The following is a 57,671-nucleotide window of genomic DNA, read 5'->3' as shown; positions in this document are numbered from 1 at the left end:
GGGTTGTAACAGTGGAATACGGCACAAGTCAGCCAACACTGCTCCTGCATCTACTGCTGCTAGCTGGTTTGCATCGCCCAATAGTATCAGTCTGGCACCTGGTTTTACTGCACTTACGAGATAATTGGCCAACTCGACCCCGAGCATCGACGCCTCATCAACGATGATAATATCTTCGCCAAGTGGATTGTTAGTATCGTAGCGCGGTCTGCCCGTCCGACCAATACCTAACAAGCGATGGATGGTTTTAGCTTCTTGTAACTGTAGATCAATATCTGCTGTATCGAGAGCAGCTTGTAAAGATTCTTGCATGCGCTGGGCAGCCTTACCAGTCGGTGCTGCCAATGCCAGACTGGCACTGTCCGTACTGAATCTAATATTTTCAGCCCCGTACCCCCCACTCTCCGTCGCTTGCTGGAGCGCAATGACTAACTGAGCAACGGTATAGGTTTTACCTGTGCCTGGGCCACCAGTGATGATGCTAAATGCATTATTATTAGCCACATTAATAGCTGCTACCTGCTGATCGTTTAAATTTTTTGGTATTGATATATTTAGAGGGGTTATCTGTTGATGTAAAATAGTATTAATGTGCTGTGCTAAGTTAAATTCTGCTTGCCAAGAACGATGTAGCCAAAAAGTTAGTGATACTGTTGAACCTTCTGTGTTTTGACTGTTAACCTGTTTGTAAATAATAGGTTGATTTTTTTTGCTTAGGCTATTTACTTTATCGTTATTATTAATGCTACTATTAACTTCAGCAAACAAATCATGTTCGTTAACTAGGCGTATAAAAAAACTTAAGTCTGTATTTTTCAACAATTGGTATAGCATAGCAATCATGTCAAAACGCTTGGTTAGCACCTCTTTTTCGTGGTTGCTAAGCGCCAATTGCATCCACAGCTGCTCTTTCTTATCAAATAGCGTGTCTAGCAATACGAATAGCGACCTTTCAGTTATAGAGTTATCTTCTGATTGCGTATTTAGTTTGCTATCTATTAGCGCAAAGATTGGCATTGCTAGCATCTCTAATAGCTGTTGCTGCCAAGCATATAGCGTAACTACCTCATTATTGATTTGACCTTGCAATGCTTCTTCATGCTCAGCGTCCTCAATGGTTAATACGGTATGCCCCTCTTCCAAATGAGTCGCTAACATAACGAATAAAGCGGTGAATAAATTACTTTCTTCTGTTTTAGCGACTTGCTTGCTATCAGTATTAGCTTTTGCCTCTGTTGCGTTATAGGCTAAATACGTTTGCTCGCGGCGTAGCAATATATAATCACTGATGTTACTAGCCCAGCTTTGTTGTAGCCCAATTACTGCCTTACTCTCTTTTTTATTATTACTCATAGTATGCTTATCTCTATATTAAAATAGTTAATCAATATCATGTTTTTTAGCATTTAATCATTACTTATAGCCTACTAATCGGGCATGCCAAACAACGCATCCAAACCTTTAATAAAATCGATTGGAATATCCCACGTGACTAATCCATAGCGGTCGTTGTGCATTGAGTGGCTATTATCAGCCTCTTTAACATCTTGTGATAGATCATCAGCTATTTGAGAATTGGGATCGTACACACCTCGTAAAAAAACATACTCCACAGCGCCTAAGTACTTATCTTCATTGCCTGCATAATCAGGTATTCTTATTGAAAGGAATCGATGTAACGCTACTTGATAAATCGCTGCTTGTAACCAGTACCCTGCCTTGGACATTGCTTGCTTAAGTGTATTTTCATTGTAATCGCTTAGGCTATTTCCTAGAAAGTTACTTTTATAATCGACAACATAATACTTGCCAGCATGTTCGTACACTAAGTCAATTTCGCCGCGCAGATAACGATACAAATGTGCTTTATTTTGCGGAACAAGAGTGACGTGTTTGTCCATCTCATTAGGGAGATACTGTTGGAAGAGTTTACTGATATCCTGTGCTTTAAAGTTCTCTGACAACCCCATATTGAACTCTAACTCAGAAAATCGCTGACCTTTATTAAGAGAAAATAAAGGTTGATTGGAGGCCAATAGCGGCGCATGTAGTACCTCCTCAATCCAAGCAATTAATGCCTCATGCTTGGTAGCATCTATTGAAGCAAGATCAAGTGAGCTAGTATTGAATGAACCGTCGTCGCCTTGCTCTTGCTTCTTCGCTTGTGATCGACGGCCTTGCTGCTCAGCGCTACTATAAACTAGAGGCAGTTGATAGCTGCTGATAGCTCTATCGATAACCTGAGACCACTGCGCTTTATTGCTGAAATCAATTTTTTCAAATATCTCATGCAAAAACGTACCCGCATTAGCACCTTTCACAAAGGTAAAGCGGATATCATCTTCTAACTTCAGGCTTAATTCACCAAGTGCTTCTAGAGATTTTTTACTGCTGGGTGATGCTGAGTTTGACGTTAAAAGTTCTGCCATATCAATGTCTATCGCATCATCAATACGCTCATCCACTATCGCCATTGTTTGTGTAGATTCATCGAGCTGACGAGCCAAAGCGGTAAAGCTGGTCTTAGCCCAACCATAAAAATAATTGGTTTTCATAACCTCTGCAAAAGACGCGTATTCAATAGTCTCTGTGGCAGGCTTATGAACATCTAACTTGGTTGCGGCTAGCTGAACATTGTCATTTACGCCTGCTGATTTAGCATCGTTGCTTGCGTAATTATTGTCATAAAACTCATTAACCTTATGCCCTCTGAGCATGCCTATGGTGCCTTTGAGCCTATCAGGTAGTTCAAACTTTGCTTCTGGCGATTCAAACCAATAAAACACTGGTTTTCGCTTCATATCTCTTGTGTCATTAGGGTCTCTCAGAACAACATAAAGCTGCTCACTGGCACGGGTAAAGGCCACGTAACCTAGTCGTCGCATCTCATCGAAATCTTCCCGCGTTTCGATATCGGTGTAGTAGTCGTCTGTGGTAGCAGAACCTTGTATCGGTGAGAAGCGGCGTTGATTTCCTGTTGATTGACTATCTAGTGACTGCTGTACTAATGCTGAAGGTGCTTGATCTGCGTTATATAAATACAGGCCATACTTCTCATTGGTGCCTGACCTCCTACTGGCATCACCCATTCCCAGTACATAGACAATGGGAAACTCAAGCCCTTTGGATTTATGAATGGTCATTAGCTGCACACCAGACTCTGTCGGTAGCGGATATTGCTTAGCCCAATCGCTATTGGGCGCGGCATCTATATTTTGTCTAAACCAAGCCAATAGTTCATGCTCACCCATACCTAGGCCATACTGCGCCAAGATATCCATCACATGACGCAAATCCATGATATGACGATCGCCTTCTGGATGAGCCGCTAGCGCTTGCCAAACGCCTTGCGGCTGTATGGGGTTTTTATCTAACAAGTAATGCAATGCTGACAAAATACCAAAGTGCTGCCAACGCTGTGCGCCTTCTTTTAGATAAGTAATAAAATCTTGATAACTTTTTTTATTATCAGTAGCCTCATTAACTGAGGTATCCTTCGAATTAGAGTTGTGTGAATGGGCGCTTGTGGTACTGCTGCTATCAGTAACTCCTGACTCATGATCCGTCATCATGGCTTTGATGTTTTTAATACTCAGTCCATACAGATGACTTGTCAACACCCGATTAATCATGTCATGACGATACGGATATAGCATGGCACTCAGCAGCGCCGCCACATCTTCTGCCATGATGGTTTCAAAGATACTGACATCACTAGTAGTCAAGGTCGGTACATTAAGCTTAATCAACTCATCCTCAACCCGCTTTAAGTCTTTTTTGGTACGTGCCAGCACGCCGATATCACTGGGCTGAATAAGCTTGCCTTTTAAGGTCTGACCACTATTGAGCAAAGTCGCAATATGACGTGCTGTGATTTCATGCTCATCGTACTCAAGCTCTTTGTCTTTATCATATGGTAAGTGTAATACGCTCACTGGCTGGGCAGAGAGCACCTCATTCACTAAAGTAGTGCTGTGAGCGTCTGGTTCATTAAACCAAGACAGCTGATTTTCTGGTTTTGCCGCTTTGATATGCTGGTAATAAATACCTGCGCCTAATTGAGCTAACTTGTTCTCGCCAGTGGTTACATCAGCCATGCCGAACCAACAGTTTAGGGCATTAATCACACCAGCATTTGAGCGTCGGTTAATATCGAGCGTCCAAAGCGTGCTTTTATCAAATTGAGCTTTCATGTAGTTATAGTTGGCCACATCGCCACCACGAAACCCATAAATAGCCTGCTTGGGGTCACCAACCAATAGCAAAAACTCATGGCTGGCTTTTTTAGTAGCTGACTGTTTATCATTATCAGCAACCTTGCCCTTTTTCTTTGGTAAATAGATACTTTCAATCATAATGGCTTGCGCGCCATTGATATCTTGCGACTCATCAATCAACGCCACAGGATAGTGATGACGAATATAACGCGCCAGCTTTTCGCCTTGCCGACCCGTTAATGCTTGGTTTAAACGCACCATTTGCAGGCTAAAGGTCGTCTCACCACGCTCTTCCAAAATAATTGGTAGCCTGTCACGTACAGCCAGCACAATGTGGCGGTTAAGATTTGCTAATACCAATAACATATGCTGATTTAACCCTTCGACCATATCTAAGAGCACCATTAACTTACTAATGGTTTCTAACTCAAAAAGTGTCTGATGCTCTTTTTCTCTATCTTTGTTGAAGTTCTTAATTTTGCCATCTTCATTTGGATATCTCGCATCCTGCAAAGATGTCAGAATCTTATTTTCACGCTCGTTCAAATGGCTGTTAAATACTAGCTGATATTGCGCTACCTTTTGATGGACATCTACAAGAGCATCAAAATGATTGGTTAAATTAGAATTTCCACGAAATCCTTGAGACTTTCTATAATCAGGGTTTAAATAAGGCTGAATGTCTGCTAAATCTAATTGGGCAAACTCATAAATTAATTTCTCATACGCAGTAAAGTCAAAACCTTGCTCTAGCTTTATCTCATCAATCGGTGCTGAAATAAAGTTAAGCGAGCGAGTCACATATTTTTTATGATCACTTACGGCAGTCAACTTGCCTTGCTGATCCATAAGCGCATACAGTTTAGGCTGCTCATGATGCAAGCGGCTTTGAAACTGACGCAGCTCATCATGAATAATACTATCGGTCACCTGCTCTATACTGCTTTCTTCGATAATAGCCATACCTTGCTGATGACCTGTCTCGCTACTGTACTCCTTCAGCCATTTTTGCGCCAAGCTATCGAGCGTACCCACAAACAGTTTATCCAACGTCGTTAAAACCAGTGCGGTACGCCTGATAGCTTCCGTCATTGGATAGCTGTACACATGATCTAGCAAATAACCAACGAGATGCAGGTTAATGGGATCTTGCATGATGCCATCCAAGCGCACATATTTAGCCTGTGCTACCAACCAATCTTCACGGTCTTTTTTTGCTTGCGCACGCTTTGTGGCAGCAGCTTGCTTATCAGTAGCAAGGTCTTGGTTTAACTCATCAGCGCCTATCTCAGTATTTAAATCCGTACTTGATTTTTTGCCCTCTTGTTTATCCTTATCGCTTTCAGGCATCACCTGCAATATATTGGGATACAAAGCCTCCTTATTACTGATGTCAGCACTTAAACTGTTGACCCACTGCAATAATTGATAAAAATCCACCAAACGATCATGAATACGCTGACGCATCTCAGCGGCAGCGGCTCGCGTAAAGGTAGTAGCAATAATTTGCTCTGGCGCACGTCGTGCTTCAATTAATAGGCGCAATACAATGCCTGTCAACGTCCAAGTTTTACCAGTACCAGCAGATGCTTCAATCAGGTGCTTGCCCGTTAGGTCAACATCAACTGCTGGTATGACATCAGCCTTACGCTCATTCATAGGATCTGAGTGAGGCGCATCTGAGTACTCATCGAATAAATATGGCTGTGTAGAAAGTTCAATGATATTGGTTGGATCAGTCAAGTCTGTCATATGGGCGCATACTTTTAATTATTATTTATTGGATCAAGAGAGCAGAAATCGATTATCCTAAATGACTAGCTAGCCATCTAAGTCAATTAACGCAGTAAACATCGGCTCATATAATGATTGAGCCAATGTAGTCAATGCCCCTGATAAAGCCTTAAATGCATCTTGGTCACGCAGTACATATTGCCAAATGGCATGCTGCGAGCAAGTATCATATACTGTGTCTGTATGATAGCCAGACCGTAACCAATCTGAAAAGTCTGCTCGTTTTGGCCAATAACTGCCGCCTTCACCATTTTCAGACTTTGAACACTGATCAAGGTAATTGAGTGCATATTCTGGGAGTAATGTAATAGGCACTTGCCCAGATAGCTTGGAAAAAATCGCCCATTTTATCAGCTCAATCACAGCATCTTCATACACAATTGGGCTTAGCTTAAATGCGATTACCTTGTCATATTTCTTAACTTGTGAGCTAGGCTTATTAAAGCGCCAAATACTCACCCCATCATTTAATGCCGCTTGCTCGGCAGTGGTACGTCTGGCCACTTGCCAATACAAATGTGATAACCAAAATTTGAGTAAATGCCTAGGACTGGCAGAATTGGGCAATATATTTAACCATTGCTTGGGTGATTGCTGAGCATAGGGCACGCTCGCCTGAAGGTGAGAATGGCTGCTATATGAATCTGTCGGTACTAATACAGGTACTGAGCCTTTGATCTTAATGATTTTCGGCAACAACTTGAGCAGCGTTTCTACCTCTTCGATATCTGCTTGGCTTTTTGACTCGTTATTAATACTATTTAGCAAGTTTGCCAGCTCTATCTGAACAGGATGCTCGGCGGTTGGCGTTAGTAGCTGCAAACCTGTCGTACCCTCTGCTCCATCTTCATTAGGTACAATATTTTCGCCAAAACTATTAGCTATTAACTGCTCTTTAAATTCCAAACATTGCTGTTGCAGTTTTTGTTGTTGATTGGGTAGCGTGGTTTGGCGAGCCACACCTGCTGGCATGATTTTTTGATACATCAGGATTGGAGTAGTGGTTTGGGCCGCTGCATTACTATTATTCTTACTCTCATCAGTAACCAACTGTTTAATCAAATAGTCTTTTATTTGATAGGTAGTCAAACTGTCTAAAAACAGCGGCTCTTGCTGCGACAGTGCTTCTTCACCTTGCACCACATGCACCTTTTGAGTACGCAAAAACGCTTTGGCAGGATGGCGCACTTGGTACGCCAATACTCCTTCAACGTCTATCTCTCCAATATTAAATACGCTATCAGATACAGCTTGGGTGAGCACCTGAGTCATATCACTGATATTGCTAGTATCAACAACACCCTCTAATGCCAATAGTTCAACCAATGCAGACAAGGTTTGGTTGTCTACTCGACCTAACTGACCCAAGCCTTGACCAAGCATCTTAGCGATTGCTTCGTACTGTGTCTTTGTGGGCAAGCCAACCAACTGTACCTGCTCACTAGACACTCTGCCCTTTAGTGTATCAAATACAGCTTGCCAAAGCGGCGCAGGCGGAAATTGCTTTTTTTGCGCCAATTTGGTTTTGCGCATGGCTTTACTTAAGAGAATGTCCAGCTCATCAATCATCTCAACAGGGCTGGAATCCTGAGCATTGATATTAACGTTGGCATTGTCATCAATATCAGAAGACGCTTGCTCAGAAACATTCGTACCTTCAATTTCTGTTTCAAACAGACTCTCATGAAAAGGCAGAGCAGGATGCTCAGTCACTAGCCACTGCTTAATCAATTTAGGCAAATAACGCTTGAGACTCTCGGTAGTGGGATCAATATTCTCAGGTAATGTCGCCAGCGAGTTCACCTGCCACTGCACCTCACCTTGCAAGAACTGTAGCAATTCGCTTACTGGGTTGGCTGGCAGGTGCTCGTGGGTGTCCGTCAGGCTTTGACCGTTGTAAAACATCCAGCATGCACTGCGTGCGCACAGCAGGGCATCTAAAAATGCGCCATTGTCATCATCTTCACTGACTCTATCACCGCGACGTGAGTTAGTCGCTTTCATCAAATCATAGCGGTTATCACGGTCACGCCCAGGGAACTCTGAGAGATCCATGTTGAGCATGACCACCAACTCAAAAGGCACGTTCCTTAAAGCACCAAACTTACCAAAGGTAATCACCCCAGTTGGCTCCGCACTGACTTGCTGACTTTCAAGCTCGTTTTCGATACTGTCTAACATAAAGCTCAACTTTAGTGGCAACTGCTCCACACCTGCCAGCTTTTGCTCTACTTCTCTGTTGTCGCTATCACCATTAGAGTACTGTCTATAGTGACGATTGGCTCGCAGACTTGATTTAAATCCATTCATCGCATTGTAGATGGCTCGCATGGTACGTGTTTGATCCACATCACCAAAGTAACGATGAATCACTTGTCTCTCAATCTGATCGAGCCAATCTTCCGCTTTCATTTTTTGTATATGGTCATCCCGTCGTGCGACCAAACCGGTATAAATGCGGCAAAGCGCTTCAACAATCAACGCATCATTTAAGCTGACTTGTGGTAGCGGTAAAGTCATTTCTGGTAAGGCAGTGCTTGGCCATTCATCCTCATCTAAAGGATACAAGCAGTCGCTCAACTCAGCCTCTGGCATGACCAGACCTAGGGTCAATCTGTCTAACGCTTGCGCAAAACTAAAGCGATAGTCATAGTCATTACTATCCAAAGTTTGCTTAAGATGCAGCTCGTCGAAACCGCGAATAAAGCCTGCCTCTACCAACAAATCACAGCCACGGCTCATCTGCTCATGAGTCAGCCCAAAGCTTTCAAATAAAGGAGGCAACATAAGCCAATCTAAGACTTCAGCCGCTTCAAAACGGGCGCTATGGCTACCCAATAGCTTATAAAAACCAATAATAGCTTCCCATAACTGGCGAATGTCCGCATCAACAACACCTGTCACTTTAGCGGGCAAGGTCAAACCATCCTGACCTCTGCCACTGACAAAGATAGAGCCAATCAGTGCATGATGACGCTCAACATCGGGTAGCAACACAACAATATCGGATATGTGGCGTTTTTTCTCACCAGATTTGATAGGCTCATTTAGCCAACGACCAATCATGATACGCAGCACTTCAAGTTGACGCTGCAAACTATGACATGAGTGAATGCTTAGGCTATTATCTTGCGAGGAGATGGCCCAAAGACGGTCTTTCTCAAAGCGCTTATTCTCCAACGCCTCATCTTCATACCAAGCCGTTGCTTGTTTATCATCATCAACACTTGACTCTATTTGCTTGCTCACTGCTTGCGAAACTGTAGCAGCCGTTGCTTGCTGAGTCGATTGCTCATCAAGCATCAACACATCGTTCTGCAAACGTCGTAATAAACTTAGGCTATGTTGGGCATCTTGAGCACTAAAATCATCATAAATGCTTTCATCTGCACCACTATCAAAATTATCTTGCCACTCTACTATTTCTTCTTGGTATTGCTCATTACCCGATAAATTGGCAAGCATGGCAAAGGTATCACGAGATTGCTTACCCAAACGCGACAGTAAACTGTGACCATAATCACGTAAAAAGACACTTTCAGGGTTAATAATCTGCTGACGTTGTAACCAAGATTTATCAACAATATCCGCCCAAAACAGCTTTGACGGATTATAATGTAATAGCGTGATATTCATGTACTTCGATAAACGCTGTAAAAAATCTAGCTCGGTCTGTGGCAACTGCTGAATGGTAAATATACGCAGTACTTTGGGCAACTGAGCACGCTCATTCGCCTTATTATCTTTCAAAGCCGACCAGAAGACATCTTCAAGTGCCACGCGGTATAAATGAACGTCAGCAAACAAATGCGACCATAAAAATCGTTGCGCAGCCTCTAACTCAATATAATGCTCAACCAGCCATTCAGGCGTGCCGCGCGCATACTTATCAAAACGCAGTGACAATGCATCTTTCTCCGCTATCAACTCATTCACATTTAGCGGCTTGTTTTGCGACCATAATGTCAACCAATCCTCACGGTGAGTCAAATAGCGGTTAAACACCCTAGCCAAATCGCTTGCCAGCTGCCAAATACGGGCATCTTGTTGTGCCTTGTCCTTTATAATGTCCTGTCGCACATTGTCTTGATAAATATCTGCCTGTTTCTCATCAATCAAAGAAGCTAGTAATGGATGAACCAGATGTTTTTCATCTGCAACAATCGCCTCTTGATAGTAGGTCAAATACCCAAACAATCGCCACTGCATGACCGTTGGTGACAACACCGCCACTTCAGGCACATTAAGAGTTTCCGCTTCAGGGTTTTGCGCTAGCAAAGAAGCGTTATGGCGGGTTAATACATCTTGCATGAGCGTCCATTGATGCTGACCCCAGAACTTAGTACGCACCAAGGTACTAATCCCAGCACGACTGGCAATGGTTTTATCCAACCAATCGCCCAATACCATTGAGGGCACAATAACAATAAAAGGCTCAAAAACAGGCTGATCCTTAGACTGATATTGCACAAGCAGTTGATCAACAAGGTTTTCGGTGCGGTGCGATTGAATAATGGTAAACATAGAGGATAGTCTGATTGAAGTAATAGTATGAGTGATAATGTGATGTAGACGGTCGTGAATGCCTGAAATGGAATAGCATTTGCGTTAACTTTCTAATGCATATTGATGGCTGCTAAGGAATACCACGAAGGATACTCACCAATCTATGTTTCGCGGTCGTTACTACAATGTATTTCTGCTAGCATGGCTGTCATAAACACGATGCAAATGACAACAACGATTAACTATCATTGCATCATCAGTGATTATTTATAACAATCATAAAATAGGCTGCTGATTAGTGTGCCATCGATAGCTATCGTTTACTAGTATATGTGCCACTATTATAATATCTTACGACAGATAGTGTCGCATTGATAAGTCTCATATTTATGAATAGAGAAGTCAGTGCTGCTGTCAGATCAATTGCTGTAATTTTTATGTCCATAACCCTTTTTTAACGGAATAACTTAATACTATGCCCTTGCGTCCCATTGATGCCATTTTCGTTCATCCTAAACGACGTCTATATGTTGTATACTATCGCGGTGAATTGTGGCAATTGCCACGTATGAAAATTGACGACAGATCGTGGCAAAACAGACAGCCCTATACTGATGACAGTCGCTCGCTTTATTTGAGCATCCATCAAGCCATTAACGACCCCATACTTGCACAAAAACTGCGAACATTGAACCTGCCTGTCGCGGTGCGTGGGAGCACGCTGCCACGCTTTGAAGCATGGTGGGAAGCCCATGGTTTTGAATGGCTTAAAGACAAGCTTACGATGGGCGAATCGCCATTGGCTGCACACCAAATAAAAGCCATTGACAACGATGTTACCTCCCCTTCAAACGATCAACCTGTGCTATCCAATCAAAATAGTACAATTAGTCATAAGAATAATAGCGAGAAAAAACTTTTACCTGATTCAGAAACCGATGTTTTTGCAGATATGCTTGCCGACTTAGCAGATGAAGTGTTGCACCAACAGCTTTAAAAAATAATACGTCACACACCGCATTTTATGTAAACTTGACACAAACCCATTAAGAGAAGAGCAGTAACATATGAGAGACTACAAGCTGCTACTGGCTGGGCTAATTTTACTGCTGCTGATAATCTTTATTGCAATCTTTACGTGGTTATGGAGCAGTAACCGTAAAAATATAGACCCTCTACCGATCATGGCAAATGCAAATGAGCCGTCAGCCACCACTCAAGACGAGGTAAATACCCTCACCGACAGTACGCTGTATATAAAGGCTGAAGAGGATTTACAAGCACCCTTGGACGATATCATCGTTAACTTCGAATCTCGTTATCCTCATGTGCAGGTTGTGCCAAGTTATGTACCTGCCAGCGACCTCTTAACATTATCAAACGCCAATCCTAGCCATGATAAACGCTCAGAATTAGGCGCTGATATAGACATGATCATCGCTAACGACAGCCTATCTGCAGACCGTCTGACACCGTTACAAGCAGAGCTAAAAGCGGCTCAAGATAAAATAAACCAAGACAAAGAAAATATCAGCAATACTGATGATAAAAAAGTAGATACTGCTGAGACTGGTGCCATTGAGACTGACAATGCAGAGGCACGTACCCTAAATTCTTTCAGCTATGCATTGAGAGACAAGCAAGCGCTTGAAGGGGTTATTTTGACAGAGAATACTGCTGCTATTAACTTTCGTAATTTTTTACTTTCGAGTACCGGACAAGATATATTAGAAAAGTACGATTATTATAATATCGAAGGTTATAAAAACAGTGTAAATGACTTGTTTAATCCAACATCACGTGCACAAAAAGCAGCAAATACCAACACTGTGAATGTCGCTGACGCCTTGAGTAATGGCAAGTAATGATAAAATCTTTATATTTTGTTGATTGCTTTTATTAGCGATTTTTCCTACAATGTTCCTCCATAATGCGCCTATAGCTCAACAGGATAGAGCAGTTGCCTCCTAAGCGATCGATCGGGGTTCGAGTCCCTGTAGGCGCACCAACAAATATTGTCAAAAGTAATCAAAAAACCTCACAGCCTACCAGTTGTGGGGTTTTTTAATGTCTTATCGCATCATAACATTGCATAACTGACGATGTATTTTCATAAAGCATACCGTCAAAACACAAAATACTCGGCATCGCTTATTAACCCAATCAGCTCATGCTTTTAGGATGTCCAAACTTATTAAAGGCATGAGAATAACTTTCCATCTTCAAAACACAAAAAAGCCTTTCAAGCTATTAAGTATAAAGCTTGAAAGGCTTTTTCGATCACATATTTTTATCTAGGTAATGGTCTTAATATTGTGGTTTGCCCAAATCCGCTCTTACTCTAGGTTCAACATTGATTTTGCCACGGCTTCGGCCACTTTGATGCCATCAATCCCTGCTGATAATATGCCACCTGCGTAGCCAGCGCCTTCGCCTGCAGGGAATAAGCCTTCGGTGTTAATGCTTTGGAATTCTTTATTACGTTTAATACTGATTGGTGACGATGTTCTGGTTTCTACACCAGTTAATAAACCATCATCAGATGAAAACCCTTTGATTTTTTTATTAAACGCTGGAATGGCTTCACGTATGGCATCCACGGCAAAGTCAGGCAGTGCTTTGCTTAAGTCGGTTAAGGTAATACCAGGAGTGTAAGACGGTTTTACATCGCCTAACTCTGAGTCTGGTTTGCCTTTTAAGAAATCACCAATGGTTTGCGCTGGTGCACTGTAGTCTTTGCCGCCTAATTCAAACGCTAAAGTTTCTAGTTGTCTTTGTAATTCGATACCAGCAAGAGGATGGTTTGGGTAATCTCGCTCTGGGTCGATGCCTACCACAATAGCACTGTTGGCGTTACGCTCATTTCTTGAATATTGGCTCATGCCGTTAGTGACCACACGGCCTTCTTCTGATGCTGCGGCAACCACGGTTCCACCTGGACACATACAAAAGCTATAAACAGAACGACCATTTTTACAATGATGAACCAGTTTGTAATCCGCAGCGCCAAGTATCTCGTTTCCAGCATTGTCACCAAAGCGTGCTTGGTCTATGGTTGACTGTTTATGTTCAATCCTAAAGCCAATCGAGAAAGGTTTTGCTTCAATATACACGCCTTTATCATGGATCATTTGAAAGGTATCGCGGGCGCTATGACCAACAGCAAGAACAACATGGTTAGTTTTTAATATTTCGCCAGTATTAAGTGTCACGCCAGTTACTTTTGAGTCAGTGATGTGCAAGTCGTCTACGCGAGTAGCAAAACGGACTTCCCCACCGAGTGCTATGATCTCGGCACGCATTTTTTCTACCATAGTGACTAACTTATAAGTACCTATGTGCGGCTTACTGACAAATAAAATTTCCTCTGGTGCACCAGCTTTTACAAATTCAGTCATGACTTTACGGCCATAATGATTTGGATCTTTCACTTGGCTATACAGTTTGCCGTCAGAGAAGGTACCTGCTCCGCCTTCACCGAATTGTACGTTAGATTCTGTGTTTAATTTACGCTGACGCCAAAAGCCAAAGGTATCTTTGGTGCGTTGTCTGACTTCATTACCACGTTCAATGATAATAGGTTTAAAACCCATTTGAGCAAGGGTAAGTGCTGCTAATAAACCACAAGGTCCAAAACCAATAACAACAGGACGCTCAGTTAAATACTCTGGCGCTGCACCTACATATTTGTAGCTGGTATCTGGTGTGGCTTTAACATGATTGTCTGACTCAAATTGAACCAGTAAATCATTGGTTAAATCCGAGTCGGTCAGTGTGATGTCTAGCGTATAGATTAATTGGATATTTCTTTTATTACGAGCATCATAACCACGTTTAAACATCACAAATGACTCCATTTGCTCAGCAGAGATTTTAATTTTTGTCGTTATCGCAGTCGTTATATCTTCAGGCGCATGATTTAATGGCAATTTAATTTCAGTTAAACGTATCATTGGTTACTCATAAACTCGTGTAGAAAACAGTCTCGCATTTTACTGGTACTGGTACAAATAAGCGAATAAATATTTTACTTACGCAGGGTAAATTTACGGTTTCTTCAACATAGCTCAGCACCCTCTTATAAAAACTAAATGTCAGACTTCACCCCAAGATAGCTACCAAGTGTAATGGCTAACGTGCTTTAGCCAAAAACAAAACCTACCTTTAGTTGAGTTAACATCATTTAGTACGTTTGCTTCTTAACTTCCTTCTGTTCACACTTCCTGACCTCAAAAAAACATCGCTTCTGATGTCGTCATTTTTTATACCGCTTTAGCATTTCTTAACCAGACATAAATGGTGCATAGAGCATCATAAAAACCAATTATGGTGCACAAAAGTGCCCTAGCTCCTGATAAAGACCAATATTGGTGCATTTGTCTAGTATTTTATATTGGCATAGATATTGAAGTATTAATCGTAGTTAGGAATGGCTCGTTCACTCGGCCTACCAGGCTGCTACTTTATCTTTCTGGAGAAATATATGTCTTTATTGCCAACGCTTATCACTGCTACTCCTATAAGTACAAATTATCGTATCGACTCAAAATTGACATCACGTTTGTCTCTGCTAGCAGTAGCCGTTGTAGGTAGCTTAAGTCTTATAGGTTGTCAAAAACCTGCAGAAACTAGCGCTGAGACCAATTCTACAGCCACAAAAACGGAAACCTCTGCGACGACTGCTACCCCAACGGCAGATGGTGACACCATCAAAGTAGGTATCTTGCATTCTTTATCTGGAACGATGGCCATCTCTGAAACATCATTAAAAGATACTGCACTCATGACCATTGATGAAATTAATGCCAATGGCGGTGTGTTGGGTAAGCAGCTAGAGCCAATCGTCGTAGATCCCGCTTCTGATTGGCCGTTATTCGCTGAAAAAGCACGTCAGCTGTTAACCCAAGATAAAGTGGATGTGATATTTGGGGGTTGGACATCGGTATCACGTAAGTCCGTGCTGCCTGTCGTTGAAGAGTTAAATGGTTTGATGTTCTACCCTGTTCAGTACGAGGGTCAAGAGCAGTCAGAAAACATTTTCTACACTGGTGCTGCACCAAACCAACAAGCCATTCCTGCCGTTGAATATTTAATGAGTCCAGAGGGCGGTAGTGCAGAACGCTTTGTCTTACTTGGGACAGACTATGTCTATCCTCGGACTACTAACCAGATACTGCGTGCTTTCTTAAAATCTAAAGGCGTCGCTGAAAAAGATATCATGGAAGAGTACACCCCTTTCGGTTTTAGCAACTATCAGACCATCGTGGGCAACATTAAAAGCTTCTCGACCGGTAAAAAGACGGCGGTTATCTCTACCATTAATGGGGACTCAAACGTACCCTTTTATCGTGAGCTTGCCAACCAAGGTATTAAAGCCTCTGATATTCCAGTCATGGCATTCTCAGTAGGAGAAGAAGAGCTTCGCGGTATCGATACCAGCTTATTGCAAGGGCATTTAGCATCATGGAACTACTTTATGTCGGTTAAAAATCCTGTCAACAGCGACTTCACTAAAAAATATAAGAAATATGCGCTGGATCATAAGCTACCCAATGCTAACAAGGTCGTGACCAATGATCCTATGGAAGCCACCTACGTGGGTATCAATATGTGGAAACAAGCAGTCGAAAAAGCTGGTACGACTAATGTCGATAAAGTGCGTATTAGTATGGGAGGTCAGACTTTTGACGCGCCATCAGGGTATACATTGAAAATGGATGAGGAAAACCACCACTTATGGAAGCCTGTCATGATCGGTCAAATCCGTGCCGATGGTCAGTTCGATGTGATCAGCAAAACGCCAAAAGTCATTCGTGCTGAGCCATGGAGTCAGTACATCCCTAAATAAGGTTGTGGTCACTTAAACCGTAATCCTTAGCCCCTTAATGGTATCAATACCAGCAACCCTTTAGCTCCTCTACTGATAAAACAGTTTTTAGTAGAGGTTAAAGGAGTGTTGACTGCAAAAAAGGAACCATCATGTCACATTACCCTTCCTATTATAAAAGTGACGCGCAAGCCAATTATTCTAATAAGACTTTTGTCATCGCCTTACTATCTTTACTCCTCCTCATTGCTATCACATCAGCTGCTCATGCTCACGAGACGCCAGTAGTACACAGCCATGGCGAGAAACTATCGACTAATACTGTGGCAGCGACATCCAATGCTGTAAGTGAAGAGATCTTCCTTGCTCAAGACGACACCTTACTTGCTCAAAACAAGCAGTCTCTTGCTACGCCTGCTAATCTTGCGATAAGTAAAGGGGATGCTATCGAGCAGTTCGTTGCTGCTGACTTCACCAAGCGCCAAACCATGCTCAACCAGTGGCCGGGATCAGTTGAGAGTTTGGATACTTTAGTTGATCTGATAAAAAACGATGAGCTATACCAAGGTAATGGTGGGCAAACTTATCTACTTAACAGCGAAGATGAGCTATTTACTTATCCTGCTAAGCAGCTGACCACCGAGTGGCCGAGTGACTTGGCGCAAGTGACTTTGACCAATACGCTACGCTCAGCCTTAGTATTTGGACAAGCCAAGGTTAAGCTTGAGTCAAACGATCCTACGCAACGTTTACAGGCAGTCGCCATCTTAGCGGACAATATCGAACAGCTAGATCCAGCACTCATAAGTACTGCTGCCACTAATGAGGAAGACGACGACGTCAAAACGGCGTTGAGTACTTTACAAGCGAGGATTGATTTTAGAGATGGCGACGTTACTACCCAAATTGCCGCACTTACCGTGCTTGCTGATAGCGATAGCCCACAAGTCTTAGTGGATGTTAAAAAAGCATTGGCGGCAGATGATATCGATCCTGTGCTCAAATCTGCACTGTTAGATGCTGAGGATAGTATTGAGCAGCGCATTACCATCAGTACTTGGATAGGTCATCTGTTCACGGGGCTTAGTACGGCAAGTATCTTACTACTCGCGGCATTAGGGCTCGCCATTACTTTTGGGCTACTGGGTGTCATCAATATGGCCCACGGTGAGCTCATTATGATTGGTGCTTACGCCACTTATATGGTGCAAAATCTCTTTCAAGCATATTTTCCTAGTATGACTGGATGGTATCTGGTTGCTGCTATACCCGTCGCTTTCTTAGTCAGTGCCATTATCGGCATGATTATCGAACGAATCATTATTCGCCCGCTTTACGGTCGTGAGCTTGAAACCTTACTAGCAACCTTCGGTGTCAGTCTGATTCTCATGCAGTTGGTTCGGATGATATTTGGCGCGCAAAATGTCGAAGTCAGCAATGTCGACTGGTTGAGCGGTGCCTATCAAGTGTCCTCGAGCCTTGTGCTTCCCTTCAACCGTATCGCTATTATCGGCTTTACCATCATCATTCTTATGCTACTAGTGTACTTACTTAACAAGACTCGCTTCGGGTTGTTTGTGCGCGCCGTGACTCAAAACCGGCAAATGGCACGTGCAGTTGGTATCTCCTCTGCTCGCATCGACATGTTGGCTTTTGGGCTTGGCTCGGGTCTCGCAGGTCTCGCTGGCTGTGCTTTAGCGCAAGTAGGCAATGTCGGACCTGACTTAGGTCAGACTTATATTATTGATGCGTTCTTAGTCGTCGTGGTTGGCGGTGTTGGACAAGTATGGGGCGCGGTATTGGCATCTTTAGGTCTTGGTATCAGTGGTACGGTGCTTGAAATTGGCATTGGTGCTGTGATGGCTAAGATTGTGTTACTGGTTCTTGTGATTTTGTTTATTCAAAAACGTCCACAAGGTTTGTTCGCCCTCAAAGGCCGTTTTGTGGATTAAGGAGAACCTCATGCGTTTCGCTCAATTATTATCTGATTCCCCACGTAATGCCATTCTGATTGGTTTGTGTTTTTTAGTGCTACTGATATTGCCTTGGCTCCATTTATTACCTGAAACCTCTAGTTTTCACCTGTCTGCTTATTGGATAACTTTGATTGGTAAAATAATGGCGCTCGCCATGGTAGCACTGGCTTTAGACTTGGTATGGGGCTATGCCGGCATCCTAAGCTTAGGTCATGGTCTTTATTTTGCGCTAGGAGGTTATGCTTTTGGTATGTACTTGACGCGTGAAACTGCTGGCACGGGCTTGCCAGATTTTATGCGTTTTTTGAGTTGGACCGAATTGCCGTGGTACTGGGCAGGCACTCAACATTTCTGGTGGGCGATGGCTTTAGTGGTGCTAGTTCCCGGTCTAGTCGCTTTTATCTTTGGCTATTTTGCTTTTCGCTCAAAGATTAAAGGGGTTTATTTTTCGATTATTACTCAGGCCATGACCTACGCGTCAGCTTTACTGTTTTTCCGTAACGAAACAGGCTTTGGTGGTAATAATGGCTTCACAGGTTTTACCACGCTACTAGGTTATGACATCACTGCCTCTTCAACGAGGGCTGTACTGTGTTTTACGACTGCTTTGGCGCTGCTACTGTCCTATCTTGGACTACGCTATCTGATGAGCCAGCCTTATGGGCGCGTGCTTGGTGCCATTCGTGATAGTGAAAATCGTTTGCAGTATTTAGGCTATCGCACGCTTTGGTACAAGCTTTCAGCTTGGGTGTTGTCTGCAGTCATTGCTGGTATCGCTGGTGCTCTATATGTACCGCAAGTTGGTATCATTAACCCAGGCGAGATGAACCCCGTCAACTCTATCGAGATGGCAGTCTGGGTGGCTGCTGGAGGCAGAGGTTCATTAATCGGTGCCATTGTAGGCGCTGGTACAGTCAATGTGATTAAAACCTATTTTACCGTCGCCTACCCAGAGTTCTGGTTGCTTATTCTAGGCGGATTATTTGTAGTGGTTACTATATTTCTCCCTAACGGCATCATTGGCGTACTTGATCGTCTTAAGAAGGAAAAAGAATAATGTCAATAATATGTAATAATGCTGCTTCCCAAAAAACGGCTAACGATGGACTTATTAAAAATAAAAATGATTCTAGTATACATAAGCCAATGGGAAGTTTTGACAATACAAATAACATAACGATTGCAGAAAACACGCCTACCCGACCAGTCACTACTCTGACTGAAGATTACGGAGATAGTGGTGGCTTGGCGCATCCTGTTCCCAAATCAGGGCCGGATATGAGACATGGTATTGCGCTGTATTTAGAAGGCGTTAGCGTGTGGTTTGACTCGTTCCGCGCACTCAATGATTTATCTCTATACATTGAGGCAGGCGAGCTGCGCTGCATCATTGGTCCTAATGGTGCAGGTAAAACCACGTTAATGGATGTCATCACTGGTAAAACGCGCCCGACCACAGGTAGCGCATTTTTTGGTCAAGTACATAATTTAGCCAAACTATCTACCGAAGAAATAGCCGAAGCAGGCATTGGCCGTAAGTTTCAAAAACCCACCGTATTTGAGAAATTTACCGTACTTGATAACTTAATGCTGGCTGCACCAAAGGACAAACGGGTATCAAAAAGCTGGTTTACTAAAATTGACGCAGAAATCCAAGATACTCTTGACTCAACGCTTGATCAAATACGCCTAAAAGAGCTGATTAGCAAGCCAGCAGGATTATTGTCTCATGGTCAAAAGCAGTGGCTAGAGATTGGAATGTTACTGATGCAAAGACCAAAACTTATCTTACTTGATGAACCAGTAGCAGGCATGACAGATGCCGAAACGGAACATACCGCTGAGTTATGTCTGCGTCTTAAAAAGAATCACACCTTAATCGTGGTGGAGCATGACATGACTTTTATTGATGCCATCAGTGAGAAAGTGACGGTTTTGGCAAATGGCGCTATTTTGGCTGAAGGCACGTTGAGTGAAGTACAGAATAATGAGGCCGTTATTGAGACCTATCTAGGTCGATAATTGATAGTAGTACTTAGACATGGACCTAAAAAACAGAGGTGCTTATATGTTAGAAATCAATGCCATAAATCAATATTACGGTGGCAGTCACATTTTACGTGATGTCACCCTCGCCGCACCTGTAGGAGAATGTAGCGTGGTACTGGGTCGTAATGGCGTCGGTAAAACCACCTTGCTTAAATGTTTGATGGGCATCCTACCAATCAAATCAGGTGAGATTTTATTAGACGGTAAGGACATTAGTCAGATGACGCCTGAGCAGCGTGTGCGCGCAGGACTCGCTTATGTGCCGCAAGGACGCGATATATTTTCTACTTTGACCGTTGAAGAAAACATTCTGATTGGCATGGCGAAATTCTCTCAACGTAAAGCAAGTAAAGTACCCAAACACTTATATGATATATTTCCAGTGCTGGACGAAATGAAGCATCGCCGCGGTGGCGATTTATCTGGCGGTCAGCAGCAGCAACTTGCTATTGCTCGTGCGCTTGCATCAGAGCCTCGAGTACTAGTACTTGATGAGCCGACTGAAGGCATTCAGCCCTCTATCATCAAGGACATCGGGCGGGTCATTAGGGATTTAGGTTATCAAGGTGAAGTGGCTATTGTACTGGTCGAGCAGTTTTATGAGTTTGCAGAAGAGCTTGCCGATAACTATACCGTGCTTTCTAGAGGACAAGTGATAGCTCAAGGGGCTGGATGTGACATGGCAAAAAATAACATTCAAGAATTGGTGGCAATCTAGAAGGACACTTTCTAAAAAGACACTTTCTAAAAGGAAATACAGTTTTGACTTGGCAATCCTCACTACAGCTTCATTTCGACTGCGCCTCTAATGCTGCAAAAACTCGGCTGTGTCATCGTGCTCATACTGGCGCACTCATGGTGCAGCGCGCTCTGTATCCTGAGCCTGATAGTACTGATAACAGCCAAGCAGGGATTTGCCATATTTATGTATTATATCCTCCTGCTGGTATCGCCGATGATGACCACTTAACGTTGGAATTCAACCTAAAATCTAATAGCCATGCGGTGATTACTACTCCTGGAGCCGGAAAATGGTACGGGCAACGCAAATCATTACGATCCTCTAGACCCAGCGACTTATCAAAAGTTAACAACGGTACTCAATCGGCAAACAGCAACACCTCTAACGACTGTTTTAATGATGTTGTCAGCGCAGAACAGCATATCGACGCCCGCCTCGATGACCACGCTGTCCTTGAATGGCTACCCCAAGAAAGCATCTACTACGATTATTCCAACTCTAATGCCAATAACCGATTTTATTTAGCTAAGACAGCAAGTTTGTTGACTTGGGATATTGCGGTATTTGGACGTCAAGCGTATCAAGAGACTTTTGCTAATGGTCATTATGTTAACCGCTTAGAGATATGGCGTGAGAGTAATTTATTGGTCAGTGAGTGCACCTCCCAGCAAGCAAATACGCGCTGGTTTATCTCACCATTAGGACTGAACAATCAACATGTGCATGGCTCTTTTTGGGCAATACCTAGCACAGAGGTCATTGCGCCAGAACTACAGAATAATCCGCTCAAGCTCGGTCAATATTTAGATGCCACTATTACCGAGCTACGCCATCTCATTGATACGCAGTCACTACCCATTCACTGTACTCACAATTTTCAAGGTATTAATTGCCGTTATTTAGGAGCAGATGTGCGCGCTTGCTTCGAGGCTTTTTACCAAGTCCGCGAGCTTATTAGGTCTAAATGGTACACGCTTGAGCCTCATCGACCAAGGATTTGGGATACCTAATACCATGTGCTCCTGCATACTATCATCCTTAAACAGTGCTGAATCAAACCAGAATAACTCTACTTAGTACATTTAACTTAGTCTATTTACTTTATAAAGATTAAAGACGAATCATAGCCTTCAAAAGACAATAATTATTAAGGAAGTTTTATGCAGTTAAATCCTACCGAAAAAGATAAACTCTTACTATTTACCGCAGGCATGGTGGCGGAACGTCGTAAAAACCGCGGCGTCAAGCTCAATTATCCTGAGTCTATCGCTTACATTAGCATGCTACTGATGGAAGGCGCACGTGATGGCAAAACCGTGGCGCAACTGATGAGTGAAGGAGCCACTTACCTCTCTGCCGATGACGTCATGGAAGGTATTGCAGAGATGATACACGATGTCCAAGTTGAAGCCACTTTTCCTGATGGCACTAAGCTGGTGACAGTGCATAACCCCATCGTATAGCTTGTTTGCTATGAAGCTGTATAAAACGATATTGAACGAGAGCCATTGCCATAAGACGATTAAGGATAATAAAAATGACGATAAAAGCAGGCGAATATAATATTAAAGCAGGCGATATGGCTTTGAATGCTGGTCGATATGTTCAAACCATAACGGTAATCAATACTGGCGACCGCCCTATTCAAATCGGTTCTCACTATCACTTCTATGAAGTCAATGCAGCACTGAGCTTTGATCGAGAGTCGACGCTTGGCTATCGACTTAATATCCTATCTGGTACTGCGGTACGCTTTGAGCCAGGACAAGCACGAGAAGTTGAGCTAGTCGCTATCGCCGGTAAGCAACACATTTATGGTTTTTCAGGCGAGGTTATGGGCGTTGTAAACCCTAAAATCTCTCAAAATACCTCGAAAAAACGCATTGACCGACGTATCTATGCCGAGCATTTTGGCCCTACCACAGGGGATAAAGTACGCTTAGCCGATACAAATTTATGGCTTGAGGTTGAGTATGATTTGACCAGTCATATTGATCACCAGCCTGATATTGATAGCGTCAGCATTGGTGAAGAGGTCAAATTTGGTGGCGGCAAGGTAATCCGCGATGGGATGGGTCAATCACAGCTGCTGGGTGAGCAAGTTGCCGATACTATTATTACCAATGCTTTGATTGTGGACTACAGCGGTATCTACAAGGCAGATGTCGCTATTAAGGGCGGTCGCATTAGCGGTATCGGTAAAGCCGGTAACCCTGATATTCAGCCTAACGTGACGTTACCTATTGGCGCGGCTACTGAAATTATCGCAGGAGAAGGTAAAATATTAACTGCTGGCGGGATCGATAGTCATATTCACTTCATTGCACCGCAGCAGTGTGAGACGGCATTGATGTCTGGTGTAACCACAATGTTAGGCGGTGGTACGGGACCTGCTGAAGGTACTCTTGCCACTACTTGTACGCCTGGTGCCTATCATATTCACAGCATGCTAAAAGCCACCGACTCTATTCCGATGAATATCGGATTCTTGGGTAAAGGCAACGTCAGTTTACCTGCTCCCATTGTTGAGCAGATTGAAGCGGGTGCTATCGGGCTTAAGCTTCATGAAGACTGGGGCTCCACGCCCAAAGCCATTGATAACTGCCTTAGCGTGGCTGAAGAATATGATGTGCAAGTGGCGATTCATACTGATACGTTAAATGAAAGCGGCTATTTAGATAGTACTCTAGGCGCGTTTAAAGACCGCTGTATTCACACCTTCCATACCGAAGGCGCTGGCGGCGGTCATGCCCCAGATATCTTAAAAGCTATTGGCGAAACCAATGTTTTACCCTCATCAACCAACCCGACGCGCCCTTTCACCATTAATACCATTGACGAGCATCTCGACATGCTCATGGTTTGTCATCACTTAAGCCCAGCCATTGCTGAAGATGTCGCTTTTGCCGAAAGCCGTATTCGTAAAGAAACCATTGCTGCCGAAGATATTTTACAAGATATGGGTGCCATCTCCATGATGAGTAGTGATTCGCAAGCGATGGGACGCGTGGGAGAAGTTATTATTCGTACGTGGCAAACGGCTGATAAAATGAAAGCCCAACGCGGTCACCTTGCTCCTGATCAATCGGCTAAAACTGAGCAAGCATTAGAAAATATCATACTAAGTCCCACTGACTCTGATAGCAGCAATGATAATTTTCGTATCAAACGCTACCTCGCAAAATACACCATCAATCCTGCCATCACTCATGGCATTAGTGACGAAGTGGGATCCATTGAAGTAGATAAATGGGCGGATTTAATTTTATGGTCGCCTGCATTTTTTGGCGTAAAGCCCGACCTTATCATTAAAGGCGGCTTGATTGCGGCAGCGTCCATGGGCGACCTCAATGCTTCCATTTCAACCCCGCAGCCTGTGCACTATCGCAGCATGTTTGGTAGCTTCCCCAAAACAGTGGCGCAGACTTGCATCACCTTTATGTCAAGTGCGGCTATTGATAAGGGTGTTGATAAGCAATTAGGACTAGAAAAGGTCATTAAAGCGGTACACAACATTCGTAAGGTACGTAAACAAGACATGAAGTTTAATAGCTACTGTCCTAAGATGGAGGTTAACCCAGAAACCTATGAAGTGTACGCCGATGGTGAGCTGTTGACCTGTGAGCCTGCCGACTATCTACCGATGGCACAGCGCTATTTTTTATTCTAGCTGCTTTTTATTGTCGTGCTGATAATCTACCATCAGCTGTCAACCATCTACTTTAACGGACTATAAACATAATTATGAACATTTATACGCAACGTCTTGATCTATCAACCCTTAGCGCTGAACAACAAGCAATTATTGATAGGCAAAAACAGGCAGAAAACTTTTTATATTTAGATTTCGACACCCGTCAGCGTAGCCGTTTTAAAGCAGAAACACAGCACCAAGAAACCATTGGTGTCGATTTGCCACGTACGGAAACCATTAAGAATGACAGTGTGCTAGCAGACCATCAAGGCAATTTAATACAGATTATGGCTGCCAAGCAGGGATTAATCGAAGTGACTGCCGATAATGATTTTGACCTTATGAAGGGCGCTTACCATTTAGGCAACCGCCATGTGCCTTTAATGCTGACACCTAATGCACTCTACTTTGAGCCTGACCATGTTTTAGAAGCGATGTTACATCAACTTGGCCTACATACCCAAGCCGTACAAGCGCCATTTGAGCCAGAGACTGGTGCTTATAAAGGCAATCAAGGCGGACATTCTCACTCTCATGGTCATAATCATAGTCATCACGATCACGACCATTCACATACCCACGGCAACTCTCATGACTAATCATGCCACGCACTCACAGCAGACTACCCGTACCGCACAAGGTATAAATCATCTGAATAATACAGAGGTAACTGGACGTTTGCTCATGCTGGCGTCAAGCAACCTACCTATTGGCAGTTATACCTACTCGCAAGGCATAGAACCTGCTATTGAGTCAGGGCTCATTCATGATGAAAGCAGTTGCTTAGCATTTATGAGTGATTATCTGGAGCTGGCACTATGTCGTTATGAGCTACCGCTACTGGCGCTGATAATAGAGGCACTTATGATTAATGATGTGGCGCTGACTGATGCTTTAGGTGCCGATTATCACGCTAGCCGCGAAACCAAAGAGTTCGTCTATGAGTCAAGTCAATTGGCACTGTCTTTATCCGCATGGCTTGATAATGTCCTTGAGCTCAATGTGCCTGATAGCTTACTCGTTCATGGTTTTTTGCCACTGTTTGCCCATATCAGCTCGCACTGGCAACTTAAGCCTGTACAAGCCATGACCACCTATGCCTTTGGTCAAATTGAAAACATGGTGCTGGCTGCGGTCAAAACCGTACCGCTTGGACAAATGGCAGGACAGCGCATAATTTGGCAGCTGCAACAGCTATTAAGTCAGCAAATACAGCCACTGGCTGCCAACGTCCAGCAAAAATTTTCGCACGTTCAACATATGGCGTTAATGACTGATTGCTCTGATATAACAACATTTAAGCTAAATCTTCTCTATCAACAGCTACATATGTCCGCCAACCTACCAAATTTAGCCATACTGTCTTGTCAGCATGAAAGGCAATATAGCCGCCTATTTCGCTCTTAATCGCTAATATACACAACTCTCATCAAGGAACTTTATCTATGGCACTAACACCCAAAGCCGAAAACAAAAATTTAGAAACGACGCTCTCTCCGCTACGTTTAGGCATTGGCGGCCCTGTAGGCTCAGGAAAAACGGCATTGACGCTGAGACTATGTCAACGCCTGCGCGATGATATCAATATGGCCGTGGTGACTAATGATATTTATACCAAAGAAGACTCTGAATTTTTAACCCGTCATGAGGCGATGCCAGCTGAGCGCATTCGCGGTGTTGAAACCGGTGGCTGCCCGCATACTGCCATCCGTGAAGATGCCTCAATTAACTTATCTGCCATCGCCGAATTACAGCAGCAATTTGCAGGTCTTGAGCTCATTATCATCGAGTCTGGTGGTGACAATTTGGCAGCAACTTTTAGCCCTGAATTGTCCGACTTGACACTATATGTCATTGACGTGTCTGCAGGCGATAAAATTCCTCGTAAAGGCGGCCCTGGTATCATGAAATCGGACTTGCTCATTATCAATAAAACCGACCTTGCCCCTTTCGTAGGCGCCTCACTTGAGGTTATGGCGCATGATGCCAAAAAAATGCGCGGTGATAAGCCTGTGGTATTTAGTAACATGAAAACAGGCGAAGGTCTTGATGACATTGTTGCTTTTATCTTAGATAAAGGCATGTTAAATGTGGCGTAGAATGCCTTAGGTAATGGCATTAATAAGTGCTCTACAAACCGCTGATGGATCAGTGGATTATGAGTCAGTTTTTATATCGATTTGTTTATTTATTAAGGATTTATCATGACAACAGACACAGCCAAAACGATGACACGCAAAAACCTCTTCCAAAAAACCACCATAATCAGTGGCTTAGCGCTGTTATCGTTACTACCAACACTCGCGTTTGCTCACCCTGGGCATGGCTTGATGGCAGCAGATGGCTCATTTGGCCTTTCAATATTGTCTGGTATGTTGCACCCTTTAACTGGGTTCGACCATCTGATGTTAGCGTTGGGCATGGGGATGCTATTTACTCAAATGCACAGCTTTAAAAAAGGCTTTGTAGCACTGTTAATTGGTCTAGTAACAGGATTTTTACTGAGTTTAAGTGTGAGCTTGAATAGCCTGTTTATTGAATACGGTATTCTACTCTCTATCGTACTCCTGACCATGGCACTTATGAGCCGCTACTTTAATGTGGCATTGAATCAAAACCACGAGATGTCCGTCAAAACCGTGTATAAATTCTTAATCATTGGCTTTGGTGCGCTTGCTATGTTCCACGGTGCTGCTCATGCAATCGAAGTGCCTGCAAACAGTAATACCGCTGGCTTCTTTACGGGTATGATTGTGGCCATGCTAGGTCTATATACTATCGGCAAAGGATTTGCCACTTATCTAAACACTCACCTGCAAGACAGCTTGATTATTCAACGTGTTATAGCTGTTGTCGGTTTATGCGGTGTGCTGTTAGGTTAACTTTGTTAATTTATACACAGAGTTATTTAACACGGTAGTAAGTTGAAGTGTAATGCACGCAGGTGACATTATCTAAATTGCCTTGTGACATTGCCTTATGCCCCTGAGCTTATGACAGCTCTTAAAGAAACTCTTAAAGAAATAAGGCCGCTCAAGCGACCGCTTAGCTCACAGCAGGATTAGCATTCAAAAAGGTTTGGGCTATAAGAAGCTTTAGATAATAAGTATGAAATGGTCATCAGAAAAAAAGGACAAATTAATGTCCTTTTTCTGGCTTTTGGTTTACTCAATGCTTACCAGCTAAAGCCCATACCCATGCCACCAGAGTTCTCATCTTTCGTGAAAGCACCACCGAGACTAAAGCTGGTATTGGGATTAATGACACGCTGATACCCCAATGAGACCGCTTGCTCGGAGCCCTGAAACCCTGCGCCCACGCCTATACGGTTCTTACCTTGTAGACCTGACGTGCTGGTTGCCATGTTTAACATCGCAGCACTCATCGCACCTTGACGATCAAAACGATCATCAATTTCCTTAAAGCGCTGTCCATTGTCTTGCAGATAATTGTGAATAGAGTCATTTAGAGCATTAAATTTAGTATCAGTATAAGTGTTCGAGGTTTCGATAGCGCTTGTTTTTGCGTCTTGTAACTGACTGACATTGACTGCGTCATTATCAGCGGTACCATTAGCAACATTGATAATCTGACGTTGGTTAAGATCCGAACCAACCGACACTGTGTTTTCACGGTTAGAGCTAGAGTCATTGCCGAGTACCACGGCGTTTTTTGCAGTAGTATTGACATTATTACCGAGCACAAAAGTATTGTCGCCAGACACGGTATTATTATTGCCCATACTATAGCTGTTATTGCCACTGACCGTACTTGGATCGCCAATCGCACCTGAATGATTTCCAGTCACTTTATTACCAGTGCCAATGCTGATAGCTTGCTCGCCGATTGCTTGAGCACCATCTCCCATTGCAATAGATTGCTTGCCCTGCGCCGCCGCATTAGCGCCTAAAGCCATTGCGTTGTCTCCACTAGCAATCGCTTCTGCAGACGTACCACCATTGATGCTTAGGTATTTATGCTGTGCAGCAATGTCCTGTTTAACGCTCAATACCTGATCATTCGTATAAATTTGTGACGATGCTAGAGTCTCGGTGGCTTTGCCATCGGTGTAGCCTTTCGATGCGGTTAAAGTTTCAGTTGCTTTGTCGTCGGTGTAACCTTTTGATGCGGTTAAAGTTTCAGTTGCTTTGTCGTCGGTGTAGCCTTTTGATGCAGTCAAAGTCTCGGTTGCTTTGCCGTCGGTATAACCTTTTGAGGCAGTTAAAGTTTCAGTTGCTTTGTCGTCGGTGTAGCCTTTTGATGCAGTTAAAGTTTCAGTTGCTTTGTCGTCGGTGTAGCCTTTTGATGCAGTCAAAGTCTCGGTTGCTTTGCCGTCGGTATAACCTTTTGAGGCAGTTAAGGTTTCGGTTGCTTTGTCGTCGGTGTAACCTTTTGATGCGGTTAAAGTTTCAGTTGCTTTGTCGTCGGTGTAGCCTTTTGATGCAGTCAAAGTCTCGGTTGCTTTGCCGTCGGTATAACCTTTTGAGGCAGTTAAGGTTTCAGTCGCTTTGTCGTCGGTATATCGTTTATTTACCGCATCTGTATCATTTGTTGCATCTGCCACGTTAGTGATACGTTTTTCGAAACCCTTGCTACCAACTGAAATCGTATCTCTTTCATCTGCAATGGAGAAACTACCTATGGCGGTTGCGCCTGTCGCAGTGGCTTGGCTATTACTGCCAAACACGCTACTGTCTGTACCTGATGCGGTATTCTGATAACCAACTGCAACACTGTAGTCACCCTCTGATGTATTTTCAAAACCGACGGCACTACTGTCTTCACCTGATGCTGTATTTTCAAAACCGACGGCACTGCTATTTACATTCGAGGCGGTATTTTTATAGCCAATTGCACTGCTATTTATGTTCGATGCCGTGTTGTTATAACCAAATGCACTACTATAACCTTCTGAGGCGATATTATTAGCTCCTATCGCACTGCTATTGATACGCGATGCGGTATTGTTATAACCAACGGCACTACTGTACTTAACTGATGCTGCATTATTAGCGCCTAACGCACTACTATAATCACCTGATGCTGCATTAGTATAACCAACCGCACTGCTATAAATACCCGAAGACTCATTAGAAATACCTGTTGCGCTGCTATAACTGCCCTTTGCTTTATTTGCATAGCCTAGCGCAGTAGCTTCACTCAATGCTTCATTATCAATACCTAAAGCACTGCTATTGAGACCGTCTGCTGTATTATTTATTCCACAGGCTACTGCAATTACACCTGTTGCCGTACTTCCTCCAGAGACAGGATCCGTTACGCATACCACGCCTGCCCACACTGTCGAGCTACTGATCGCTGCGATACTGAAGGCAAGCCCTTTTAGAGTCAACATCTTATAGTCATTTGAGCGAGCTATCAGGGCGATAGTGCCAGTCGCGCCGCTAGTCTTACCAGCGCTCTTAGTATTTTCAGACACCACCACTATACAACCTAGTGATTGACTCCAAATCTTTTTAAATACTTTATTCATAGCTCGCTCCATAAGTCCAAAAACTACTCGTTGATAAAATCAAGGCTATCTATTTCACTTACTATGCCACTTACATTAACCATGCTCATAAATGACAACTGTCATTTATTAAAACATAAAGCTAACATACCTGTATATTTATATTAAAGGATATTTAATATTCAGGGCTGTCTTAGATAAGTAAAATAATCTGGGATAGTTTTATGGGAAAAGAGCGTTATGAGCAAAATTCGCCCACCCAAACGCTCACAGCACAGTTAGCATAACGATTGTTATATCGGTAAGAGTGAGCGCGTCCGGTAGGATTGCAAGTGCCGTTCTGGCACTCGCAAGGTCTGGCAGCAGATCAACCTGATGGCGTATCTAAGGAAATTTGGAATGGCATAGAGAGTGTTGAACAAGTAATCCTTGAGTGGATGGACTGATTTCATAACCCAAACAATCCACCTAAATGATTCACTCACGTAAATCATCCACGACTGCCAACATAGCCACTAATGAGGCTTCCCCTAATTTCATAGAGCGCTCTGGTGACCAACCTGTATCCGCATCGGGGACATTATTGTTGTCTATAAATGGCATCTCCAAGGTATTGGCAAGGCAGTCAAAGCGTTCGGCAACCCAGTGAGTCGCAAGCGTCATATTCGCTGTACCCGGTGCATCTACGTCATAGCCTTCTTCCGTCTGAAAGTCAGCACTGGCGATCTTTAACACTTCTGAGAATCTATCGCGTAGACGTGCGAGGCGGTCACTATAATTTGGTGTACCCTGCGAGCCAGCAAGGAACACAAAAGGTATTTCTTCATCACCGTGTACATCATAAAACAGGTCAACACCCGTCTCTTCCATTTTATTAATGACATGAAAGACTTCTGGGCTGGTTTCCAAACTTGAATTTGACCAAGCACGGTTTAGGTTAGTCCCAACTGCATTAGTACGCAGATGCCCGCGCACGCTGCCATCTGGGTTCATATTGGGCACGATGTAAAAGTTAGCTTTATCTAATAATAATTTACCCGTGGCATTATCACCATCTAACAGGCTATGCAATAGACCATCGACCAACCATTCAGCCATCGTTTCACCAGGATGTTGACGTGCCGTAATCCAAATATTGCGTTTAGGCGCATCGCTATTGCTAGCGCCATCACTAATTTTGACTAAGGTTAAATCACGCTTATCAAGGGTTTCTCCCAAATGCTCTAACGTGACCAAAGGATGCATTTGTACTGCTGCTAATAAATCTTGATGACGCTCATCACTGTAAGGGGCAAAAAAAGCAATTTGAATGGTTTCACATTCCAACTCTGCCGTTATGGTTAGTTTGCCGTCTTTATAAGAGGTGGGCAGACGAAACCAATAGTCGCGATCGTACGACGCCACCGCTTGGTAATTCTCCCACCCTGCAGGAAATGCCGCATCCCCTGCATTCATGATATTGAGCACATATTGCTCGCCAACCTGACCTGTCAGGCGAAAATTAAACCATTGAAAAAACTCGCCACCGACGTCCGGACGAATAGCCAATTGGATATTTTTTTTATCTTCTAAATTAATAACCTCAATATTACCAGCATCGAAATTAGCAGTGATATGCATAAATTCTCCTTAATTATTTTTTAGATATCTTAGTGAGTATTTGTAAAGTACCTCAGCATAAACGATTAAAAACAAGCAGGATAGAGACGCTAACAAATCATCTTAAAAAATAGTAAAAATAATGATTAATAGTTGTAGCACCGCTGCTTTTTTTAATTAAAAGAACGTAAAAACATTCCAAGCACTATGTCACATAGTCACATAGTCACATAGTCACATAGTCACATAGTCACATAGTCACATAGTCACATAGTCACATATAGCATTAGCCAATTTTTTATATTTATCACATTACTGAATGAATGTGCCAGATATTGGATATTATAGCTCATGATCCTATATAGCACTGTTCATCATATATAGTACTATTCTCTATAGCTACAAAAGCCACTCAACTGGTAACCACCCTACTATCGTCAAGATAATATTACGCAGGGCACTTTGTCCAGGCTCCGAGATGCTCATCGATCCAGTATAGGAATCGATCCAGACGAGCCTTCCATTACGCTGCTCTACTCGCCAAGTGAGACCAACCATGTCCTCGTCAAATGCTTTGTGCAGTTTCTGTGCCATCTGTTCACTGTTGATCATTAAACCCATTTCAGTATTGAGCGCAGTCGAACGGGGGTCAAAATTGAACGAGCCAATAAAAATGCGCTTTCCATCTACCGCAAAGGTTTTTGCGTGAAGGCTGGCTTTTGACGATCTGAACGCTCCTAGATGGTCAGCGGGTGCACCAGACGCAGCTTGGCTAAGTAGCTCAAAAAGGCTGACGCCACTTTCAAGCATAGCCTTGCTTTGTTATTATTTTATTAGCTAGCGAGCTGAAGCTTTTTTACGTTACCCATAAGTGCGCTAAGATTTTTCTCAAGCTTACTTTTTTCTAGCTTCATTCTAACGACAACCTTAATAATCTCATCAGCTATCTCCTTATTGCCTTCAGCCACTGCCTGCTGCAATGCTAGGCCTTCACGCATAATAGCAACCCTTAAAGGCTCGATCTTATAAATAATACGGTTGATAGATTTATGCAGATCCGACTGTCTATAGCACTCTTTTACCTTAGATGATTTATATAAGAGACTATTTTTATCACTTTTTGCGCGGGCTAACGTCTCGATATAATCAGCCGCTATCTTGTCAGCATAATCATCTTGAATACCAACCTCTAAAATATTTTTTACTAATATGATATCGATTTTTTCTAATTCAGTCTCTTTAATGGCACTTTTTAACATTTCAAACAGTCCTTCGTAAATGTTGGGATTAGGGATGAATTAAGTGGTTATCGCATATAAAAAGCAAAGCCATCGGCGTCACTATAATTAGCACGTGGATTCGTTGTTTGCGCACTCTTATATTCATACTCGTATAAAAGTTACTTTAACAACCATGCCAATCAATTCGTAATAGAGGTCACTCAAGAATATTTATATAATGATACACTTATGTTCATTCTAACCTAAGAGTACAAGTGTACACAATAGGCATTCAACTCTTTTGATATAAAGGTTATGAAAAGCGGCTATCAAACCACCATAGATTGATATTTATTTTGAGAATAGTACTGTTGAGGTCTATCAAAATGATGAGGGTAGACAACTCCCTCACTATTAGAGATTGTTTAATGACGCGTGGATTCTTGCTAGACATATCTAAAATAGATTGATGAAATATTTACAAAGAAATGAGTGAGCCACTTTTGCTAAGAAGGGAAAATCACTGGCTCATCGCCATCTTGCCAAGGTTGAAACTTGGTCATGGCTTGTATAAATAATGGATGCGCTAGCCAGTTTTTTAGCCATATTTGCAGTTTAGGATAAGGCAAACTGTAAAAAACGTCGCGATCTACATGAGCAAATTGGCGGACAAATGGCATAATGCCGATATCGGCAATGGTCACACTGTCTCCTAGCAAATAAGTATTTTTAGTAAGCAACTCTTCTAAAATCTGTAGAAATGCTTCTCCTTTTTGCCGATATTCTGTTTGGGTCATTTCAAGATGACGGTCAGCATATTTATAGCGATCTAGCCAATACTTAAACTCCTGATCGTTTTGCTCAATTAACGTATTACCTTGATGCAAAGTCTTAGGGTTCATCAGCTCTTGTGGAACTTGCTGTTCAAGCGCCCACTCCATTATTTCCCGACTCTCTTCAATCACAACACCATCAGCGAGTTGTAAAACTGGCACGGTGCCTTTTGGGCTAATCGCTAGCATGTGCGCAGGCTTATTTTTTAGCGTTATCTCCCGTAGCTCTACTGGCAACTCGGCAAACAACAGACCGAGACGCGCGCGCATGGCATAAGGACAGCGACGAAAAGAGTAAAGACAAGAAAGGGAGTAAGCAGTCATATATTTTTTCACAGTTAAAACGAGATCAGTAGCCTTAGAATCACTGACATCAAGAGTCATTTAGTTTCGTTACTGATCTCTATTAAGGGTTGGTAAAATTAATACTTCAAAGCATTGAACAAAGCCAGTATCATAGCGACATTGAAAAACCCTTACCTTATTTATTATAAACAAAAGGAAGATATAGTGTCGCAGGCTCAGACAACTATCACAGAAACACCTCATCTCACAAAAGATCAGAACTCTGTATTAAAGATTCTTACGATCATGGGTTACTTAGAAGGTACGTCCTTCTTATTATTACTTTGCATCGCCATGCCGCTAAAGTACATGATGGGTATTGCAGAAGCGGTCACCTATATAGGGATGGCTCATGGCGGATTGTTCATCGCGTATATTTTAATCCTGTTGATAGCCACCACCAAAATCAAAATGCCGCTTTGGGCGATGCCAGCAGGGGTACTCGGATCCTTTTTGCCCCTTGGTCCGTTTATATTCGATCATTTATTAAAAAAGAGCTTGAATAAAAAAGATTAAAACCCCTCAAAAGTAATGTCAAATGACTTACTGAATATGACGAACATTGGTGATTTTAAGATATAGCGCTATTTAAGCGCTGGACGGTATGTATTAATGACTGATCATGATGGCTGATTATAGTTATTCGTCAGTCATTAATTTCCTATAAAAACTATTCACTTACTGCGACTGGCACTTTACGAATCAGCCATAAAAAGTACGCACCACCAATGATAGCCGCAATCGTACCCGCAGGCAGCTCATAAGGGAAAATGACATAACGCCCAATCCAGTCTGCTATTACCATCACCCCTGCGCCTAACAAAGCCGCTAATGGCAATTGGCGCTCAAGCCTTACCGCACCGAGTGACGTCGCCAAATGTGGCACCATTAGACCAATGAAACTCAATGGCCCAACCGCAAGCGTACTGGCAGTACTTAGCGCCGCCACCAACACCAATAACGCGAGTGTCACTGGTGTCACTGCTACCCCCAAATTACGAGCGACTCCCGTACCCAAACCAAGCACTCTTAAGGGTTTGATAAGCAGTAAGCTGAGGGCAAATAGGATGAGAGCAATGCCGATAAGATACCACACCGTGCTAGGCTGAGCGCTATAAGTGGTTCCCGATAGCCAGCTAAGCATCGCCTCTAAACGAGGGTCGCCAGACAGCTTGACCATGTGCATCACCCCATCCATCATCGCGGCAATACCGATACCGACCAGCAATAGATAGCCAGAGCTTACCTTGCGTGCCAGCCAAATCACCAGTAATAACACAGCCATCGCTCCTGATAATCCTGAGATTAATAAAGTACCAGCTCCGGCAGATAGCCCTAAGCTTGGTAGCAGTAAAAACCCTAAGATAACCCCAAGCGCCGCGCCCGAGCTCACACCCAATACTTCTGGACTTGCCATCGGGTTGCGGGTGAGCGTTTGCAATAACACACCAGCAATGGCCAACATCAGACCCGTTGCCGCTGCGCTCAAACTGCGCGGTAGCCGATACTGCTGGGTGATCGCCCAATCGGTACTTAGTCCCCAGCCACTGACGTCTTGGACAAAAACACAGGCAACTATAATTATCATTACCACGCCAAGACCCCAGCGCCACCATGCCACAGGTGCATGCTTGCCCGTTAGCATTGGAGTCACTGTTTCTATCCGCTCGCGGCGCTGACGCAAAATCAGCCAGATAATCAGTGGTGCACCAAGAATACCTGTCATTGCCCCTGCTGGAATTTGCATATTTAGGATGGGTTCGAGTAATAAAGCAACATTGCTAGTCAGCCATAAAAGCAGCGCCCCTAAGACAAAGGCTGCAAGCAGACGTTTGCTAATAGAAGCAACTCCCAGCGCATTGACCAGACTGGCAGCGCCAAGACCGATAAAACCGATTAGACCAACTTCGCTAACCACCAAAGCGGTAACAACTGCCACAATAAGCACCACCAATGCACGGATACCGTTAATCGGCACGCCCAAGCGCTTGGCTTGTGAGTCATCGAGACTCATCAAGGTTAATGGTTTTAACAAGGGTAGACAGACAACCGCCATCACGACGGCCGTTATCGCTAGCATCGTACTGGTATGCCAGCTATTCTGTGCCAAAAATCCCGCCGCCCACGACAGCATACCATTACTACGTTCAGCAAAAAACAACACCAAAACATTGGCAACGGCGGCAAGTAGAATGTTTACCACCAAGCCTGCCAATATTAAAATGAGCGGATTAAAACGACTGGGTGCTGACAATACAAAGACCAGTCCCATGCTAATCAGCGCGCCGACAAAGGCCACATAAAGTCCGCCATAAATCGCTAAGCTTGGCAAAAACAAGGTCACAATGAGCATGGCCAATTGTGCACCAACGCCGACGCCCAATGTGGTGTCTGACGCCAATGGATTTTTGACCAATTGCTGTAGCAAAATACTGACAACCCCAAGCAGACCACCTGCCAATAGCGCCACTATGCTGGTCGCCACTATATGCAGCTGCGTTGCAAGACTGATAATATCCAATTGCGAGCTTGGAATAAACAAGTCACTGAGTGGGCGTGTCCACTCTTGATTGATTAATAACCATGTGCTCCATACTGACAATATTACAAGGATAATCATTACTGCCCAGATGCGCCATGTATCTGCAAATACCGAAGGTGATTTCCGAGGTAATTTTGGTGCTGGATTGGGAGGTTTTTGCATGAGCTTAGAGTGTTGCTCTGATGGTTTTTTCAATGTGGGCGACTGAGACGCTGCAAGTGAAGTCATAGGTTTGACATAATCAGTAATATTATTGGTATGAGAGTGATGAGTCTGTGCGGCAGTATTGATAGTCATGATGCTGCCCCACCTTTTAATGTCACTGTTGATAAATTATTTGCCAAGCCGACCAGTGACGACATGCCACCATAAATCCATATGGGTGGCAGCTCACCCACGCAGCGCTCGTCGCCATAGCCTAGACGCTGCCAAACCAAACTGTCTTTAATCTCAGCTCGGGTTATCGGGCTTAAAGGGTCGATGATTAATAGGCAGGTCTCATCATCCAATTGAGCCAAGTCGCCCATTCGAATGGGGACAAACCCCCATTGATTGCCTTTGCCTAATACATCAAGCTCTTTGCCCATCTGACTTAGCACGGGCTGAAACAAACTATTTTTGACATACATACGCATGTTATTAGCATCAGCAAACTGTACAACGGCAAATCTCTTTACTTTTGGATAGCGCTGCTGCAGACGCTCACTTGCCAGTTTGATATCTTTCTGACTTTTTATAATATAGCTTTCAGCCAAGGCTGGTTCATCAATTAGCTGTCCCAACTGACGAGTCGGCTCAGTATAATCTGCCCAAGTTGCAGTATCACCTTTAGCGGCGAACATGATCGACTCAGAAGGCACATCTTCATAGAGATTGCGGGCATGCTCATAAAAGAAGTTATCGACGACCAAATCGACAGGCAATTGGGCAACCAATTCCGCATTAGGCTGATAGCGAATGCCCAAATCAATGATTGAGGTTGGCAATTCAGGCGTACCTACCCATCTGTCCCACACCCTCGCATCACCCGTCGCTATCGGGGGGTAACCCATAGCGGTCAAGGTTGCCGCATTGCCCCAATCAGGTGAGACTATATTGATGTTAGCGTTATCTGCATTGCCCACTTGAGCGTCTTTTTGTGACGTTATTGGTTGGTGACAGGCGGTCAGTGTTAAGCTTGCTATAAGCGGCAACCACTTATATTTACTGATAGTGAGATTTGAGCCAGCTTTTATACAAGGTTTTATGGCTATTAAAGAGAACAGATATTTATAAAGAGCAGGAAACATAGCGGCCTATCTTTTGCGCGAATAAGAGAAAATAAGAAATGAAAAAGATGAGGCAAATACTAGGGCATGCCCTCATTTTAAAAATAGTTATAAAAATTTAACCATTTTTAGCCTACTTATTCATTTTCGTTCAGATTGATGATATGCCCTACTACGCAACGGCGACTGGCTGCCCCGTTATAGGATGACTAAGCAGCTGCATATCGACGTTAAAAATCTTGTGCAATACTGTCGGTTGCATGGTGCTGCCGATATCACCATTATGGCAAATACGACCGTTTTTTAAGGCGATAACTCGATCCGCATACTGCGCGGCCAAATTAATATCATGCAAAATAATAACCACACTCAAGCCCTGCTCATCCACCAAACGACGTATAAGCTGGATAACTTCAAGCTGATAGTGCATATCAAGCGCGGCTAATGGCTCATCAAGTAATAAATATCTGGTGTCTTGTGCCAGACACATAGCAAGCCAAACGCGAGCACGCTCACCACCTGAAAGCGTGGCCGTAATGCGGTCAGCGAACGCCTCTGTTTGGGTGATGCGCATGGCTTCTATTACTTTATCTTTGTCCATTTGGTTGGGCTTTTGCAGCCATTTTTGATGCGGATAACGTCCTAGCATGACCAGCTCACGTACTGAAAACCCAGCGGCTTCTGGTAGTTGCTGTGGCAAATATGCCATTTGTCGTGCTAGCGCTTTGCTACTGTAATCACTGATACGGCGCTCATCCAAGCTGATGCTACCGCCACTACTCATCATCTCGCCTGCCAGCGCTTTGATTAAAGTCGATTTTCCTGAACCATTATGTCCAACCAAAGCGACCAATTGGTTGCTATCAATCTCACAGCTTACATTGTCTAGTAAGGTATTACCTTGGCGACTGATGGTCAATTGGTTTGCACGTAACATATCGGTACTCATCATTAATTTAAATCGTTGTGTTTATATTGGACAGCCAATAAAAACCGATTTTACTCGTAAACGATAATAAAAACAATTATCATTAACTTAAAATACCATTCTTTTTATTTCCGTTCGCTGTTGCTTGGAAGTATATATACGACCCATTTTTTTTATCTGTGACAAGTAACCCTTAAATACAAGCATAATTCTTTATCATTTTTGAACTCGCACAAACCATTATTCATATCAATGAAGAACACTTCGATGAGTTAAGATAAGCTGATTGGGTTTTTATTCGTTTTTATTTCTTTAATCACCGAAGAGCTGTCGAATACCAACGTCAGTAACGGCTATCTATGCCGAAGCGATGACTGTACAAGTATTATTGAAAGAAACAAAAAAACGTCTGCTCAATCTCTTGAACAAACGTTTTTAATCCCCTGTACACCACCTACTATTCAACTTAGCAAGCTGCAAATCTGGTATATCGTACTCAACACCTATCAGCTTGTCTCAAATGATTGCAAGGGTATAAATAAAAACTAGGGCTTGTTATGTTGTCTTAGAAGACACAAGCCCTAGCGTTTTAATGCAGAGTTTAGAGACAAAAGTTTTTTAGGTCACTGACTCTTGAGTCGGCTGATGGTAATTCCCGTAAAACCAAACAATATCGTTAGTAACAGCGATAAATAACAGAAGAACGCATAAGGCAGATAATCAAGCACGGGCACGCCTAATGCTTGGCTGATAAACACGCCGCACACACTCCAAGGCACTAGAGGATTGATGACCGTACCTGCATCTTCAATGGTACGAGACAGATTCTTAGGATGTAAATTCAAACGCTCAAACGTCGGACGAAAGGCAGTACCAGATAATAAAATACTCAAATACTGCTCGCCAATAAGCACGTTAATACTCAGAGCAGACATGGCAGCGGCAAATATGGCGCGTCCTGATGTGGTTAATGTGTATTTAATCCCTGATAACAGTGCTGGCAAAATACCCAATGCTGTGAGCAAGCCACCAAGACTGAGTGCCAATATCACAATCGCTTGAGTGAAGAACATACTCTGCACACCGCCACGCGATAGCATACCACCGACTTCACCCAGCTCTAACGATTCAGCTGGTGCATAGCCTGCAAATAAATAGCCGCCTAATTGTCCAAAGCTCGGCGAGCTGTGCAAATAAGTAATAATCAATGCTGCCACAATGGTACAGATAATCGTATAAATGGCATTGACACGAAAAACCGCCAACCCAACCAGTACCACAAATGGCAATACCGCATAACCATGTACCAAGCCACTTTCAATTAACTGACCTTGCAATACGGTTACTTGACTCAAGTCAGAGCCTGCGGTCTGCCCAGAAAAAAACCAAAAAATAATGACCGTGAGTATCCACGCTGGTACCGTGGTATACATCATATTGCGAATATGCTCAAACAAATCAATACCCACCACCGATGAAGCAATGGTACAGGTGTCTGATAACGGCGACATTTTATCACCGAAAAACGCCCCTGAAACCACCGCACCAGCCGCAATCGCCACGTTGGCATCAAAGGCATTGCTCATACCAATAAAAGCCACGCCCAATGTCGCCGCGGTGGTCAAACTACTGCCCAAGGCAATACCAATAATGGAGGTCAATACAAAGGCTGAAATGTAATAATACTCTGGCGATATCAACTGAAAACCAAAATACATCAGCGTTGGAATAGCACCAGACATCATTAAAGCGGCGACCATCAAGCCAATAAAGAAGAATAGATAGATCGCACCGATACCACGCATGACACCCGATGCCATTTGCGCTTGCATGTCATCAAAGGTCAAGCCTTTAAACAGACCAATGCCCAGCAAGACACAAATGGCGAGTATCAATGATAAATGCGGTACCCAGCCAAAACCTATCATGGTAACGCCCATAATAGCGATGACAATGGCAGAAATCATAAATGCCAGTTGAGGTGAAATTTGGGTTAATATTTTTGGAGGCATCACACATCCTTAGCTTGCCAGTCAAATCTGGCGTTAGGGTTGGCTTTGAGTCGGACAAGTTTAATGAGTTGCAATAGCGATTGCTACCCTCATTATTGATCCAGCAGACTATCGGTCTTAGCTGCCATGACAAAATCATTGCGATGCAGACCTTTGATGCTGTGTGACCACCACGTTACGGTGGCTTTACCCCACTCTACCAATATGCCAGGATGATGCCCTTCTGCTTCGGCGATGTCTGCTAATTGGTTGGCAAACTCCATCGCCTTGACGAAGTTTTTGAATTTATATTGACGTTGTAATTGCTTGATGCCATCAACCTCGATCAATGACCAATCTGGAATTTGCTGTAATAGCTCTTGTGCTTCGATGTCGCTGACCGTTGGCGCGCCAATGCGGCAGGCCTCACAGCTGGCTTGTGATAATGTCGTCATTATAATGTCCTTTTATGTTAACTATTCATTTTTTTAATACTGTTATGTTTAATACAGTTACGTCCATGTTGACGCTGTCATTTACGGCTACATCATTTAAATGATGCCGTTTGTCTTAACCATGCATTAGGCGTTTTTTACTGCATAACTAGGCTCGAACAATCCTAGCGACATGGCTTGTTTGACCATTCCCATGATATCGCTATTGACGATATCAAATAATGTATCCAAATCATCAATGACATAATAAATCGGCTGGATATGATCGATACGATAAGGGGTACGCAACACATCAAGCAAGTCAAACGCTCGGTGCTCTGGTTTATGCTGAGGTTCTGCTTGCTTCTCAGAACCAGCATTGAGTGCATAAACCGTCTCAGACGGTGAGCTTAAAATGCCACCGCCATAGATACGGCGACTGCTCTGATTTTGTCCCACCAAGCCAAACTCGATGGTAAACCAATAGAGCCGTGCCAAAAACCACCGTTCTTCTTTAGTGGCATTAAGACCCAGCTTGCCATAAGTTTCATTGAACGTCGCAAAGGCAGGATGGGTTAAAAGCGGACAATGTCCAACGATTTCATGAAAAATATCAGGCTCTTCGATATAGTCCATATCATCAAATCGACGGATAAAAGTTGCTACCGGAAAGGATTTATTGGCAAGCAATTTAAAAAACTTACCAAAACTGATTAATGCAGGGACAGCGGCAGTTTGCCAACCAGTCGTGGCTTGCAATACTGCATCAATATCATGCAATTGCGGAATACGCGTAGCGGGCAAATTCAGCTTTTTTAAACCGTCTAGATAGGCTGGGCAGGCACGGTTAGGTATTTGCTCGGCTTGACGCTCAAGCAATGCCTGCCACATACCATTTTCATCATCACTATAGTGAATATGACCATGGCTATCTGGCTGATGCGACACGTAAGGTTGTTTTTTAGGCATAGAATCCTGCTTTTTATAAGCAGAATCATCGTGACTGGCATCAGTGCCTAGCGTTTTGCAAGCAACGCTGTTGGCACCAATAGCTTTATTAACAGAATTCGTATGTGGTAGGCGTTCCATGCCTGTATTCCTTTTATTGCCATTAGCGTTCTGAATGGCCCTCTGAGTTTTGCTAGTCGTTTTCAATCATGACTGAACCATAGCTCAGTCATCGCATTGAACACACGGCATTACAGAGCGCAGTGGTTATTAGGGACAAGACAAACTCCTTTTGCCCTGCCCGTTTATTTTATGGATTTTTCCCTAAATGTAGAGGCGCTTACGGTGTTTCAGTTTCTGGCTGACCAACCGTGCCACGACGGACTTGATCGCGCTCGATGGATTCAAATAGGGCTTTGAAATTACCTTCACCAAAGCCATCTTCGTAATCACCTTTACGCTGGATAAACTCGAAGAAGACAGGGCTACCTAAGATAGTTTCAGAGAAAATTTGTAGCAGCAGACGCGGTGTGCCGCCTTCAGTGGTGCCATCTAACAAGATACCGCGCATCTGTAGCTCAGAGACATTTTCGCCATGATTTGGTAGACGCTCACTCAGCATTTCATAGTAAGTCGCGGTTGGAGCAGTCATGAGCGGGATACCCGCTGCTTTTAATTTATCGATGCTGGCAAACAAATCATCGCTGGCTAAAGCAATATGCTGAATACCTTCACCGTTGAAATGCATCAAGTATTCTTCAATTTGACCGCCGCCCTGCTTTGACTCTTCGTTCAATGGAATACGGATTTTGCCATCAGGCGCTGTCATGGCTTTACTGGTCAAACCCGTATATTCACCTTTGATGTCAAAAAAGCGGATTTCGCGGAAGTTAAAGATGCGCTCATAAAAGTTTGCCCAATAAGCCATGCGACCACGGTAAACGTTATGGGTTAAATGGTCGATGACTTTGAAACCATGCCCGACAGGACGACGGTCTACATCAGCAAAAAACTCGAAATCGACGTCATAAATAGACTCACCATCTTTATAACGATCGATGAGATAAATCAGTGAGCCACCGATACCCTTGATAGCAGGCAGGCGCAGCTCCATCACACCAGTGGGTACGTCTACTGGCTGCGCGCCCATTTCGATGGCACGCTCATAAGCTTTTTTGGAATTCTGCACACGAAAACCCATGCTACAAGCACCAGCACCATGCTCTTCAACGAAATAGCTGGCTTCGCTTTTTGGTTCACGATTTAGAATAAGATTGATGTCACCTTGACGGTATAGCGCTACATCTTTTGAGCGATGGTTAGCGACATGGGCAAAGCCAAGCTGTTTGAACAATGCGTCGACCGCATCTGGTTGAGGTGAGGCGAATTCAACAAAATCAAACCCATTCAGGCTCATTGGGTTGTCAAATAAATCTGCCATTGTAATCATCCTTAATTTCAATTGGTGGTAAAAATGCGATAAAAAATGTCTTCAATCAATAATTCTTATTGACGATGTATTTATATTAGATTAGGTTTATTTATAAGACTAATTGTTTTTTATGATTTATTTATCAGGTTTACTTATGAATATCAGCATTCGCCAATTAACCGCTTTCATTCAAGTCGCTGACAATGGCAGTTTTACCCGTGCCAGCGATCAGATGCATTTGACCCAATCTGCCGTTAGCGGCTTGATTAAAGAATTGGAGTCCAGCCTCGGTATTGTGCTGTTCGACCGTACTACCCGCCAGCTGTCTTTGTCGGTAGTAGGACGGCATTTATTGCCGCAAGCACGGCGTATCTTGAATGAGATGCAGCTGTTTGAAAATGAGGCGAGCAGCTTAACAAGCTTGGCGCAAGGTCAAGTACGGCTTGCTGTCTCGCAGTTCGCAGCCTCCTCTATGCCAGCAGTCATCGCCCAGTTCTCCAAACAATACCCCGAGATTGGCGTATCGCTATTAGATTGTTCGGCAGAAAACTTACTCAGACATATTCAGGACATTGAAGTAGATTTGGGTGTCGGTACTGAGCTTGGTTTTATGGAGGCTGAGGATGACATCAATGCTGATTTATTATATCAACTGCCATTTTGTGTGGTGATGCCTGACAACCACGCGCTGGCACAAAAGCATGAAATAACGTGGCAGGATTTATTAGACATTCCGCTCATCACGCTGCAAGGCCCTTTCATTGAACAAGTGACAGCCGAGTTGGGTGACCAGATCGCCAGCCATATCCAACAGGCACGTTACAAGGTCAATTTTATGTCCACCGCGCTTGAGATGACCCGTCAAGGCTTCGGCATTACCTTATGTTTGCCCTATATGCCCGAAGTCATCGACTGGGTTAGCGCCAATGGTTTACAAATGAGACCGCTGGCACAACCCGTTAAAATGCGGCAGTTTTTTATCTATCAGCGTTCTTCTCGTGCGTTATCGCCTGCTACCATTGCTTTCAAAGACTTCTTGCAGAGCTATTTTTCCAGTCATTTTAATGACTTACAGCATACTTAAGCATCGCTGACACAGGCATGGCTGATGCTTAAAAAGCTTTGAAACACAATGGCTTTAACCAACTATTTTATTAATTATGCAAGATAATTGAATCTCATATTGAGTTAACCGTCAATTTGCTCTATGATTTTTGGCGGCTTGATTTATATTTCATAAGGAAACAACATGTTTGAACGTATCGACTATTACGCTGGTGATCCAATTCTAGGGCTGATGGAAAAATATACAGCAGATAACAATCCTAAAAAGGTCAATTTAGGCATTGGTATTTATTATGATGAAAATGGTGTATTGCCTGTACTTGACTGTGTAAAAACAGCCGAAGAACGCATTGCCGATCCTATTGCGCCGCGTCCTTATCTGCCGATGGCAGGCTTACCAGGACATCGTAAAGGCTGTCAGGAATTACTGTTCGGTAAAGACGCACAGATTTTAAAAGACGGTTTGGTCGCCACTATCGCTACGATTGGCGGTTCTGGCGCGTTAAAAGTCGGCGCTGAGTTCATCCATGAATGGTTCCCACAATCTAAATGCTATGTGAGTGATCCAACATGGGGCAACCACATTGCCATTTTTGAAGGCTCTGATGTCGAAGTGGGCAAATACCCGTACTACGACAAAGCCAACAGCAGCATCAAATTCGATGAAATGATTGCGTTTTTTGAGACGTTGAACAAAAATGATGTGATCTTGCTGCATCCTTGTTGCCACAATCCAACAGGTCTAGATTTGACCCGTGAGCAATGGGATACGGTGCTGAACGTCATTCAAGCGCGCGAACTGATTCCATTTATGGATATTGCCTACCAAGGCTTTGGCGAAGACATGGACAGCGACGCTTATGCGATTCGTAAATCTGTCGATATGGGCTTGCCATTGTTTGTCAGCAACTCATTCTCTAAAAACTTATCACTATATGGTGAGCGTGTCGGCGGTCTATCAGTTGTTTGTCCAACGGTTGACGAGACAGAGCGCGTCTTCGGTCAGCTAAATGCTACCGTACGCCGTATTTACTCAAGCCCGCCATCACATGGTGGTCGTGTGGTCGATATCGTTATGAACGACGAAGCACTACATAAGCAATGGGTTGGCGAAGTTTATGCAATGCGCGACCGTATCAAAGCCATGCGATTAAAGCTAAAATCAGTATTAGAAGCCAAAATCCCGAACCGCAACTTTGACTATATTACCCGTCAAAACGGCATGTTTAGCTTTACTGGTCTGACGCCTGAGCAAGTCGAACGCTTACAAAGCGAGTTTGGCATTTACATGGTTTCCAACTCACGTATGTGTGTGGCTGGACTGAACACCAGCAACATCGACTATGTGGCCAATGCCATGGCAGACGTCTTGAAAGACTGAGTGAGCACGCATTAAAACGGTGTGGTAGTCAGTAATAGCGATTCATAAAAAGGTTGAGCGAGTGCTCAGCCTTTTTTTATGTCCTGCGTTTTTCCTATTTGTTTCAAAAAAAACATCAACTGCCTTAGTATCACGTCTATTTTAAGAAAACACTGCATAAAAACCCTTGCAATCTCCACTTTGATAAATTACATTATGCGTAAGTAGTTAATTATAACGTAATTCATTATATGCTTTAGCAAGGAGCACCCTATGTCAAAGATTGACAACACCCTCACATCCTTTATCGATATCGCCGCTGATTCTGACTTCTCCATTCACAACCTGCCTTATGGTATTTTTAGTGATACCAAAGATGCTGCTGATAATAATAAGCGCCGCGCTGGTGTGGCTATCGGTGAGTACGTACTGGATTTGGCTGTGCTCGAAGCAGAAGGTTTACTGAGCTTAGAGGGCGGTCCATATTTTGATCAAGCAACGCTAAACGTTTTTATTGACTCAGGTCGAGACAATTGGACGCAGGCACGCTCAACCATCCAAACCCTACTATCTAGTGCCAGCAACACCTTGCGTGATAATCAAGACTTGCAGAAAAAAGCGCTATTTAATCAAGCAGACGTCACCATGCATCTGCCCGTTCACGTCCCAGGTTTTACCGATTTCTATTCGTCTAAAGAGCACGCCACCAACGTCGGTACTATGTTTCGTGATCCAAACAACGCCCTACTACCTAACTGGACTGAAATGCCAGTCGGCTATAACGGACGCGCCAGCACCGTCATCGTCAGTGGCACTGATGTGATACGCCCCTCTGGTCAATTAAAGCCAAACGCTGACGACCGCCCTATTTTCTCAGCCTGCAAGCGTTTAGATTTTGAGCTTGAGACTGCTTTTGTGGTTGGTAAAGGTAATAGCATTGGTCAACCAATTGCAGTAGACAATGCCTCTGAGCATATTTTTGGCATGGTTTTGCTCAACGACTGGTCAGCCCGTGACATTCAAAAATGGGAATACGTGCCTTTAGGCCCATTCAATGCCAAAACCTTTGCTTCTGAAGTCTCGCCTTGGATTGTGACTATGGATGCATTGGCACCTTTTAAAACAGCATGCCCAACTCAAGAGCCAAAACCATTGGCATATCTAAACGAAAAAGACAGCAATAATAGCTACGACATCCATCTATCAGTTGAGTTATTGCCTGAAAACTCAGATAGCGCCACTGTGGTCTGTGAGACCAACTTCAAGTATATGTATTGGTCAATGGCGCAGCAGCTAACTCACCACACCATCACTGGTTGTAAAGTGGAAGTTGGCGATATGATGGGCTCAGGTACGATTTCAGGACCAACGCCAGATTCTTATGGCTCAATGTTAGAGATTGCTTGGAATGCGACCAAACCTGTCACTTTAAAAGGCGGCGAGACCCGCAGTTTTATTGAAGATGGCGACACAGTAATCATGAAAGGCTATAGCGAAAAAGACGGCATTCGTGTCGGGTTTGGTGAAGTACGCGGCAAAGTACTGCCCGCGCTTAGCTTTGATTTTGACAAATAGTCTAGAAAAAATGTGAGCACAGTTGTTTTGAGCTGCCAAGCAACCATCGACCTATAGTCAATCGGTACTGGCAGCCTATTACTCACTGCATTCCCTATCAAAAGGAGTTTGATATGAGCTTTAAAATTGAAAAAATCCATCATGTGGCCTATCGCTGCAAAGACGCCAAAGAAACCGTTGAATGGTATCAAAAATACCTAAACATGGACTTCATCCTTGCATTCGCTGAAGACCACGTGCCTTCGACCAAAGCCTTTGATCCTTATATGCATGTGTTTTTAGATGCCGGTAATGGCAACGTATTGGCGTTTTTTGAAGTGCCCAATCAGCCTGAAATGGGTTTTGATCCGAATACCCCAAATTGGGTGCAACACTTAGCCATGAAGGTAAAAGACCGTGATGCCTTAATAGCAGCAAAAAAGCATTTAGAAGAAAATGGTATTGATGTAGTCGGCGTGACCAATCATGGTATTTTCCATTCTATCTATTTCTTTGATCCTAATGGCCATCGTATGGAACTCACCTACGATGATATTACCTCAGAAGAAAAGGTCTCGATGATTACTGAAGCCATGAAGTATGAGATGTTAGAAGAATGGTCACGTACCAAACGCGCACCAGCTCATACCCAGTTTTTACATGCAGAAGAACTGGCTGAAGCAAGAGAAGTCGCGCCTGTCGGTGAGTAATTGACCTGTTATTGTGTTTGCTATCTCTTTTTATATGACTAATTAGGGCGTACCATCATTTTAAGACCACTAAATGTATCAATATACTAATTGATGATACGCCCTAGGTAGCGAACAATATCTAACCATCATGAAAGGATTCAATGATGAAAATAAAAACCCCTTTAGGAATACTCTTAGCGACCTCGATCGCAATGACTGGTTGCTCTAATAACAACCCAGCAGTAAACGCTGATGTAGATACAGGCGATGTGACTACTCTAAGATTCTCACACTTTATGACTGCCAATGACAACATAAACACCGAAGCATTGCAGCCATGGGCAAAGAAAATTGAAGAAGAATCAAAAGGCCGCTTAAAGATTGAGATCTACCCTTCTGCTACTCTTAGCAAACCGGGTGCTACCTATGATGCTACCGCGAAAGGTATTGTTGATATTGGTATGCAAGCGCAAGGATATACAGCAGGGCGATTTCCTTTAACGCAGATTGTAGAGCTGCCAGGTATCACAAATACTGCACAGCAGCAGAGCTGCATACTTCATAAACTGTATGATGATGGTGTCATTAAAAATGAGTACGAAGATACTCACCTGCTAGCGCTGATAGGCACTGGACAAGGTGCGCTGCATACCGTAGATAAGCCTATTCGCACGCCAGCTGATATGAAAGGTTTGCGTATTCGCCAACCTTCTGCGGTTGCCAGTCACATTATCGAAGCGACTGGCGCTGCACCCGTTGGCATGCCTGCCAGTGATACTTATACTTCCCTTCAACGCGGTGTCATTGACGGACTTAGCTTTACTTGGCAGCCCATTCAAGCATTTCGTCTTGATGAGTTAATCAATACGCACACCAACATTCCTTTTTATAATTCTACTTTTGTTATCAGTATGAATAAAGAGAAATATAACAACTTACCTGATGATCTCAAAAAAGTGATTGATGACAATTCAGGGGCGGAGATGGCAGCACGTGTCTCCAAAGTATTTGACGTTAGTAACGCCAAAGCAATGGCCGCAGCCAAAGAAAAAGGCGATATCATGATCGATATCCCTGATCCACTCAATGACCCAGACTGGAAAGATCCATTAATGGAAGGCTCGCAGCACTATCTAGATGAAGTGAACGCCACTGGTCTAGATGCTAATAATGTATACGAAAAAGCAAAAGCTGCCAGTAGCGCCTGTGTGGTCTAAAGGGTGAATATCATTAAATGATATTCGGACAAAACCCCATTTACGCGATAGCCGGTCAATTTATATGCTTAAAACTTATATAGTAAAAATACCAGCTACGCAATTTGATAACGCTGCGCGATTGCTAGAATTTGCTCAACCACGTTGTGTTGTTCACTCATAGGCAATTGCTGTGTCGTTCCAATGATAGTGATGGCATATTCTAGTGGTAGTCCTTTGCTAGCAGTTTTGCCACTAACAGCAGATAGATTAACAGCGCTATTAACAAACGGCGGCACTATGACAGGAATCGTAATGGCATTAATACCCATGAGCATATCACCCGTCACTGTCGCATAGCCTTGGGTACGAATTTTGGCTTGCAAGTGACTGAAATTCTGCCATTTTTCTGTGATTATTGCTTCATTGTCTGTCTGCCATTCAGCTTTGACCAATGGCTGAATGACGGCATCTGGCTGATAACTGGCAAATAATTGCCCCGTCGCCGATGTCGTCAGCGGCATACGTGAACCGATACGAGTGATAATACTAATCGGGCTATCTGGTTCAACGGACTGAATAATAATAGGACCTTCGCTAAACCATTTGGCAATCTGCACACCGCAATTCAGGGTGTCTTTGATTTCATTAGCGATGTGCGTCAGCCGCTCTAAAATATTGTTTTGACTAAATCCAGAGTGCCCCAATGCTGCCAATGTGTTAACCCTATCGCCTAGCCCGTAGCGACCATCATCAAGCTTACGCGCATAGTTTTTACGAATGAGACTGACCAAATAACGGTGACACTTTGCTGGATGCATTTGCATCACTTGCGCAATATCTTTTAGCATCATCGGCTCATTATGATCGATAAGAACGTCTAACACCGACAATCCAATCTCCAGTGACTGGACGCCACTTTGACTTTTATTGGTTGTCACGGGATTTTCTAAAGGGCTTTCAGCTGCTGGCATGTTTTGCTCAATGAGTAATTTACTTGGCATATTAATCTAATATATTCATGAAAACTGAACTAAAGAGGTAACGTCATAAGAGTTTTTTAATTGTATAAGATACATTTCGTACCATTAATTATAACCGCTTATCTCATTCACAACCTACCATAATAAAAGGAATTCACAATGATGACACTTTATGGCTACTTTCGCAGCAGCACCTCGTATCGTACTCGTATCGCGATGAATCTAAAAGGCTTAGATTATGACTATATTTCGGTCAATTTAGCAAAAGATGAGCAGTTAGCAGATGCCTTTAAATCACTCAATCCACAAGGATTGGTGCCTGTTTTACAGACCGATGATTTATTACTATATCAAAGCCCAGCCATTTTAGAATGGTTAGAAGAGGTTCATCCTAAAAACCCGCTATTGCCTAAAGACGCGGCTGGACGTATGCAAGTACGAGCCATTAGCGCTATGATTGGTTGTGATATTCATCCGATTAATAACCGCCGTATCTTACAATATCTGCGCAATGAGCTGTCAGTAGACGAAGAAAAAGTCATGGCGTGGTGCAACCGTTGGATGAGTGAGGGCTTTGCGGCGTTAGAAAAAATACTAGCAAAAGACAAAAGCCGTGGAAAATTTTGCTACGGCGACAGCCCTACTTTTGCAGATTGCTATTTGATTCCTCAGGTCTCTTCGGCGCGACGTTTTAACGTGGATTTAAGTGCTTATCCTAATATCGTCGAAATTGACACGCATTGCCGTACGCTCAAAGCCTTTGCTGACGCTGATCCTAGCATGCAGCCTGATGCGCCCAAGTCTCAATAAACAATCAAACAGAGTGCTTTCAGTAAGGGTGTTTTGCTATTAGATGACTAGGGCGTGTCCTCAATTCAATCGAGTATCCTCTAAATGGGCTAAAAATGGCTAAATCTTGCCAAACATCGTCAAATAGCTGGTTAATATCCTGATATTATCTGCGCTATTTTCCTTGTTTGACGGCAATTTATCTCATTTTTATTACCATTTTTAAAATGAGGACATGCCCTAGAAAATTAAATGATTAGAGAATTTAATAACAAAACGCCATTATAATTGCTGGGCTCAGGGCTAAGACAAAGCAATCAAAGCGAATGACTGCCTGAAAACAGGTAAAGCATTGATACTCTTAAGCCTAATATAGTATTCAATATTTCATCGAATCATCACTCCTACTTTTCATCTCAATATAATATTTAATATATTCAAATTATTGGTTGTATAGCAGTCAACTGTTGGCTATTCTTGGTATAGGCGTTGTTATATCTCAAATTTAGAATTGATTTTAGATAAACATACTGTTTTATTCATTTAAAATAAGGTTGGATATTATGAGTTATATACCTTTATCAAGTAACAAAGACGCTCTACCATCCCATGCCGCTCAAGATATTTATGATTTAGCTTTATCGGCTAGAGAAGAAACAGAAACCTGTAGAAAAATTGCACCGACAGTGGTCAAAAAACTGTCAGAGTTGTCGCTATTTAGAATGGGACTGCCAAAATCGTTGGGAGGATGGCAAGGCAATCCTGTGGAAACATTAAAGGTTTATGAGACGCTAGCCAGTGCTGAAGCCTCAGTTGCTTGGATCGTTTGGAACAATCATTTGGCCTGCACATTTGGACGGTTTTTAGACGAGCCTAGCATGAAGGAAATATACAGTGACCCCTCTCATGTCTATGCCAACTCAGCACGCCCTGAAGGGATTGCTAAACAAACCGCTGAAGGATATACGGTCTCAGGTCAATGGACATTAGTATCAGGTTGTGAATTGGCAGACTGGTTTGTGCTGCGCTGCTTGGTAGTCTCAGAAGGCTCACCCACCACCCTTGGACCGGGTGCAAATCTAAAGTTGTTCTTTATTCCAAAAAAAGATGTGGAGGTGATTGATACTTGGCATGTTGGTGGACTAAATGGTACAGGCAGTCACGACATCGTCATCAAAGACGCATTTGTGCAGGAACGTTATGCGGTCGATTTTGATAGCCCTGTCACCATCGATAATGCGTATAGCCGCCTACCAATCGGCTGTATTAATGCCGCTGGCTGTGCAGCAATGGCACTAGGTGTCTTAAAAGCAGCGACAGATGAGTTAATCCAAATTTGCCTTGAGAAAGTAACGCCCGGCAAAAGCCCAGATTTGCGTGATCGTGCAGCAGTACAAGCGACTATCGCTAGGAGCAAAACGCTATTAGCATCTAGGCGCGCACAATTACACAATAGTGTCGAGGTATTATGGAACGAAGCACAGCAACAGAATGCCTTTACCGATATACAGCTGGCTGATGTGTGGGCAGCAGCCTGTGAGGCAGCGAGAGAAGCCAGAGCCATGGTATCGGAGATTTATGCGGTCGCTGGTACGGTCTCGCTATATAAAAAACATAGAATAGAAAGAGCGCATCGAGACATTCATGCTATTTTACAACATGGTATCGTGCAGCCACATTGGATGGAGCAAGCTGGCATGGCTTATGTCGGATTGACCCCAAATGCAGCCATGTTCAGAGTATAAAATTGCTTTTATAAAAATAAGTAAGCCCTCATAGAATGAGGGCTTTTTATCGCTTGGCTATTGAGCTAAAGAAAAACAAATCATTGGTAAAAATCATATAGTGACTACCAAATAGTGATTATCAAATAGTGACTACCAAATCATCACGCTGAAAACATCTTCATGCTCATGTCGCAAAAAAGCAAGGCATCCAATGCCTTGCTTTTTTATGACTAATTTTTATAACTAACAAATCACTTTACTTGATAGTAGGCTTGATTGCTTTAATCAAAATGGAAGCCTGCACCAATTGAGCCGCCAGCATTACCTTGGGTATCAGCGGTGCCGTTCACCTTCATGACCCAACGACCATCATTGGATAACTTCGAGAAGCCAATAGCAACTGCACTTTCCCCATTGTACGTTCCTATACCGCCACCGATTAAGGATTTACCAGCGATGTAAGCTTGCGGTAGTGAAGACATTGCCATGGCGGCTGAAATACCAGCATTTGCATCGTCTTCGACTTCACCAATTTTATAACCTAGCTCATTCATGTTGTTGCCAAGTCTTTGACTAACAGCATCTAATTGACCCATATTCACAGCGTCTCTGGGCGCCATACCATCAGCCACATCAGTGATCTTGTTGCCAGCGGCGTTGATACCGCTTGCAGTCATACTAGGACCACCGACAATGCTGACACCATTATTATTGATTGTCGTATTGCCAGTTTTGACGCTATCTATACTAATGTTACCGTTTAGATCAAACTTAATACTACTACCTGCTGCTGTGGTGGTGATGTTATTACCACCTGTGAAGGTGAGGACACTGCCATCGCCTACTGGTTTGTTGATGGTAGCACCGCTATCAGCACCAAAATTGAGACCCGCATCTATTTTATCCTTGTTTACTTTGATATTGGTCGTATTAGTGTCGATGTTTGTTTTATTCGTGGCAATATTCGTGGTATTGGTTTGGATATTGGTAGTGTTGGCTTGGATGTTTTCATTGATAACGACCTCTCCTTGCTTAATAGAAGCAATCGCACCGTCGATACTATTTTGACCAGTACCACCAATATTACTATTGGTAAAGGTGCCATCTACAGGATTGTAGACTGTCTCACCGCCAATGATACTACTGATGCCACTGCCTTGTGCATAGAGCTGACCACCATTGATAGCATCTTTGCTACCTTCAGAGACATCGCCGTTCACAACGTTTGTAATCTTAGTGTCAGCAGCATTGATACCCGCTTTGGTGACACTAGGTCCACCTGTAATAGTCAGTCCATTATTATTCATAATGGTATCACCCGTCGTTACGCTATCTAAATTCAGGTCTGGATTTAAATCGAAGCTAATGTCATTGGCGCCTGCCAATGGTGCAGCAGCACGTAGGTCAGGGCTAACATTATTGTCCGCTGATCTAGATACTTTAATATTACCATCTGTACTGTTCAAATCGATGGCGCTGCCTTGTTTGATCATAGTGGCAACATCACCCTGAGCCGTTAGTCCCCAACCTTGATCAAGGGCAAACGTCGTGGCGTTCAACTGTCCGACAGTCGCCGCATCTGTATCTGCAATACCAGCAGCTACATTGGTGATTCTGTTAAAACCATTGTCAAGACCACTACTGCTCAGTCTAACCGTTCTACCGGGACCATTACCAGTAAAGGTGAAGCCATTACTATTCATAATGCTATTACCAATCTGCATGCTACCCTCATTGCCTAAATTCAACTGGTTATTCAGTTTCACCTGAACACCCGTTGCTGAGGCCATCGTCGTCATGTTGCTATCACCAGTGACGTTGATGGTATCACCTAAAGCAAACTGCTGGTCGTTGGCACTATTGCCATCACCGATTTTGATGCCTTTGGCCACGAGACTATTGGTTGCTGACAATTGGTCGAAGTTTACCGCATCCTTACCTGTGGTCGCTTCTGCAACGTTAGTAATTTTATTGCCACCATTGTTCAGACCATTGGCTGAGATGCTGACACCGCTACCAAAGTTTGCGCTGTTAAGACCAGTTAAATCTTTCGCAAGTTTCACGGTCAATGTGCTGGTACCGTCAGCAACGACGCCAATGTTGTTGCCATTTGACAAGTCACTTGCCACGGTCGCGCCACCTTTGATTGTCAGCTTGTCACCAAGCTGACGATTAACGGTAGTACCCGTGTCACCATCGAAGTCGAGGCCTTTATCGATGGTCGTGGTCGTGGCTTGTAGTTGACCAAAGTTTACGGCATCGCTGGCTATTGTACCGTTAGCGACATTGGTAATTTGATTGCCACCATTGTCTAGCCCACTATTACTGAGTCTGACCGTTTGATTAGTCCCACCCATAAATGTGACACCATCAGCGTTGACGACTGTAGTTCCTGTGGTCAAGCTGGTTGAGACTAAGTCGGCAGCAGTAGCAACTTTGATACCGCCATTGTCAGCGGTCAAGACAATATTGTCACCAGTAATAAAGTTGGCTGTATTATTGTCTTTATCCAAAGTCTTGACATCATTACCGTTGATTTGTGTCACTACCGTTTGCATCGCACTATCAGCTTTTGCCAAGCTTGCCTTACTACCTTCGCTTAGATCAACTTGATAGTCGGTGATATTGGTATCAGGATCTTTGACACTAGTGCTAACTGTTAGTGCATTAGCATCTGCAGTAGAAACACTGGCGCCATTGGCATTGACAGTATAGACATCCTGTCCAGTATCGCTATCGGTTGAAAAGTCAACACTGGCAACATTCGTACCTTTAACTACTTTGGTTCTCGCTCCTGCGGCTGCCATCTGTACATCACCGATGTTTGCTGCATTGGTTACTGTATTACCACCGCTTTTTACTCCCTTGATCTGGGTGTCGTTGGCATTGATACCAGTAGTAGAGATACTAACACCACCAAAATCTGCACTAGTGAGGCCTGTTAAAGTTGGAGACAGACCGAGAGCAATTCCATCACCCGTTGATAAGCCAGTGGTGGTTAAATTGCTGTCTGTATCAAATTTAATTTCTTCACCTAAAGCGAAGGTTTTTTTAAGAGTGCCGCCGCTACTTGCATCATTCACATTAAACTTGATGCCTTTAGCAATATTGTCAGTGTTGGTGCCAATATTGGTGGTATTGGTTGAGATGTTGCTAGTATTGGTCGTGACTTGTTGGTTGGTCTGGAACAGCTGACCACCATTGATGGCGTCTTTGCTATTTAGACTGACCGTACCATTAGAAACATTGACGACCTTCTTATTACCCGCATTGACCCCGCTTTTGGTGATGCTTGGGCCATTTAAAATGGTCAGACCATTACTGGTTAACGTGGCATTGGTAGGGTTAAATATGCTTCCACCCGTTACCGTGACACCTGTACCACTAACGGTAGTGACGCCAGTAAGCACGCCGCCAGTGACAATACCTAGACCATTAACAGTCGTGCCGTTTAATAAGTTGCCAGTGCTAACGCTGCCTGTTGTACCTAAGTTTAAATTGTCATTGAGCTCAACTTCAATTTTGCCATTTTTTACTCGGGTGTCGATGTTGCTGTTAGAGCCAACCACCTCAACGGCTTGTCCCAATGGTTTCTGTACTGTATTACCATCAGCAGCTTTTAATGCAAAGCCTGAGGTGGATACACCAGTAATGGCACTATTCAAATCACCAATATTCGCCGCATTGGTTTCCGTTGTGCCACCGCTAGCCACGCCTGAGATGACTTTATCACCTGCGTTGATACCAGTAGATGAGATACTAACGCCGCTATTAAAGCTTGCGCTATCCAGACCTGTTAAGTTGTTGGCTAAGCCAAGTTTGATTCCATCACCCGTTGATAAGCCAGTGGTGGTTAAATTGCTGTCTGTATCAAATTTAATTTCTTCACCTAAAGCGAAGGTTTTTTTAAGAGTGCCGCCGCTACTTGCATCATTCACATTAAACTTGATGCCTTTAGCAATATTGTCAGTGTTGGTGCCAATATTGGTGGTATTGGTTGAGATGTTGCTAGTATTGGTCGTGACTTGTTGGTTGGTCTGGAACAGCTGACCACCATTGATGGCGTCTTTGCTATTTAGACTGACCGTACCATTAGAAACATTGACGACCTTCTTATTACCCGCATTGACCCCGCTTTTGGTGATGCTTGGGCCATTTAAAATGGTCAGACCATTACTGGTTAACGTGGCATTGGTAGGGTTAAATATGCTTCCACCCGTTACCGTGACACCTGTACCACTAACGGTAGTGACGCCAGTAAGCACGCCGCCAGTGACAATACCTAGACCATTAACAGTCGTGCCGTTTAATAAGTTGCCTGTGCTAACGCTGCCTGTTGTACCTAGGTTTAAGTTGTCATTGAGCTCAACTTCGATTTTGCCATTTTTTACTCGGGTGTCGATGTTGCTGTTAGAGCCAACCACCTCAACGGCTTGTCCCAATGGTTTCTGTACTGTATTACCATCAGCAGCTTTTAATGCAAAGCC

39 protein-coding genes, 1 tRNA gene and 1 pseudogene (1 of these 41 running past the window's edge) are annotated in these 57,671 nt (G+C 43.4%); 23 read left to right on the top strand and 18 right to left on the bottom strand.

Annotation, left to right across the window (positions count from 1 at the left end; translation table 11 throughout):
* The 3 genes from recD to C8D84_RS02270 all read right to left on the bottom strand — a co-directional run.
* Window positions 1–1,353, bottom strand: partial view of an exodeoxyribonuclease V subunit alpha gene (recD, locus tag C8D84_RS02280; protein ID WP_109589731.1) — the 5' portion only. The gene continues 861 nt to the left of window position 1, outside the view; the window shows 1,353 of its 2,214 coding nt (coding positions 1–1,353); its start codon is at window positions 1,351–1,353; its stop codon lies off the left edge, out of view.
* A 74-nt stretch (window positions 1,354–1,427) separates the two neighbouring features.
* Window positions 1,428–5,969 (bottom strand): UvrD-helicase domain-containing protein, encoded by a 4,542-nt coding sequence (locus C8D84_RS02275; RefSeq protein ID WP_109589729.1) that lies wholly within the window; start codon window positions 5,967–5,969, stop codon window positions 1,428–1,430.
* Window positions 5,970–6,038: 69 nt separating this feature from the next.
* Window positions 6,039–10,535, bottom strand: coding sequence for an exodeoxyribonuclease V subunit gamma (locus C8D84_RS02270; RefSeq protein WP_109589727.1), 4,497 nt, complete (start codon window positions 10,533–10,535; stop codon window positions 6,039–6,041).
* Between the two features lie 457 nt (window positions 10,536–10,992).
* Between C8D84_RS02270 and C8D84_RS02265 the strand changes: the two genes are divergently transcribed.
* The 3 genes from C8D84_RS02265 to C8D84_RS02255 all read left to right on the top strand — a co-directional run bounded on the left by C8D84_RS02265 (window position 10,993) and on the right by C8D84_RS02255 (window position 12,525).
* On the top strand, window positions 10,993–11,514 hold the full coding sequence (locus tag C8D84_RS02265; protein WP_109589725.1) for a hypothetical protein: 522 nt from the start codon (window positions 10,993–10,995) through the stop codon (window positions 11,512–11,514).
* 70 nt (window positions 11,515–11,584) lie between these two features.
* Window positions 11,585–12,382, top strand: coding sequence for a hypothetical protein (locus C8D84_RS02260; protein ID WP_109589723.1), 798 nt, complete (start codon window positions 11,585–11,587; stop codon window positions 12,380–12,382).
* Window positions 12,383–12,449: 67 nt separating this feature from the next.
* Window positions 12,450–12,525: transfer RNA gene (locus tag C8D84_RS02255), tRNA-Arg, on the top strand.
* 328 nt (window positions 12,526–12,853) lie between these two features.
* On the opposite strand, the gene C8D84_RS02250 is transcribed toward C8D84_RS02255, so the two are convergent.
* A complete protein-coding gene (locus C8D84_RS02250; protein WP_109589721.1) occupies window positions 12,854–14,470 on the bottom strand; it encodes an NAD(P)/FAD-dependent oxidoreductase in 1,617 nt (538 codons plus the stop codon).
* Window positions 14,471–15,054: 584 nt separating this feature from the next.
* On the opposite strand from C8D84_RS02250, the gene urtA reads away from it, so the two are divergent.
* The 12 genes from urtA (at window position 15,055) to C8D84_RS02190 (ending at window position 27,687) form a co-directional block, all read left to right on the top strand.
* On the top strand, window positions 15,055–16,365 hold the full coding sequence (gene urtA / locus C8D84_RS02245; protein ID WP_109590068.1) for an urea ABC transporter substrate-binding protein: 1,311 nt from the start codon (window positions 15,055–15,057) through the stop codon (window positions 16,363–16,365).
* 131 nt (window positions 16,366–16,496) lie between these two features.
* Window positions 16,497–18,296, top strand: coding sequence for an urea ABC transporter permease subunit UrtB (gene urtB, locus C8D84_RS02240; protein WP_109589719.1), 1,800 nt, complete (start codon window positions 16,497–16,499; stop codon window positions 18,294–18,296).
* Window positions 18,297–18,306: 10 nt separating this feature from the next.
* On the top strand, window positions 18,307–19,377 hold the full coding sequence (urtC, locus tag C8D84_RS02235) for an urea ABC transporter permease subunit UrtC (protein ID WP_109589717.1): 1,071 nt from the start codon (window positions 18,307–18,309) through the stop codon (window positions 19,375–19,377).
* Window positions 19,377–20,342 carry an urea ABC transporter ATP-binding protein UrtD gene (gene urtD / locus C8D84_RS02230; RefSeq protein ID WP_109589715.1) on the top strand — a complete coding sequence of 322 codons (966 nt, stop codon included), beginning with the start codon at window positions 19,377–19,379 and terminating at the stop codon, window positions 20,340–20,342. The genes urtC and urtD overlap by 1 nt, the downstream gene beginning before the upstream one ends.
* A 46-nt stretch (window positions 20,343–20,388) precedes the next feature.
* Entirely contained in the window at window positions 20,389–21,087 is a 699-nt protein-coding gene (gene urtE / locus C8D84_RS02225; protein ID WP_109589713.1) for an urea ABC transporter ATP-binding subunit UrtE, read from the top strand.
* 44 nt (window positions 21,088–21,131) lie between these two features.
* Window positions 21,132–22,121 carry an urease accessory protein UreD gene (locus C8D84_RS02220; protein ID WP_109589711.1) on the top strand — a complete coding sequence of 330 codons (990 nt, stop codon included), beginning with the start codon at window positions 21,132–21,134 and terminating at the stop codon, window positions 22,119–22,121.
* 150 nt (window positions 22,122–22,271) lie between these two features.
* Entirely contained in the window at window positions 22,272–22,574 is a 303-nt protein-coding gene (ureA, locus tag C8D84_RS02215; RefSeq protein WP_010200554.1) for an urease subunit gamma, read from the top strand.
* Window positions 22,575–22,648: 74 nt separating this feature from the next.
* The gene (gene ureC, locus C8D84_RS02210; protein ID WP_109589709.1) at window positions 22,649–24,781 is read left to right on the top strand and encodes an urease subunit alpha; all 2,133 of its coding nucleotides are present in this window, start codon (window positions 22,649–22,651) and stop codon (window positions 24,779–24,781) included.
* Between the two features lie 74 nt (window positions 24,782–24,855).
* The gene (gene ureE, locus C8D84_RS02205) at window positions 24,856–25,404 is read left to right on the top strand and encodes an urease accessory protein UreE (RefSeq protein WP_109589707.1); all 549 of its coding nucleotides are present in this window, start codon (window positions 24,856–24,858) and stop codon (window positions 25,402–25,404) included.
* Window positions 25,397–26,212 carry an urease accessory protein UreF gene (locus C8D84_RS02200; protein WP_109589705.1) on the top strand — a complete coding sequence of 272 codons (816 nt, stop codon included), beginning with the start codon at window positions 25,397–25,399 and terminating at the stop codon, window positions 26,210–26,212. The genes ureE and C8D84_RS02200 overlap by 8 nt, the downstream gene beginning before the upstream one ends.
* Window positions 26,213–26,250: 38 nt before the next feature.
* Window positions 26,251–26,904: an urease accessory protein UreG gene (gene ureG / locus C8D84_RS02195; protein ID WP_109589703.1), complete on the top strand. Its 654-nt coding sequence runs from the start codon at window positions 26,251–26,253 to the stop codon at window positions 26,902–26,904.
* Window positions 26,905–27,009: 105 nt separating this feature from the next.
* Window positions 27,010–27,687 carry a HupE/UreJ family protein gene (locus C8D84_RS02190; RefSeq protein ID WP_045454647.1) on the top strand — a complete coding sequence of 226 codons (678 nt, stop codon included), beginning with the start codon at window positions 27,010–27,012 and terminating at the stop codon, window positions 27,685–27,687.
* Window positions 27,688–27,980: 293 nt separating this feature from the next.
* Here C8D84_RS02190 and C8D84_RS02185 read toward each other — a convergent pair whose 3' ends face one another.
* The 5 genes and pseudogenes from C8D84_RS02185 to C8D84_RS02165 form a co-directional block, all read right to left on the bottom strand.
* Complete coding sequence (locus C8D84_RS02185) at window positions 27,981–30,299, bottom strand: ESPR-type extended signal peptide-containing protein (RefSeq protein ID WP_170108255.1); 2,319 nt, start codon at window positions 30,297–30,299, stop codon at window positions 27,981–27,983.
* Between the two features lie 456 nt (window positions 30,300–30,755).
* Window positions 30,756–31,898, bottom strand: a complete 1,143-nt coding sequence (locus C8D84_RS02180) for a M14 family metallopeptidase (RefSeq protein WP_109589699.1) — start codon at window positions 31,896–31,898, stop codon at window positions 30,756–30,758.
* A 572-nt stretch (window positions 31,899–32,470) separates the two neighbouring features.
* Window positions 32,471–32,597: pseudogene (locus C8D84_RS14005) on the bottom strand (phospholipase D-like domain-containing protein); the annotation flags it as partial.
* Window positions 32,598–32,710: 113 nt separating this feature from the next.
* A complete protein-coding gene (locus C8D84_RS02170) occupies window positions 32,711–33,136 on the bottom strand; it encodes a hypothetical protein (RefSeq protein ID WP_109589695.1) in 426 nt (141 codons plus the stop codon).
* Window positions 33,137–33,603: 467 nt separating this feature from the next.
* Window positions 33,604–34,254 (bottom strand): glutathione S-transferase, encoded by a 651-nt coding sequence (locus tag C8D84_RS02165; RefSeq protein WP_109590066.1) that lies wholly within the window; start codon window positions 34,252–34,254, stop codon window positions 33,604–33,606.
* A 186-nt stretch (window positions 34,255–34,440) separates the two neighbouring features.
* On the opposite strand from C8D84_RS02165, the gene C8D84_RS02160 reads away from it, so the two are divergent.
* Window positions 34,441–34,791, top strand: coding sequence for a DUF3817 domain-containing protein (locus C8D84_RS02160; RefSeq protein ID WP_109589693.1), 351 nt, complete (start codon window positions 34,441–34,443; stop codon window positions 34,789–34,791).
* 154 nt (window positions 34,792–34,945) lie between these two features.
* Here the strand turns inward: C8D84_RS02160 and fhuB are convergent, their stop codons facing one another.
* From fhuB to hppD, 7 genes are all read right to left on the bottom strand, one after another.
* Entirely contained in the window at window positions 34,946–37,114 is a 2,169-nt protein-coding gene (fhuB, locus tag C8D84_RS02155) for a Fe(3+)-hydroxamate ABC transporter permease FhuB (protein WP_228244426.1), read from the bottom strand.
* Complete coding sequence (locus C8D84_RS02150; protein ID WP_109589691.1) at window positions 37,111–38,106, bottom strand: ABC transporter substrate-binding protein; 996 nt, start codon at window positions 38,104–38,106, stop codon at window positions 37,111–37,113. Before C8D84_RS02150 ends, fhuB begins: the two co-directional genes overlap by 4 nt.
* A 151-nt stretch (window positions 38,107–38,257) precedes the next feature.
* Window positions 38,258–39,022 carry an ABC transporter ATP-binding protein gene (locus C8D84_RS02145; RefSeq protein WP_109590062.1) on the bottom strand — a complete coding sequence of 255 codons (765 nt, stop codon included), beginning with the start codon at window positions 39,020–39,022 and terminating at the stop codon, window positions 38,258–38,260.
* Between the two features lie 614 nt (window positions 39,023–39,636).
* Complete coding sequence (locus C8D84_RS02140; RefSeq protein ID WP_109589690.1) at window positions 39,637–41,025, bottom strand: Na+/H+ antiporter NhaC family protein; 1,389 nt, start codon at window positions 41,023–41,025, stop codon at window positions 39,637–39,639.
* 92 nt (window positions 41,026–41,117) lie between these two features.
* Window positions 41,118–41,459, bottom strand: coding sequence for a 4a-hydroxytetrahydrobiopterin dehydratase (locus C8D84_RS02135; RefSeq protein WP_109589688.1), 342 nt, complete (start codon window positions 41,457–41,459; stop codon window positions 41,118–41,120).
* A gap of 126 nt (window positions 41,460–41,585) precedes the next feature.
* Window positions 41,586–42,527, bottom strand: coding sequence for a phenylalanine 4-monooxygenase (phhA, locus tag C8D84_RS02130; protein WP_109589686.1), 942 nt, complete (start codon window positions 42,525–42,527; stop codon window positions 41,586–41,588).
* A 199-nt stretch (window positions 42,528–42,726) separates the two neighbouring features.
* Window positions 42,727–43,827: a 4-hydroxyphenylpyruvate dioxygenase gene (gene hppD, locus C8D84_RS02125; RefSeq protein WP_045447873.1), complete on the bottom strand. Its 1,101-nt coding sequence runs from the start codon at window positions 43,825–43,827 to the stop codon at window positions 42,727–42,729.
* Window positions 43,828–43,972: 145 nt separating this feature from the next.
* Between hppD and C8D84_RS02120 the strand changes: the two genes are divergently transcribed.
* From C8D84_RS02120 to C8D84_RS02100, 5 genes are all read left to right on the top strand, one after another.
* On the top strand, window positions 43,973–44,902 hold the full coding sequence (locus C8D84_RS02120; protein WP_109590060.1) for a LysR family transcriptional regulator: 930 nt from the start codon (window positions 43,973–43,975) through the stop codon (window positions 44,900–44,902).
* 165 nt (window positions 44,903–45,067) lie between these two features.
* Complete coding sequence (locus C8D84_RS02115) at window positions 45,068–46,264, top strand: amino acid aminotransferase (protein WP_109589684.1); 1,197 nt, start codon at window positions 45,068–45,070, stop codon at window positions 46,262–46,264.
* Window positions 46,265–46,516: 252 nt separating this feature from the next.
* On the top strand, window positions 46,517–47,818 hold the full coding sequence (gene fahA / locus C8D84_RS02110) for a fumarylacetoacetase (protein WP_109589682.1): 1,302 nt from the start codon (window positions 46,517–46,519) through the stop codon (window positions 47,816–47,818).
* 113 nt (window positions 47,819–47,931) lie between these two features.
* Window positions 47,932–48,507 (top strand): VOC family protein, encoded by a 576-nt coding sequence (locus tag C8D84_RS02105; protein WP_109589680.1) that lies wholly within the window; start codon window positions 47,932–47,934, stop codon window positions 48,505–48,507.
* Between the two features lie 146 nt (window positions 48,508–48,653).
* Entirely contained in the window at window positions 48,654–49,706 is a 1,053-nt protein-coding gene (locus C8D84_RS02100; RefSeq protein WP_109589678.1) for a TRAP transporter substrate-binding protein, read from the top strand.
* A 95-nt stretch (window positions 49,707–49,801) separates the two neighbouring features.
* Here the strand turns inward: C8D84_RS02100 and C8D84_RS02095 are convergent, their stop codons facing one another.
* A complete protein-coding gene (locus C8D84_RS02095) occupies window positions 49,802–50,689 on the bottom strand; it encodes an IclR family transcriptional regulator (RefSeq protein WP_228244424.1) in 888 nt (295 codons plus the stop codon).
* 141 nt (window positions 50,690–50,830) lie between these two features.
* Between C8D84_RS02095 and maiA the strand changes: the two genes are divergently transcribed.
* Window positions 50,831–51,478, top strand: a complete 648-nt coding sequence (gene maiA, locus C8D84_RS02090; RefSeq protein ID WP_211181297.1) for a maleylacetoacetate isomerase — start codon at window positions 50,831–50,833, stop codon at window positions 51,476–51,478.
* A 542-nt stretch (window positions 51,479–52,020) separates the two neighbouring features.
* Window positions 52,021–53,202: an acyl-CoA dehydrogenase family protein gene (locus C8D84_RS02085; protein ID WP_109589675.1), complete on the top strand. Its 1,182-nt coding sequence runs from the start codon at window positions 52,021–52,023 to the stop codon at window positions 53,200–53,202.
* Window positions 53,203–53,465: 263 nt separating this feature from the next.
* Here C8D84_RS02085 and C8D84_RS02080 read toward each other — a convergent pair.
* On the bottom strand, window positions 53,466–57,671 hold a 4,206-nt coding region (locus C8D84_RS02080), incomplete at its 5' end, for a beta strand repeat-containing protein (RefSeq protein ID WP_211317072.1).

Origin of the sequence: Psychrobacter immobilis, from assembly GCF_003148585.1 — a bacterium.
Lineage (GTDB): Bacteria > Pseudomonadota > Gammaproteobacteria > Pseudomonadales > Moraxellaceae > Psychrobacter > Psychrobacter immobilis.
This window is presented reverse-complemented; position numbering and strand designations above follow the sequence as displayed.

Coding starts and splice junctions, on each gene's coding strand:
- C8D84_RS02275 (WP_109589729.1), bottom strand. CDS start 5,969: ATGACAGACTTGACTGATCCAACCAATATCATTGAACTTTCTACACAG.
- C8D84_RS02270 (WP_109589727.1), bottom strand. CDS start 10,535: ATGTTTACCATTATTCAATCGCACCGCACCGAAAACCTTGTTGATCAA.
- C8D84_RS02265 (WP_109589725.1), top strand. CDS start 10,993: ATGCCCTTGCGTCCCATTGATGCCATTTTCGTTCATCCTAAACGACGT.
- C8D84_RS02260 (WP_109589723.1), top strand. CDS start 11,585: ATGAGAGACTACAAGCTGCTACTGGCTGGGCTAATTTTACTGCTGCTG.
- C8D84_RS02250 (WP_109589721.1), bottom strand. CDS start 14,470: ATGATACGTTTAACTGAAATTAAATTGCCATTAAATCATGCGCCTGAA.
- urtB (WP_109589719.1), top strand. CDS start 16,497: ATGTCACATTACCCTTCCTATTATAAAAGTGACGCGCAAGCCAATTAT.
- urtC (WP_109589717.1), top strand. CDS start 18,307: ATGCGTTTCGCTCAATTATTATCTGATTCCCCACGTAATGCCATTCTG.
- urtD (WP_109589715.1), top strand. CDS start 19,377: ATGTCAATAATATGTAATAATGCTGCTTCCCAAAAAACGGCTAACGAT.
- urtE (WP_109589713.1), top strand. CDS start 20,389: ATGTTAGAAATCAATGCCATAAATCAATATTACGGTGGCAGTCACATT.
- ureA (WP_010200554.1), top strand. CDS start 22,272: ATGCAGTTAAATCCTACCGAAAAAGATAAACTCTTACTATTTACCGCA.
- ureC (WP_109589709.1), top strand. CDS start 22,649: ATGACGATAAAAGCAGGCGAATATAATATTAAAGCAGGCGATATGGCT.
- ureE (WP_109589707.1), top strand. CDS start 24,856: ATGAACATTTATACGCAACGTCTTGATCTATCAACCCTTAGCGCTGAA.
- C8D84_RS02200 (WP_109589705.1), top strand. CDS start 25,397: ATGACTAATCATGCCACGCACTCACAGCAGACTACCCGTACCGCACAA.
- ureG (WP_109589703.1), top strand. CDS start 26,251: ATGGCACTAACACCCAAAGCCGAAAACAAAAATTTAGAAACGACGCTC.
- C8D84_RS02190 (WP_045454647.1), top strand. CDS start 27,010: ATGACAACAGACACAGCCAAAACGATGACACGCAAAAACCTCTTCCAA.
- C8D84_RS02185 (WP_170108255.1), bottom strand. CDS start 30,299: ATGAATAAAGTATTTAAAAAGATTTGGAGTCAATCACTAGGTTGTATA.
- C8D84_RS02180 (WP_109589699.1), bottom strand. CDS start 31,898: ATGCATATCACTGCTAATTTCGATGCTGGTAATATTGAGGTTATTAAT.
- C8D84_RS02170 (WP_109589695.1), bottom strand. CDS start 33,136: ATGTTAAAAAGTGCCATTAAAGAGACTGAATTAGAAAAAATCGATATC.
- C8D84_RS02165 (WP_109590066.1), bottom strand. CDS start 34,254: ATGACTGCTTACTCCCTTTCTTGTCTTTACTCTTTTCGTCGCTGTCCT.
- fhuB (WP_228244426.1), bottom strand. CDS start 37,114: ATGACTATCAATACTGCCGCACAGACTCATCACTCTCATACCAATAAT.
- C8D84_RS02150 (WP_109589691.1), bottom strand. CDS start 38,106: ATGTTTCCTGCTCTTTATAAATATCTGTTCTCTTTAATAGCCATAAAA.
- C8D84_RS02145 (WP_109590062.1), bottom strand. CDS start 39,022: ATGTTACGTGCAAACCAATTGACCATCAGTCGCCAAGGTAATACCTTA.
- C8D84_RS02140 (WP_109589690.1), bottom strand. CDS start 41,025: ATGCCTCCAAAAATATTAACCCAAATTTCACCTCAACTGGCATTTATG.
- C8D84_RS02135 (WP_109589688.1), bottom strand. CDS start 41,459: ATGACGACATTATCACAAGCCAGCTGTGAGGCCTGCCGCATTGGCGCG.
- phhA (WP_109589686.1), bottom strand. CDS start 42,527: ATGGAACGCCTACCACATACGAATTCTGTTAATAAAGCTATTGGTGCC.
- hppD (WP_045447873.1), bottom strand. CDS start 43,827: ATGGCAGATTTATTTGACAACCCAATGAGCCTGAATGGGTTTGATTTT.
- C8D84_RS02120 (WP_109590060.1), top strand. CDS start 43,973: ATGAATATCAGCATTCGCCAATTAACCGCTTTCATTCAAGTCGCTGAC.
- C8D84_RS02115 (WP_109589684.1), top strand. CDS start 45,068: ATGTTTGAACGTATCGACTATTACGCTGGTGATCCAATTCTAGGGCTG.
- fahA (WP_109589682.1), top strand. CDS start 46,517: ATGTCAAAGATTGACAACACCCTCACATCCTTTATCGATATCGCCGCT.
- C8D84_RS02105 (WP_109589680.1), top strand. CDS start 47,932: ATGAGCTTTAAAATTGAAAAAATCCATCATGTGGCCTATCGCTGCAAA.
- C8D84_RS02100 (WP_109589678.1), top strand. CDS start 48,654: ATGAAAATAAAAACCCCTTTAGGAATACTCTTAGCGACCTCGATCGCA.
- C8D84_RS02095 (WP_228244424.1), bottom strand. CDS start 50,689: ATGCCAAGTAAATTACTCATTGAGCAAAACATGCCAGCAGCTGAAAGC.
- maiA (WP_211181297.1), top strand. CDS start 50,831: ATGACACTTTATGGCTACTTTCGCAGCAGCACCTCGTATCGTACTCGT.
- C8D84_RS02085 (WP_109589675.1), top strand. CDS start 52,021: ATGAGTTATATACCTTTATCAAGTAACAAAGACGCTCTACCATCCCAT.